Consider the following 57671-nt stretch of genomic DNA (forward strand, 5'->3'; position numbering starts at 1 on the left):
GTAATATTTCCTATTCCCATCCCTATTCCTAGGCCAAGTCCAAAAAAGGTGATAATCATACCTGTGCTCGCAGGAGAAAAACCATAACGTACGTGTAGTGCCTCCCCCGTAAGGATAAACGTCGCCACGCCAGTCCCATTCTAAGCGCGATAGCCCATTCGAGCGTTGGGGGAAAAATAATAGCTATATTATCTATGCTATTTAATTAAATGGATATGAGAAGTAATTTTTGCTATTAATTTTTTCGTTTCGAAAGATAACCGATAATGGGAGCAGAAATGACGTAGGAAAATGCATATCCTGATATCGCTATAGCCGCTTTATCAACGGTGGTCCCAAATGCATCAGCCAGAGGAGGAAGCATTGAGGCCAGCATAAATTCTGCCACGCCAACAAAAAAATTGTTATTGAGAAAAAAGTAAGTTTTATTTACGTCAGCTCATTTTGTAAAGTACGCTTTTTTCAACATCATTATTTATCCTTTTTTCTTGATATAGAATAAATTATTTATCCTTATTATAAAAGCATTCTCAATTTTTTTGATTGGTGCTGTTTACGAGGTGATCGTTAAATAAGGCTATCGTCCGCAGGTCCGATCATCGATTGATTAATAATTATTCACTCGTAAACCATATTAGTCATAATTATGACTACCGCATCAGCTATCATAGCGTTTTGCATTACAGGACGATTGACGGTGCCGCTGCTTATTATCACCACTGTTTTATGGGCGTTTTCCTTCAGCTTGATTGGCGAGTATCTAGCCGGGCAGGTGGACAGCTGGTTTTCGGTGCTGGTGCGCCTGACGCTGGCGGCGCTGGTATTTCTGCCCTTTCTGCGCTGGCGCGGTTATCGCGCAACGCACCTGTTGCTGTATATGGCGGTAGGCGCCTGCCAATTGGGCATCATGTATATGATAAGCTACCAGGCTTATCTCTACCTGTCGGTACCGGAATTTCTCCTGTTCACCGTGATGACGCCGCTCTATGTCACCCTGGTTTATGATCTGCTGCGCCGTCGGCGACTGCGCTGGGGCTATGTATTGAGCGCCATGCTGGCCGTGGCGGGGGCGGCGATTATCCGCTACGACCATGTCAGCGAACATTACTGGCGCGGCCTGCTGCTGGTACAGGCCGCCAATCTGGTGTTCGCCGTGGGGCAGGTGGGTTACAAAAGATTGATGGAAGTCTATCCCATGCCGCAGCATACGGCATTTTCCTGGTTTTACCTTGGTTCATTCATCGTGGCGGTCATCGGCTGGTGGCTGTTCGGTAATGCCCGACAATTACCCACCACCTCGCTGCAATGGGGAATTTTAGTCTGGCTGGGGGTGGTTGCTTCCGCGCTGGGCTACTTTATGTGGAACTATGGCGCGACCCAGGTGGATGCCGGCACCCTCGGCATCATGAACAACTTCCATGTTCCCGCCGGATTACTGGTGAACCTGGCCATATGGCAGCAGCGGCCGCACTGGCCCAGCTTTATCGTCGGCGCCTCGGTGATTATGGCTTCGCTATGGGTGCACCGGCGCTGGATCGTTGCGCGTCCCGCACATAAGGCAGATGCGCGCACGCGTGCTGACGGGCCGAGCGAATAAACGCCTCGATGGCCGGCTGGCGCTGCTCGCCGTCCCGGGACGCCGCATATAGCCGGCTCCATAAGCCGCTGCCCAGCGTTTTGGTGACTATCAGCCCCTGATGTTCAAAACTCTCCACCACCCAGTGGGGCAGCGCGGCGATGCCCATGCGCGCCGACACCATCTGAATCAGCAACAGAGTATTGTCTACGCTTTTCAGCACCGGACTGACGCCGGCGGGCTGCAGGAACTGGCGCCAGACATCCATCCGCTGGCGCTGTACCGGGTAAATCATCAAAACTTCTTCACTGAGATCCTCGGGAGCGATGTGCTCTTTTTTCGCCAGAGGATGGTCCGGGGCCACCACCAGCCGTACCTCAAAATCAAACATCGGCGTATAAAACAATCCGCTGCGCGGCAGGATATCCGACGTCAGCACCAGATCAAGCTCCCCCTGCTGCAGGGCGGGCTGCGGGTCAAAGGTGACGCCGGAGCGGAAATCCACCAGCACCTCCGGCCATTGCTCGCGAAACTCGGTCAGCGCCGGCGTCAGCCATTGAATACAGCTATGGCACTCGATGGCCAGCCGCAGCGTCGTTTGATGCGGTTCCAGGCAATTTTGCAGCGCCTGCTGTACCTGAGGCAGGATTTGTTCGGCCAGCTGCAGCAGGATCTCTCCCTGGGGAGTAAAGCGGAGCGGCTGGCTTTTGCGAACGAATAGTCTGAAACCCAGCCGCTGCTCAAGATCGCTGAATTGATGGGACAGCGCGGACTGGGTTTGATGAAGCTGGGCCGATGCGGCCGCCAGCGATCCGCTGTTACGCAGGGCTTGCAGCGTCCGCAGATGTTTAAGTTCGATCATGAGGGTGTTTCACCTGGAAGTGAATAATTTGCGCTTGTGGTTAATACAGTACATGTTGATTATGGATGTGTAAACATCTGGACGTCCATATGGGAGAAGGTAATGACAATACTAAGCCACACACTGGGTTTTCCGCGCGTCGGTCTGCACCGTGAATTGAAAAAAGCGCAGGAAAGTTATTGGGCAGGAAAATCCTCGCAACAAGAGCTATTGGCGGTGGGGCGCGAACTGCGGTCCCGTCACTGGCAGCAGCAGAAAGATGCCGGGGTCGATCTGCTGCCGGTGGGTGATTTCGCTTGGTATGACCATGTGCTGACCACCAGCCTGATGGTGGATAATATCCCGGCACGGCACCGGCAGGGCGACGGGCCGGCGGATCTGGATACCCTGTTCCGCATCGGCCGCGGCCGCGCGCCGGGCGGCGAGCCCGCCGCCGCCGCCGAAATGACCAAATGGTTCAATACCAATTATCATTACATGGTGCCGGAATTTACCCGCGGACAATCATTCCGCCTGGGGTGGACCCAGTTGCTGGATGAAGTGGATGAAGCCCTGGCGCTGGGCCACCGGGTTAAACCGGTTATCCTCGGGCCGATAACCTACCTGTGGCTGGGCAAGACCAAGGGAGAGGCTTTTGATCGGCTATCGCTGCTGGCGGAACTGTTGCCGGTGTACCGGCAAATACTCGGCGAGCTGGCGCGGCGCGGTATCGAATGGGTGCAAATCGACGAACCCGCCCTGGTACTGGAGCTCCCCGCCGACTGGCAACAGGCCTATGAAACCGCTTACCGTGAATTGGCGGGACCGGTTAAATTGCTGCTGACCACTTACTTCGACAGCATCGGCCATCATCTGGATCTTATCCGATCGCTGCCGGTGCAGGGTTTGCATGTGGATCTGGTGGCGGGACAGGATTCACCCGACGAATTGCACCGGCGCCTGCCGGCCCACTGGCTGCTGTCTTTGGGCGTGATTAACGGACGCAACGTCTGGCGCGCCGATCTCGGCGCCTGGTTTGATCGTTTGCGCCTGCTATCGGGGCAACGGCCGATTTGGGTGGCCACCTCCTGCTCGCTGCTGCATAGCCCCATTGATTTATCGGTAGAATCGCGCCTGGATGAAGAAGTCAAAAGCTGGTTCGCCTTTGCCTTGCAGAAATGCGGCGAGCTGGGTTTGTTGCGTGCCGCCCTCAATCAGCCGGATGAGGCGCAGGTCTCCTTGTTGGAAGAGTACAGCCGGCCTATCCGCGCCCGCCGCCACTCGGACCGGGTGAACAATGCCCGGGTGCAGGCGCGTTTGACGCAGATTACCCCACGGGACAGCCAGCGCGGGCAAGCCTATGAACGGCGTGCCGAGCTGCAACGGCAGCGTTTTAATCTGCCGGCCTGGCCCACCACCACCATCGGTTCCTTCCCGCAAACCACGGAAATACGCGGCCTGCGTCTGGATTTCAAGCGGGGCAGCCTGGATAGCGCCCACTACCGTGCCGGTATCGGCGAACATATCCGTCAGGCGGTGGCCGAGCAGGAGCGTCTGGGACTGGATGTGCTGGTGCATGGGGAAGCCGAGCGCAACGATATGGTGGAATATTTCGGCGAACATCTGGATGGGTTTGTCTTTACCCAGAACGGCTGGGTGCAAAGCTACGGATCCCGTTGCGTGAAACCCCCGGTTATCATCGGCGATATCAGCCGACCGTCGCCAATAACCGTCGAATGGGCGAAATATGCCCAATCCTTAACGGATAAACCCATGAAGGGCATGCTCACCGGGCCGGTGACGATTCTATGCTGGTCTTTCCCCCGCGAGGACGTCAGCCGCAAAACCATCGCCCGGCAAATCGCCCTGGCATTGCGCGACGAAGTGGCGGATCTGGAACAGGCGGGCATCGGCATCATCCAGATCGATGAGCCGGCGCTGCGGGAAGGTTTGCCGCTGCGCCAGTCCGAATGGCGGGAATACCTTGATTGGGCGGTGGAGGCATTCAGACTGAATGCCGCGGTGGCCCGGGACGATACCCAGATCCACACCCATATGTGTTATTGCGAGTTCAACGACATCATGGATTCCATCGCGGCCCTGGACGCCGATGTCATCACCATAGAAACCTCGCGTTCGGATATGGAATTATTGGAAACCTTTAAGGAATTCGATTATCCCAATGAAATCGGACCGGGCGTCTATGACATCCACTCGCCTAACGTACCCAGCGAGGAGTGGATTGTGGCACTGCTGCGCAAGGCGTCGGAGCGTATTCCCGCCGAACGGCTTTGGGTTAATCCCGATTGCGGGCTGAAGACCCGCGCCTGGCCGGAAACGCGCCAATCCCTGGCGAATATGGTGAGCGCTGCGAAACGGCTGCGTGCTGAAAAGGTTTAAGGCGGCGATAAACGGGCGGCGGCGGATTATTTGCCGTCGCCGCTCATTCCGTGCTGCGAAAACCATTGCAACATGCGCCGCCAGCCGTCTTCCGCCGAGGCGGCATGATAATTAGGACGGTAATCGGCATAAAAAGCATGGCCGGCTTCGGGATATACCCGAATTTCGGCCTTGGCATTGGCGGCGCTGAGCGCACGGCGCATAGCGTCAATATGCTCCGGAAGGATGCCGGTGTCCTGTGCGCCGTACAGGCCCAGAACCGGCGTCACCAATTCCTTCGCCATATCAACCGGGTGCCGTGGCGTCGTCAGCGTTTTATCCCCCACTAATTTGCCATACCAAGCCGCCGCCGCTTTTAACTGGGGATTATGAGCGGCATATAGCCAAGCGATGCGACCGCCCCAGCAAAATCCGGTTACCGCCAAACGCTGTCCGTCGCCGCCATGGGTGGCTGCCCAATGGGCGGTATGATCCAAATCCGCCATCACCTGCGAGTCCGGCACTTTACTCACCAGCTCTTTGAATAATTGACCGATATCGTCATAGGCTGACGGATCTCCCTGGCGGAAATAGAGCTCCGGCGCAATCGCCAGATAGCCTTGCTTTGCCAGCCGGCGGCATATATCGCGGATATGTTCATGAACGCCAAAGATTTCCTGAATTACGATAACGATAGGCAAAGGCCGGCTTTCACCAGCGGGTTTCGCCATGTAAGCGGGCATCCGATCGCTTTGTGAAGGGATAGTGAACTGCCCCGCTTCCAGGCCGGCATCATCGGTATGAATGGTAGTAGATGCGACATTGCCTGCTGCCGGGGCAAAGGCGGCCGGTTTCCTGTTCAGATCGAGGGTATCGTCGATGTTCATATAGCTGCCTTGTTGAGTTTTAACGTTAGGTTGATTATAGCTAAAGTTAATGGCTTGTGAATCATTTTAACAAGACAGTTACGATAATAAAAGTCTCATCCAATAAATTATTTTTAATGTAATAAATATATAAAATAAAACGGATATGTAATATGTAAATATAATAGAATTTCTACTTCACGCATCTCGCCGCGAGGATTTTTGATAGCTGATAATATCATTAAAATCAATAGCTTTAGGTTATCCATCGATTGTTGATCCATTATTATGTAATAATGCTACATATATCCTCATGGCTAGAGTCATTTATAACGGGAAGAGAAGTATTGCCCGGCTGATATTTAAAATGTCCGTCACACTTTCAATTTTAATCTTCGCCCCGTGGTCGCTTTATGCAATTTATCCGCAGCGAAGCGTTATAAGTTTGATTTTCATTATCGATTTCTTTTATTAAGAATAGACCCAAGCGAGGAGGAGGGTATCAACAGCGGAATACGTTATTTTGTCGATAAATGCATACCAGATAATATCGATTTTAAATAATATTAAAAAAATTATAATAATGGAAAATTGTTATTTCTTTATTTAACACAATTTGAACTATTTCATGATGAAATTAATAGCTATGTTAAAAGAGCAATACTTTTAAAAATTCTGTTTTGGGAGTAACCACCATGACTATATCGATAGATTATTCCGTTGCCAAAACTCCACCTGCCGTTCATAACGGCGCGGCGGGCGCTGATACGGGCAATCTGGCCGCCAAGCTGGAATCCGTTAAAAATAGTCCTGATAACGTCTCGACATTCTCTCTAACGTCATCGCTATCTGCTTCCGCCGCTAAATTATCCACTCACCTGGGTTTGGACAAATTGATCAATGGATTGACATGGGTCGGCAGTCTGACCAGCAGTACGATGGGCAATGTTGTGCAATTCAGTCAGTACGCTGCGGATACCGTGCAAATGGTCCATGACGGCGCAAAAATCGTACAATATGGCATAGAGCATGGCATCAAAGGGTTGCTAAGCGAAATCATGGTCTTATTAAAAGCTCAGTCGTTGCCCATAGTGGAACGCTGGATCGATAAAGTTTACGAAGCCGGGAAAGACGTCACCTTGACGCAGGTCCTGAAGATCCTAATGGAATGTATTGCGAACGACAAAGAAATCAAAGGGTTGTTTAAAGAGATAATTGCAACCTGATAACGGTGTGAATGTGAGATGCCCCACGGACTTCGGCAGATAAATATTAGTATTCTAACGATATTATGTTTGGGTTAACATGTTATTTTTAGAGGTATCTGCCATGTCCTCATCCGATGTTTTTCATCTTGGTTTAACACACTCCGATCTGAAGGGGGCCACGCTCGCCATCATCCCGGGAGATCCGCAAAGGGTTGAAAAAATCGCCGCGCTGATGGAGAATCCGGTGCACCTGGCCTCTCACCGGGAATTTACCACCTGGCGAGCAGAAATATCAGGCAATCCGGTTATTATCTGTTCAACCGGCATTGGCGGACCCTCCACATCCATCGCCGTAGAAGAACTGTCCCAGTTGGGCATCCGCACTTTTTTACGGGTTGGTACCACCGGCGCGATTCAATCTTATATTCAGGTGGGTGACGTACTGATCACCACCGCCGCGGTACGTTTGGACGGGGCCAGCCTGCATTTCGCCCCTGTGGAGTATCCGGCGGTGGCGGATTTTGACTGCACTTCCGCTCTGGTGGGGGCGGCGAAACACCATCGAACGAAATTTCACATTGGGGTAACCGCGTCCTCCGATACCTTCTATCCGGGGCAGGAACGCTACGATACCTATTCCGGACGGGTGCTTAACCGCTTGAAAGGGTCCATGCAGGAGTGGCAAAGCCTGGGCGTCATGAATTATGAAATGGAATCCGCCACTCTGCTGACCATGTGCGCCACGCAAGGGTTGCGGGCAGGTATGGTGGCCGGCGTTATCGTTAACCGTACCCTGCAGGAGACCCCCGATGCCCGTTCCATGCAGCTGGCCGAAAGCGTCGCGGTAAACATCGTCGTCGATGCCGCCCGCCGCCTTATTATCTGATCCGGTTATGGCGACCGGTGCAAACACCCCGGTCGTTTCAGTCCGGTTTAACCTGAAGATTCGCTTCAATGGCATGATAAGCCGTGCCTTCCTTACCGATATCCCGCCGATGTTAATCATTATTTCCCCGTGAGGAGCCTTCTCTTGGAGGATATTCCACCGTGGCATCGCTGGCGCGGGGGGAGGTTGGGCAGAAGATGGCTTATCGGTCTTAACAACTGATATACCCTTCATCTTGCATCTTTCATTTTTTGAGTGGTGGCGGCGTTGGCTGAAAGCCGTAATCCATCGGGTATAAATGGGTCTGGACATTTATACAGTTCCCACTTAACGTGACGGTTGGCACAGGTTACGGCGGAGGTTATATGGATTTCAGCCTGTTATACGCGGCGGGGGGCGTGCTGGCGGGGCTGCTGCTCGGCCTGCTCATCGCAAGCCACCGATACCAGAAACGGCTGGCGGATCATCAGGCGGCGCTGGGTTTGCATGAACAATCCCTGGCATCGGCTCGGCAAGAGCTGGAGCGGGTAGAAGCGGCTCACCGTCAAAGCGGGCAGCAGCTCCGTGACGGCGAGCGCGAGCTGCGCGATCTCTACAGCCGGCTCGCCGCCGCGGAGGAGCGTCTGCAACCCCTGGAAAACTGGCGAAAAGAGTGTGAACAGCTCAACGGCGAATTGCGGGCGCTGCGGGAGGTGAATAGCGCGCAAGAGGCCGAACTGCGGGAAGTGACTATTCGCCTGGAAGAGACCCGCATCGGCGCGGAAGAAAAGCAGCGCTTGCTGATGAATAGCGAACAGCGGCTGGCATCGCAGTTCGAAAACCTCGCCAATCGAATTTTCGAGCAAAGCGGGCGCAAGGTGGATGAGCAGAATCGGCAAAGCCTGGATCTCCTGCTGACCCCTTTGCGTGAACAACTGGACGGGTTTCGCCGCCAGGTCCAGGACAGTTTCGGCCAAGAGGCGCGGGAACGCCATACCCTGACTCATGAGATCCGGAGTTTGCAGCAGCTTAACACGCAAATGGCGCGGGAAGCGGTCAACCTGACCAAGGCGCTCAAAGGGGATAACAAAACCCAGGGCAACTGGGGCGAGGTGGTATTAAGCCGTGTTCTCGAAGCTTCGGGTCTGCGGGAGGGCTACGAATATCAAACCCAGGTGAACATTCAAATCGATAATGCGCATCGGATGCAACCGGACGTTATCGTGCGTTTGCCACAGGGAAAAGATGTGATCATCGACGCCAAAATGTCACTGGTGGCTTATGAACGTTTTTTCAACAGTCAGGATGAAAGCGAGCGCCAGCTGGCGCTGACGGAGCATATTCAATCCCTGCGCGGGCATATGCGGCTGCTGGGGAGAAAAGATTACCAACAATTGCCCGGTTTACGCTCGCTGGATTATGTGTTGATGTTTATCCCGGTGGAGCCGGCCTTTATGCTGGCTATTGATAAGCAGCCCGAACTGATCGGCGAGGCCCAGAAACAGAATATCATGCTGGTGAGCCCCACTACGCTGCTGGTGGCCTTGCGGACCATCAGCAATCTTTGGCGCTACGAGCACCAGAGCCGCAATGCCCAGCATATTGCCGAGCGGGCCGCTCGCCTGTATGACAAGATGCGCCTGTTTGTGGACGACATGCTGGCCATAGGGCAAAGCCTCGACAAAGCCCAGGGCGGCTATCGTTCGGCCATGAATAAGCTGACGCAGGGCCGCGGCAATATTCTCAGCCAGGCCGAGGGGTTCAGGGCGCTCGGGGTGGAGATCAAGCGCCCCATCAATTCCGTGTTGGCGGAACAAGCGGAGCAGGGATATAACGACGCCGATATCAGCAATGCGCGAACTGCCGACGATGACCGCGATGGGCAAGACGAAACGCCGCTAACCATCCCCGATAATTGTCCGCCGTCGGTTGACGACAACGCTGTCCGGGGCGAAACTCCGGAGCAGGCGTAAGAGGAATATACGCCGACGATGCAAGCGGGCCCTCGGCGCGGAGCCATAAGACTTCCGCTGAGTTGACCAGCCCTGCTGTGGGGCTTTGCGCTCGCTTCTGTTACACTTCTCTGATATCTCATTAAGCAGGATGAATAACATGGCAGATGAAGACAAACGCGAAACGACCCATTTCGGCTTTCGCACCGTGCCCAAAGATGAGAAAGCGGTTATGGTGGCGGATGTCTTTCATTCCGTCGCGGCAAAATATGATTTGATGAATGATTTAATGTCTTTCGGCATTCATCGCCTGTGGAAGCGTTTCGCTATCCATTGCAGCGGCGTGCGGCGGGGTCAGAAAGTGTTGGATCTTGCCGGCGGCACCGGCGATTTGACGGCGAAATTCTCCCGGCTGGTGGGAGAAGAGGGTGAGGTGGTCTTGGCGGATATCAACGATTCGATGCTGAAAGTCGGTCGCGATAAACTGCGCAATAAAGGCATTATCGGCAATGTGAGTTATGTCCAGGCGAATGCTGAATCTCTGCCGTTCCCCGATGATACCTTCGATTGCATCACCATCTCGTTCGGCCTGCGCAATGTCACCGAAAAAGAGCAGGCGCTGCGCTCCATGTATCGGGTGCTGAAACCCGGCGGCCGTCTGCTGATCCTGGAATTTTCCACCCCGTTGTTCAAACCGTTGAACAAGGCATACGATCTCTACTCCTTTCACGTATTGCCGCGCATTGGCGAGATGGTGGCGCGGGATGCGGGCAGCTACCGTTACCTGGCCGAATCTATCCGCATGCATCCGGACCAGGAAACATTGAAAGCCATGATGCTCGACGCCGGTTTCGACTCCGCCGAGTATTTTAATATGACCGGAGGTATCGTTGCGCTGCACCGCGGTTATAAATTTTGATCGGGAAATCATATGCTGATGTCATTGATCGCCGCGACTCTTGAAATTGCTCTTAAACGCTTGCTGTATCAGGATCAATTCATGAAAACGGCTCGCCAGCGCCTCAAGGGTAAAACCCTGCGGTTTGAGCTGGCGGAACTGGACAGTCCGGTCATTTTGGTTTTTGGCGAATCACAGGCGGATGTTCTCACCTCTTGGGACGATCCGGCGGATTGCACCGTCAAAACGCATTTTTCCGCGATTCCGGCGCTGCGCCGGCGGCAACGGCTTCCCGCCCTGATTAAGCAGGGTGATCTAGAAGTGGATGGCGACATACAGGTGGTGCAGCAATTTGTCGCCCTACTGGATATGGCGGAATTCGATCCGGCCGAACTGCTGTCGCCCTATCTTGGCGATGTCCTGTCGGAAGGGCTGACGCAGCGCGTTTCCGCCCATGCCGATAATATAAAACGCCGCTGGACCGACCGGCAAACCCAATGGGGACAGGCGGTCACCGAAGAGTGGCGGCTATCCCCATCGGCCCTTGAGCTTGCCTGGTTCAGCGAAGAGGTAGACACCTTGGATCGGGATGGCGCCGCTCTGGCGGCCCGTCTGGAAAGAATGGAGATCAGCCGATGATTTTTGGAGAAATCGGCCGCCTTTATTATATCGTGCGGGTATTGCTCAGCTACGGACTGGATGAACTTATTCCCAAAGTGCGCCTGACCCTGCCGCTTCGCCTGGGGCGCAAGCTTTTGTTCTGGATCCCCAATGAGCATGCCCAGCAGCCCTTGGGTGAACGATTGCGGCTGGCCCTGGAGGAATTGGGACCGGTTTGGATCAAGTTCGGGCAAATGCTGTCCACCCGCCGCGATCTATTCCCGCCGGTGGTGGCCGATCAACTGGCGATGCTTCAGGACCGGGTGAAACCTTTTGACGGCGCCCTGGCGCGCCAGCATATCGAACGGGCAATGGGCAAACCGCTGGAGTCCTGGTTCGACGATTTCGATCAGCAGGCGCTGGCGTCGGCATCCATCGCCCAGGTCCATACCGCGCGCCTGAAAGAAAACGGTAAAGAGGTGGTGATCAAAGTGATCCGCCCCGACATCATGCCGATGATCAAAGCCGATATGCGGTTAATGTACCGGCTGGCCAGCTGGCTGCCGCGGCTGCTGCCCGACGGACGGCGTCTGCGGCCGGTGGAAGTCGTGCTTGAGTATGAAAAAACCCTGTTGGACGAACTGAACCTGCTGCGTGAAGCGGCGAACTCCATCCAGCTCAGGCGTAACTTTGAAAACAGCCCGATGCTCTATATACCGGAGGTCTATCCGGATTACTGTAGCGAGACCATGATGGTCATGGAACGCATCTATGGTGTTCCGGTGTCGGATGTGGCGGCCCTCGAGAAACAGGGAACCAATTTGAAATTACTGGCGGAACGTGGCGTGCAGGTCTTTTTTACGCAGGTGTTTCGTGATAGTTTTTTCCATGCGGACATGCATCCGGGCAATATTTTCGTCAGTTTTGAGCATCCGGAAAATCCGCAATATATCGGTATCGACTGCGGTATTGTCGGTTCGCTTAATAAAGAGGATAAACGGTACCTGGCGGAAAATTTCATCGCTTTTTTCAATCGCGATTACCGCAAGGTTGCCGAGCTGCACGTTGATTCCGGGTGGGTGCCCCCCGATACCAATGTGGAAGATTTTGAGTTTGCCATCCGTACCGTGTGTGAGCCGATATTCGAAAAACCGCTGGCGGATATCTCTTTCGGCCATGTTTTGTTGAATCTGTTCAACACCGCCCGGCGCTTCAATATGGAAGTACAGCCGCAGCTGGTGTTATTGCAAAAGACCCTGTTGTACGTCGAGGGAGTGGGACGCCAGTTATATCCGCAGCTCGATTTGTGGAAAACGGCCAAACCCTTTTTGGAAGACTGGATCAAAGATCAGGTGGGTATCCCGGCCATCATGCGGGCGCTCAAAGAAAAGGCTCCATTTTGGGCGGAAAAACTGCCGGAGTTGCCTGAGCTCATCTACGAGGGATTCAAGCATCATAAGTCACTGCAAAAAAGCGTGGATAAGCTGGCGGTGGAGTTTAAGCAGCAGCGCGTTAAACAGGGACAGGCGCGGTTTTTGTTCGGTATCGGCGCAACATTGCTGCTCTGCGGGACTTTTCTGTTATCGCAGGGAAACGAGATGTCGTCTTTTCCCGCCTGGTTGATGGCGGCCGGTATCGTAAGCTGGATCGTCGGCTGGAAACGCACTGAATAGTACGCACGACATAATAATAAATATCCTGCATCCGGTTTGTAACCGGCAATATGAATCAACTTAACACAGAGGTGCCTATGGGCGGTATCAGTATCCCACAATTGTTAATCATCGCGGTGATCGTCGTATTATTATTCGGCACCAACAAATTGCGCGGCCTGGGATCGGATCTCGGTGCGTCAATCAAGGGCTTCAAAAAAGCCATGAACGACGATGACGATAAAAAAACGCCGCCCAAGGCGGATCAAACCGTACAAGATGCGGACTTCACGACCCAACCCATTGCCCAATCCAGGCAATCCGAGTCGGAAGAGTCGAAAAGTAAAAATAAAGAGCAGGTATAATCCGTGTTTGATATTGGATTTGGTGAGCTGGCGCTGATATTCGTGATCGGGCTGGTGGTCCTCGGGCCCGAGCGTCTGCCGGTGGCGGTCAGAACGGTAGTGGGCTGGATCAAGGCATTGCGTTCGATGGCGGCGACGGTGCAAAACGAATTGAGCCAGGAATTGAAACTGCAGGAATTGCAGGACAGCTTGAAAAAAGTGGAAGAGGCCAGCAAAAATAATCTGTCGCCGGAGCTGAAAGCCTCCATGGAAGAACTGCGCGAGGCGGCCGATTCAATGAAAAAAACCTTTCAAAGCAAGCTGGTTCCCGATGAGGAAAACCCGCCACATACTATCCATAATCCGGTGGTCACTGATTCCGCGGCGACACACAGCGGCGTGACTCCGGCCGAAGGCGCCAGCCAGGCGCAAGCGCCGGCGATGGTCCCCGGCGCAGATGCCCCATCCCCGGACGAAATGGCCCGTCGGGCGGAAGAAGCATTGCCGGTCCCGTCGGGGATTGCCGATAGCGTCACGCCGGATACAACAGTCCGTCAGCGGGAAACGCCAACGGCGGTCCCGCAAGGAATTGCCGATAACGTCACGCCGGCTAAAGCGGCCCGCCTGGCACAAGCGCCGGCTGCGGTTCCTTCCACCCCCGGCGAGTCCGGCAATGATGGTAAAAATTCAGCCGTAGCGGAGCCGAGCCAGCACCAGGCGCCACCCATTCCTACATCACATAACGATCGCTAAAACATGGCCGTTGAAGATACTCAACCGCTTATCAGCCATTTGATTGAGCTGCGTAAGCGATTATTGAACTGCATTATCAGTGTGCTGGTGGTATTCCTGGCATTAGTCTATTTTGCAAACGACATCTACCAGATCGTGTCGGCGCCGCTGATCAGACATATGCCGGCGGGCGCCAGCATGATCGCCACCGATGTGGCGTCGCCGTTTTTTACCCCCATCAAGCTGACCATTATCGTCTCGGTGTTTGCTTCCGCTCCGCTGCTGCTTTACCAGGTCTGGGCTTTTATCGCCCCGGCCTTATATAAGCATGAGCGGCGCCTGGTCATGCCGCTGCTGTTCTCCAGCACCTTTTTATTTTATGCCGGCATGGCTTTCGCGTATTTCATCGTTTTCCCGCTGGCATTCACTTTCTTCGCGCATACCGCCCCGCACGGGGTACTGATTGCTACCGACATCAACAAGTATCTCGATTTTGTCATGTCGCTGTTTATGGCGTTCGGCGTGTCGTTCCAGGTCCCCATCGCCATCGTTCTGCTGTGCTGGACCGGCGTGGTGACCCCGGAAAGCCTGAAGAAGAAGCGGCCCTATGTCCTGGTGGGCGCCTTCGTGGTGGGCATGTTGCTGACGCCCCCGGACGTTTTTTCCCAGACGTTGCTGGCTATTCCACTGTACCTGCTGTTTGAAATCGGCTTGTTCTTCGCGCGCTTTTATGTCGGCAAGGGCCGCCGCGATGGGCAGGATACGGATGAAAACGAGGATAGCGGCGAGGGAGAGTAAGCGGACTACAACTCAGCGGTACAATCACTGACAAATCGTCTTGGAGCTCAAGAGGCGGGACGGGTTCACGGCTTGTTTGCGATCTAGCAATCTGTCTCGCCTGGACACTTTGTCATCGATCTCAGATAGTTTTTTATTGAGTAAAATAAACGCCGCCCTGGTTATGAACGGCGTTATTCAGGAGATAAGATTATGAGCAATGTCTATGGTGCGTATCCACATCGCCGCTTGCGCAGGGTTCGCCGCTACGACTTCAGCCGCCGGCTGGTGGCCGAAAATCAGCTGACGGTAAACGATCTGATTTACCCGGTGTTTGTGATGGAAGGCCACAACCGCCGGCAAGAGGTTCCCTCCATGCCCGGCGTTTACCGCATGACCCTGGATTTGCTGATAAAAGAGGCGGAAACGGTCGCCAAATTAGGGGTGCCGGTGCTATCGCTGTTTCCGGTAATAGAGTCCGATTATAAATCCCTTATGGCGGAAGAGGCCTACAACCCGGACGGGCTGGTGCCCCGCACCGTCCGGGCGCTGAAAGACGCGGTACCGGAATTGGGCTTGCTCACCGACGTGGCCCTCGATCCCTATACCACTCACGGCCAGGACGGCATCATTGATGACCAGGGTTATGTCATCAATGAAACCACCAAAGAGATTCTGGTTCGGCAGGCGCTGTGCCACGCCGAGGCGGGAGCTGAAATCGTCGCCCCCAGCGATATGATGGACGGGCGTATCGGCGCCATTCGTGAACGGTTTGAACAGCATGGCCTGGTGAACAACCAGATCATGGCCTATTCGGCCAAGTATGCCTCCTGTTATTACGGCCCCTTCCGCGACGCGGTGGGCTCAAGCGCCAATCTCAAGGGCGGCGACAAAAAGACCTACCAGATGGATCCGGCCAATAGCGACGAAGCCTTGCAGGAAGTGGCACAGGATTTACAAGAGGGGGCGGACATGGTGATGGTGAAACCGGGCATGCCTTATCTGGATATGATTCACCGGGTCAAGGAAGAGTTCGGCGTACCGACCTTCGCCTATCAGGTTTCAGGTGAATACGCCATGCACATGGCGGCAATCCAAAACGGTTGGCTGCAGGAAAAACCGGCGATAATGGAATCATTGCTGTGCTTTAAACGGGCCGGCGCGGACGGTATTCTGACCTATTTCTCCAAACGCGTGGCGCAGTGGCTGCATGATGACCATCAACGGGGCTATTAAAATACCCGTCATCTTTCAAGCCGCAGCGGCGTTGGCTGCGCCTGCTCATCCCAGTCACTTAGTAATCTAAGCTCCTGGGAATGCCCATGCTTGCCGCCTTGCTGCAACTCGAAATCTATAGGGTACTTATACCCGTCATCTTTCGAGCCGCAGCGGCGTTGGCTGCGGCCGCTCACTCGTTGACAATTTACTGCATCTTTTGGAATTGGCGATTGTCCAGGCTTTGGGAAATCTGCTTGTTAAGGAAATTAAGCAGCAGCATCGAGCGGGCTTCACCGTCCGGCTCGGTGTAAATTGCCTGCAGTCCCTCAAAGACGCCTTCGGTTATCAACACGGTATCGCCGGCATGGGGCGTTTGCGGATCCTTAATCCCTTCATAAGCATGTTCCCTCAGCTCATTGATAACATCTTCCGAAATGGTTACCGGTAAATTGCCGAAACGGACGAAATGGCTGACGCCGCGCGTGGCGCTGATGGTGGTGGTATGAATGCGCTCGGGATCGAACTCTATAAACAGATAATTGGGAAATAGCGGCTCATTAACCTCGGTGCGTTTGCCCCGGACGATTTTTTCCAAGGTGACCATAGGAGTCAGGCAAGCGACCGCCTGTCGTTCCAAATGTTCTTTAGCGCGCATTAACTGACCGCGTTTGCAATACAATAAATACCATGCTTCCATAATCTGCTTTACTCGGTTCACTGATAATTCAGCATAGCAAAAGCCTTGAACTATATATAGCATCCGCTTTTAATGCTGCAGACAGGTGGCATAAAAAATAATCTATTTACCCCGAATTTTGACAAAAGGCCAGCACGGTTGGTAAACAGACTTTATAATGCATCGATAACCCGGCTCCCGACGACTTTATGAAATACCGTGACTTGCGCGACTTTCTCTCTTTGCTGGAACAGCGAGGGGAGTTGAAACGAATAACCCTGCCCATCAGTCCCCATCTGGAAATGACGGAAATCGCCGATCGAACTCTGCGGGCCGGCGGACCCGCGCTGCTGTTCGAAAATCCCAAAGGTTATGCCATGCCGGTATTATGCAACCTGTTCGGTACCCCGGAACGGGTGGCGTTGGGTATGGGACAAGAGAGCGTCTTGGCATTGCGTGAAGTAGGGGAATTATTGGCTTTTCTTAAGGAACCGGAGCCGCCGAAGGGATTTCGCGACCTGCTGGATAAAGCGCCGAAGTTTCGCCAGGTACTGAATATGCCGGTGAAACGGCTCGGTTCGGCACCCTGCCAGGAGCAAATATGGCAGGGCGAAGATGTGGATTTATCACGCATCCCGGTAATGCACTGCTGGCCTGGAGATGCCGCCCCCCTGATTACCTGGGGTCTTACCGTGACACGAGGTCCTCATAAAGAACGACAGAATATGGGTATTTACCGTCAGCAGGTTCTGAGTAAAAACAAAGTCATCATGCGCTGGCTTTCCCATCGCGGCGGCGCGCTGGATTTCCAGGAGTGGCGCCAGGCCCATCCGGGAGAAAGATTCCCGGTGGCGGTGGCGCTGGGGGCTGACCCCGCCACTATCCTGGCGGCGGTAACGCCGATACCCGATACTCTTTCCGAATACGCTTTCGCCGGGTTGCTGCGCGGTTACAAAACCGAAGTGGTTAAATGCATTTCCTGCGATCTTGATGTGCCCGCCGGCGCCGAAATTGTCCTGGAGGGATACCTTGAGCCGGGGGAAACCGCACCGGAAGGCCCTTACGGCGATCACACCGGCTACTATAATGAAGTGGATGAGTTTCCGGTGTTTACCATTACGCACATTACTCAGCGGCGTGACGCTATTTATCACTCCACCTACACCGGCCGTCCGCCGGACGAACCGGCTGTAATGGGCGTGGCGCTTAATGAAGTATTCGTTCCGATTTTACGTAAACAGTTTCCGGAAATTGTCGATTTCTATTTGCCGCCGGAGGGCTGTTCCTACCGGCTGGCGGTGGTGACGATCAAGAAGCAGTATCCGGGCCATGCCAAGCGGGTCATGATGGGCGTCTGGTCTTTCCTGCGTCAATTCATGTATACCAAATTTGTCATCGTGTGCGATGATGATATTAACGCGCGTGATTGGAAAGATGTTATTTGGGCGATAACCACCCGCATGGATCCCGCGCGTGATACGGTGTTAATGGAAAATACGCCGATTGATTACCTGGATTTTGCCTCGCCGGTTTCCGGATTGGGTTCAAAAATGGGAATGGATGCCACCAATAAATGGCCGGGTGAAACACAACGGGAATGGGGCACGCCCATTCTTATGGACGCTGAGGTCCGCGCTCGTGTTGATGCGATCTGGGATGATCTGGCCATCTTTGAAAACAGTGGTAAAAGGCCGTGATATTTCTGGCTTTCTATTCCGTTTTGTATAATGACCCGACAGAGGGAATGCATGACAACAATGACCTGTAAGGTCACTTCCGTGGATGCTATCACCGATACGGTATATCGGGTGTGTTTAGTCCCTGAAGCGGCTTTTAGTTTTCGCGCCGGCCAATATCTGATGGTGGTAATGGATGAACGCGATAAACGCCCTTTTTCCATGGCTTCCACCCCGATGGAGAGTTCCTTTATCGAGCTGCACATTGGTGCTTCGGAGCTTAATCTTTATGCCATGGCCGTGATGGATCGCATTTTAAAGAACCGTGAAATCATCGTAGACATCCCCCATGGCGATGCCTGGCTCAGGGACGATACCCAGCGGCCGATCGTGTTGATTGCCGGCGGCACCGGATTTTCCTATGCCCGCTCCATTCTGCTGACCGTACTGGATAAACAACCGGAACGCGAAGTGGCCATTTACTGGGGCGGCCGCGAATTACAGCATCTGTACGATCTCAGCGAACTGGAAGCCCTGACGCTGCAGCATCCCCGTCTTAAAGTGGTCCCTGTGGTGGAACAGCCTGACGAAAATTGGCCGGGCAGAACCGGCACGGTGCTCAGCGCGGTCATGCAGGATTACGGCAACCTGGAGCAATACGACGTTTATATTGCCGGTCGTTTTGAAATGGCTAAAATCGCGCGGGAACGTTTCTGCGCTGAACGCGGCGCCACCGCGGAACGAATCTTCGGTGACGCGTTTGCCTTCATCTGACACTGGTTTGAATCCAGCGGTAAATTAAGGTCGGATTATGGAATCTTTTTCTTCTCTATATCAGGAGCATCTCGCGACGCTGCAAAAGCGGACCCGCGAGATCCTTGCCCGGCAGAATCTCGATGCGTTACTGATTCACTCCGGCGAACCCATCACGGCATTCCTCGACGATCAGGATTATCCCTTCCGGGTCAATCCACAGTTCAAGGCCTGGCTGCCGGTGACCAACGTCGCACATTGCTGGTTATGGGTCGACGGCGTGAACAAACCCATATTATGGTTCTACCTGCCGGTGGATTATTGGTACAGCGTAGAGCCGGTGCCCGACAGCTTCTGGACGCCTTTTATCACTATCGTACCCATCCGGAACCCCGACGATATTGGCGGATTGCTGCCGGCCCGCCGCGACAAGGTGGCATATCTGGGCTCCTCTGCTGCGCGGGCGTCAAGCCTCGGCCTGACGGCGGAAAACATCAATCCGAAACCGATATTGGATTTTCTGCATTTTCACCGGGCCTATAAGACCGACTATGAACTCGCCTGCATGCGTGAGGCGCAAAAAACCGCCGTTACCGGGCACCGCGCCGCCAAGGAAGCGTTCCTCTCCGGCATGAGCGAATTCGATATCAATATCGCCTATCTCAGCGCCACCGGCCACCGCGATATCGACGTTCCCTATGGCAACATTATCGCGCTGAACGAGCATTCGGCGGTATTGCATTACACTACGCTTGAAAACCGCTGCCCGGATGACGTCCGCAGCTTTCTCATTGACGCCGGAACGGAATACCACGGTTACGCAGCGGATCTGACCCGCACCTACGCCGCGCGGAAAGATTCCGAATTCGCACAGCTGGTGGCCGCCATGAATACGGAACAGCTGGCGTTAATCGACACCATCGAAGCCGGTGTCAGCTACATCGATTATCATATCCAGATGCACGGACGGATTGCCAAATTGCTCAAGACCTACGATATCGTCACCGGCATCAGTGAAGAAGCCATGGTGAAAGAGGGGATTACCGGTCCGTTCCTGCCGCATGGCCTGGGGCATCCACTCGGGCTGCAGGTCCATGATGTGGGGGGCTTCATGCAGGACGATACCGGTACCCATCTCGCCCCCCCGGCCGCTTATCCATACCTGCGCTGTACTCGCGTTATGGAGCCGGGTATGGTCATGACCATCGAGCCCGGCCTGTATTTTATCGAATCGCTGCTTTCGCCCTGGCGCAGCGGCGCATTCAGCAGACATTTCAACTGGCAGCGCATCGAGATGTTTAAGGCTTTTGGCGGTATCCGCATCGAAGACAATATCGTCATAAAAGAAAAGCAGACTGAAAACATGACCCGCGATTTGAAGCTGGCATAATGCAGGCCTATTTCGTTCCCGCGGCGCCGGTCACCGCGGTGATGGAAATTAAAAAAAGTCGTTTTATCACCTTCCTGTCACCTGCTCGAGGGATTGATGCCGCCAGGGAGTGCATCCGGCAGGCCCGCGAGCAGCACCCCTCGGCGACACACCATTGCTGGGCCTATATTGCCGGACCGCCGCAGGATTCATCGCAGTTCGGCTTTTCGGACGACGGCGAGCCCTCCGGCACCGCCGGACGTCCCATGCTGGCACAACTTCAGGGCTGCGGGGCGGGAGAAATCACGGCGGTAGTGGTGCGGTATTTCGGCGGCATAAAGCTGGGTACCGGCGGACTGGTAAGGGCTTACGGCGGCGGTGTGCAGCAGGCGCTAAAACTCATGGTCCGTGTGGAAATAGTCCCGCAGGTGGAATTCGTTGTATCTTGTCGTTATGAACAGCAGGTATGGATTGAAATGGCGGTCAAACAGGTTGCCGGCCGCATTGTCCAGAGCGAGTATGGCGAATCCATTAACTTTCGTGTGGCCATTCCCTTCGACAAAGTGGGCGAGGCTTCGCGGAAATTGGGCGATTTAAGTCGCGGCGCTTTGCATTTCTTGCCGATTACATAATAATCCCGTCCCCGGCTACCGTTGAATTTTTATTAAGGAACATGCTGAAATGCATTTTCGCGCCATAATCCGCATAGTCGGTCTGCTCGTCATGTTATTTTCCGGGACCATGATTGTTCCCGGTCTGGTGGCGTTGATTTATCGAGATGGGGCCGGCAGCGCCTTTACCCAGACCTTCTTTTTCACTTTGCTGATTGGTTTGCTGCTGTGGTTGCCGAACCGCCGCCAGAGGTATGAATTAAAACCCAGGGAAGGTTTTTTGATTGTGGTGCTGTTCTGGACGGTGCTGGGAAGCGTCGGCGCATTGCCGTTCCTGTTCGCCGATCACCCCGATCTGTCGCTGACCAATGCGTTTTTCGAGTCATTCTCCGGCCTGACCACCACCGGCGCCACCTCGCTGGTTGGCCTGGATAACCTGCCCAAGGCCATTCTCTTTTATCGGCAGATGCTGCAATGGTTCGGCGGCATGGGGATCATTGTGTTGGCGGTAGCAATTTTGCCAATACTGGGGGTTGGCGGCATGCAGCTTTACCGTGCCGAGATGCCCGGACCGTTAAAAGACAATAAAATGCGGCCGCGCATTGCCGAAACGGCTAAAACCCTCTGGCTGATATATCTCACTCTCACCATAATTTGCGCCGCGGCGCTCTGGGGCGCCGGGATGTCGGTTTTCGACGCCATCGGCCACAGTTTTTCCACCGTGGCCCTCGGCGGTTTTTCCACCCATGATGCCAGCATCGGCTATTACCACAGCCCGATGATTAACTCTATCGTGGCGGTTTTTTTACTGATTTCCGGTTGTAACTACGGACTGCATTTTGCCGTGCTGAGCGGGCATAACCTGCGGGTATACTGGCGCGACCCGGAGTTCAAGGTATTTATCTCCGTGCAGTTCATCCTGGTGGTGGTGGCCACGCTCATCCTTTGGCGTTTCAACGTGTACCAGACCGGACTACAAACCCTGAACCAGGCTTTTTTCCAAGTAGTTTCCATGGCCACCACCGCCGGTTTTACCACCGACAGCATCGCCCGCTGGCCGCTGTTCCTGCCGATACTGCTGTTGTGCTCGGCATTCATCGGCGGCTGCGCCGGTTCTACCGGCGGCGGCCTGAAAGTCATCCGTATTCTGCTGCTTTATCTGCAGGGTTCGCGGGAGCTGAAGCGCTTGGTACACCCGAATGCGGTCTATACCATCAAGCTCGGCACCAGGGCTTTGCCGGAACGTATCCTTGAGGCGGTGTGGGGGTTCTTTTCAGCCTACGCCCTGGTTTTTATTGTCAGTATGCTGGCGATTATCGCCACCGGCGTTGATAATTTCTCCGCGTTTGCTGCGGTAACCGCTACCCTGAATAATCTGGGCCCGGGGCTGGGGGTGGTTGCGGAAAATTTCACCGCCATGAATTCGGTGGCCAAATGGATACTGATTGCCGACATGCTGTTCGGCCGATTGGAGGTATTCACCGTATTGGTGCTCTTCACGCCCACTTTCTGGCGCGAGTAGGTTTGTTATGCATATTTTGATTCTTTATTCCAGCCGGGACGGACAAACCCGAAAAATTTCGCGGTTTATTGCGTCCGCCCTTACGGATACCGCGACCTGTGATGTCGTTGATCTCAGCCAGGCCGATGATTGTTCGCTTCAGAATTACGATGGCATTATTATCGGCGCCGCCATCCGGTACGGCCATTACGCCGCCGACCTGCATAATTTCATCCGGCGGCATCTGGACCGGCTGAATACGCTGCCCAGCGCTTTTTTCTCCGTTAATCTGACGGCGCGTAAACCGGATAAACGAACGCCCGAAACCAATGTGTATACCCGTAAATTCCTGGCCGCTACGCCCTGGCGACCTGATGGATGCGCCGTTTTCGCCGGTGCGCTGCGCTATCCGCAATACCGCTGGCTGGATCGGGTCATGATCCAGTTGATCATGCGGATGACCGGCGGCGAGACCGACAGTTCAAAAGAAGTCGAATACACCGACTGGGAACAGGTTACGGCCTTCGCCCGGGATTTTGCAGTTTTAACCGATAAAGCTTCCCGCCAGGAGGGCGAAGCGAAGGGATTTGGTGAAAAATAAACCGATCGGTGGAAATGTTGCAATTAGCACTTGTCTCGCCTCAGGAAATCCCTATAATGCGCCTCCACTGACCGGGATTAACCGCTGCGACGGGCCGGGTCGGAAAGGGAAAAGCGCTTTGCTAAAGCAAATAAAAGCTTGACTCTTCAACGGGAAAGCGTAATATACGCAACCCGCGCCAGGTGAGAATAGCGCTCCCCGACGCACGCTCTTTAACAATTTATCAGACAATCTGTGTGGGCACTCACAAGACCGTATCGAAACACAACAATACAAGTCTTGAAGAGTGACAAACAGTTAATTCAAAAGATTAACCAGATGAAATCTTTGAGCATCAAGCTTTTAATTGAAGAGTTTGATCATGGCTCAGATTGAACGCTGGCGGCAGGCCTAACACATGCAAGTCGAGCGGCAGCGGGAAGTAGCTTGCTACTTTGCCGGCGAGCGGCGGACGGGTGAGTAATGTCTGGGGATCTGCCCGATGGAGGGGGATAACTACTGGAAACGGTAGCTAATACCGCATAACGTCGCAAGACCAAAGTGGGGGACCTTAGGGCCTCACACCATCGGATGAACCCAGATGGGATTAGCTAGTAGGTGGGGTAACGGCTCACCTAGGCGACGATCCCTAGCTGGTCTGAGAGGATGACCAGCCACACTGGAACTGAGACACGGTCCAGACTCCTACGGGAGGCAGCAGTGGGGAATATTGCACAATGGGCGCAAGCCTGATGCAGCCATGCCGCGTGTGTGAAGAAGGCCTTCGGGTTGTAAAGCACTTTCAGCGGGGAGGAAGGGGTTGGGTTTAATAGATTCAATCATTGACGTTACCCGCAGAAGAAGCACCGGCTAACTCCGTGCCAGCAGCCGCGGTAATACGGAGGGTGCGAGCGTTAATCGGAATTACTGGGCGTAAAGCGTACGCAGGCGGTTTGTTAAGTCAGATGTGAAATCCCCGAGCTTAACTCGGGAACTGCATTTGAAACTGGCAGGCTAGAGTCTCGTAGAGGGGGGTAGAATTCCAGGTGTAGCGGTGAAATGCGTAGAGATCTGGAGGAATACCGGTGGCGAAGGCGGCCCCCTGGACGAAGACTGACGCTCAGGTACGAAAGCGTGGGGAGCAAACAGGATTAGATACCCTGGTAGTCCACGCTGTAAACGATGTCGATTTGAAGGTTGTGGCCTTGAGCCGTGGCTTTCGGAGCTAACGCGTTAAATCGACCGCCTGGGGAGTACGGCCGCAAGGTTAAAACTCAAATGAATTGACGGGGGCCCGCACAAGCGGTGGAGCATGTGGTTTAATTCGATGCAACGCGAAGAACCTTACCTACTCTTGACATCCAGAGAAGACTTCAGAGATGGAGTTGTGCCTTCGGGAACTCTGAGACAGGTGCTGCATGGCTGTCGTCAGCTCGTGTTGTGAAATGTTGGGTTAAGTCCCGCAACGAGCGCAACCCTTATCCTTTGTTGCCAGCGAGTAATGTCGGGAACTCAAAGGAGACTGCCGGTGACAAACCGGAGGAAGGTGGGGATGACGTCAAGTCATCATGGCCCTTACGAGTAGGGCTACACACGTGCTACAATGGCGCATACAAAGAGAAGCGAACTCGCGAGGGTAAGCGGACCTCACAAAGTGCGTCGTAGTCCGGATTGGAGTCTGCAACTCGACTCCATGAAGTCGGAATCGCTAGTAATCGTGGATCAGAATGCCACGGTGAATACGTTCCCGGGCCTTGTACACACCGCCCGTCACACCATGGGAGTGGGTTGCAAAAGAAGTAGGTAGCTTAACCTTCGGGAGGGCGCTTACCACTTTGTGATTCATGACTGGGGTGAAGTCGTAACAAGGTAACCGTAGGGGAACCTGCGGTTGGATCACCTCCTTACCGAAAGATACGCGTCAAGTGACGTGTCCACACAGATTGTCTGATAGAAGTGATGAGCAAACAGCTCGTATGGTTTTGTTTGTGAAGCGCAGCTTCGCGAACGCGTATCTTTGTCCCCTTCGTCTAGTGGCCTAGGACACTGCCCTTTCACGGCGGTAACAGGGGTTCGAACCCCCTAGGGGACGCCAAACAGCCTACGTATCTGATAAATTTCAGAGCGCATTTGAAAGAGTGCGCTGCGAAATACTGCTCTTTAACAATCCGGAACAAGCTGAAAATTTGAAAAAAACATGCTGAGCAAAATCAGTATGCGAGTCTCTCAAAGCAAGCAAACCTAAGCAGGTCATCGCGTCAGTGATGACCCTGTTGAGGGATGAGCGAGAAAGCCCCGGCCAAGGCGCCCGGCGCGCAGCCAGCGGAGTGGACTAGATGTCCATGAGCATGGCGAGCACCGCGCAACACCGGCAGGGGCCTTTCGCAGCCATTCCGCAGACACTTTAGGGTTGTGAGGTTAAGTGACTAAGCGTACACGGTGGATGCCTAGGCAGTCAGAGGCGATGAAGGACGTGCTAATCTGCGAAAAGCGTCGGTAAGCTGATATGAAGCGTTATTAGCCGGCGATGTCCGAATGGGGAAACCCAGTGCAATTCGTTGCACTATCATTGCGTGAATCCATAGCGCAATGAGGCGAACCGGGGGAACTGAAACATCTCAGTACCCCGAGGAAAAGAAATCAACCGAGATTCCCCCAGTAGCGGCGAGCGAACGGGGAACAGCCCAGAACCACCATCAGCTTTTGCATCAGGAGAACGGTCTGGAAAGTCCGGCGACAGAGGGTGATAGCCCCGTATCCGAAGGTGCAGAAGTTGTGGGTTCGATGAGTAGGGCGGGACACGTGATATCCTGTCTGAAGATGGGGGGACCATCCTCCAAGGCTAAATACTCCTGACTGACCGATAGTGAACCAGTACCGTGAGGGAAAGGCGAAAAGAACCCCGGCGAGGGGAGTGAAACAGAACCTGAAACCGTGTACGTACAAGCAGTGGGAGCCCCATCACTAAGCCAGTGGTGAAGCTGCATATGCATCCTTTGCTAAAGGTGCGGTAGGCGGAGCGAAAGCGACGCCCAACCGACAAAATAAGCAGAGGGGGCTTAGTGATGGGGTGACTGCGTACCTTTTGTATAATGGGTCAGCGACTTATATTCTGTAGCAAGGTTAACCGAATAGGGGAGCCGTAGGGAAACCGAGTCTTAACTGGGCGTGTAGTTGCAGGGTATAGACCCGAAACCCGGTGATCTAGCCATGGGCAGGTTGAAGGTTGGGTAACACTAACTGGAGGACCGAACCGACTAATGTTGAAAAATTAGCGGATGACTTGTGGCTGGGGGTGAAAGGCCAATCAAACCGGGAGATAGCTGGTTCTCCCCGAAAGCTATTTAGGTAGCGCCTCGTGAATTCATCTTCGGGGGTAGAGCACTGTTTCGGCTAGGGGTCCACCCCGGATTACCAACCCGATGCAAACTGCGAATACCGAAGAATGTTATCACGGGAGACACACGGCGGGTGCTAACGTCCGTCGTGAAGAGGGAAACAACCCAGACCGCCGGCTAAGGTCCCAAAGTCATGGTTAAGTGGGAAACGATGTGGGAAGGCATAGACAGCCAGGATGTTGGCTTAGAAGCAGCCATCATTTAAAGAAAGCGTAATAGCTCACTGGTCGAGTCGGCCTGCGCGGAAGATGTAACGGGGCTAAACCATGCACCGAAGCCGCGGCAGCGATACCCTCGGGTATTGTTGGGTAGGGGAGCGTTCTGTAAGCCTGAGAAGGTGGCCTGTGAGGGTTGCTGGAGGTATCAGAAGTGCGAATGCTGACATAAGTAACGATAAAGCGGGTGAAAAGCCCGCTCGCCGGAAGACCAAGGGTTCCTGTTCAACGTTAATCGGAGCAGGGTGAGTCGACCCCTAAGGCGAGGCCGAAAGGCGTAGTCGATGGGAAACAGGTTAATATTCCTGTACTGGGTGTGACTGCGAAGGGGGGACGGAGAAAGCTAGACCGGCCGGGCGACGGTTGTCCCGGTTCAAGCGTGCAGGTGGAGAGGACAGGAAAATCCGTTCTCTTGTAACACTGAGGCGTGATGACGAGCCACTACGGTGGTGAAGGGGTTGATGCTACGCTTCCAGGAAAAGCCTCTAAGCACCAGGTCACATCGAATCGTACCCCAAACCGACACAGGTGGTCAGGTAGAGAATACCGAGGCGCTTGAGAGAACTCGGGTGAAGGAACTAGGCAAAATGGTGCCGTAACTTCGGGAGAAGGCACGCTGGCATTAGGTGGAGGAACTTGCTTCCCGAGCTGAAGCCAGTCGCAGATACCAGCTGGCTGCAACTGTTTATTAAAAACACAGCACTGTGCAAACACGAAAGTGGACGTATACGGTGTGACGCCTGCCCGGTGCCGGAAGGTTAATTGATGGGGTTATCCGCAAGGAGAAGCTCTTGATCGAAGCCCCGGTAAACGGCGGCCGTAACTATAACGGTCCTAAGGTAGCGAAATTCCTTGTCGGGTAAGTTCCGACCTGCACGAATGGCGTAATGATGGCCAGGCTGTCTCCACCCGAGACTCAGTGAAATTGAACTCGCTGTGAAGATGCAGTGTACCCGCGGCAAGACGGAAAGACCCCGTGAACCTTTACTATAGCTTGACACTGAACATTGAGCCTTGATGTGTAGGATAGGTGGGAGGCTTAGAAGTAGGGACGCCAGTCCTTATGGAGCCAACCTTGAAATACCACCCTTTAATGTTTGATGTTCTAACTCCGGCCCGTAATCCGGGTCGAGGACAGTGTCTGGTGGGTAGTTTGACTGGGGCGGTCTCCTCCTAAAGAGTAACGGAGGAGCACGAAGGTTAGCTAATCACGGTCGGACATCGTGAGGTTAGTGCAAAGGCATAAGCTAGCTTGACTGCGAGAGTGACGGCTCGAGCAGGTGCGAAAGCAGGTCTTAGTGATCCGGTGGTTCTGAATGGAAGGGCCATCGCTCAACGGATAAAAGGTACTCCGGGGATAACAGGCTGATACCGCCCAAGAGTTCATATCGACGGCGGTGTTTGGCACCTCGATGTCGGCTCATCACATCCTGGGGCTGAAGTAGGTCCCAAGGGTATGGCTGTTCGCCATTTAAAGTGGTACGCGAGCTGGGTTTAGAACGTCGTGAGACAGTTCGGTCCCTATCTGCCGTGGGCGTTGGAAGATTGAGAGGGGCTGCTCCTAGTACGAGAGGACCGGAGTGGACGCACCACTGGTGTTCGGGTTGTCATGCCAATGGCATTGCCCGGTAGCTACGTGCGGAAGAGATAACCGCTGAAAGCATCTAAGCGGGAAACTTGCCTCGAGATGAGTCTTCCCTGTGGCTTTAAGCCACCTGAAGGGACGTTAAAGACGATGACGTTGATAGGTCGGGTGTGTAAGCGCAGCGATGCGTTGAGCTAACCGATACTAATGACCCGTGAGACTTAACCTTACAACACCTAAGGTGTTTGAGCTGTGAGAGCGTTGTCCGCAAGGGCGATGAGAGAATTTTCAGCGACTGTTCCGGATAAAGGCCAATGGTCATCAGTAAAAGATGACGGTTGGATAACGAATTTGCCTGGCGGCACTAGCGCGGTGGTCCCACCTGATCCCATGCCGAACTCAGCAGTGAAACGCCGTAGCGCCGATGGTAGTGTGGGGTCTCCCCATGCGAGAGTAGGGAACTGCCAGGCATCCATTAAGACCGATACCTCGAGTGTAACGAGAGGCGTTGGTGAAGCACCACAAACGGTTTTATGACATGCGTTGACCCCGCAAATGTTAAGTTTGGGTGTAGTACCGAATCGTGGTGCGGTAGTTCAGTCGGTTAGAATACCGGCCTGTCACGCCGGGGGTCGCGGGTTCGAGTCCCGTCCGCACCGCCACCCTATTTAGGGGCGTAGTTCAATTGGTAGAGCACCGGTCTCCAAAACCGGGTGTTGGGAGTTCGAGTCTCTCCGCCCCTGCCAGAAAACAGATAAAGCCCTTCGCTTACGCGAGGGGCTTTTTTTATATTTTTAAACGCAATACATCCCTCGTAGTATGGCGCTATTTTTGTTATGCACTTACACAAAATAATGCTCAGATAACCAGTCTACTTTTAACGATGGAAGTGTCATTGGCTGATGTTACCGCCCTTTGATAGGGCGGTTTTTATAAAATGATTTACCAGCCTGATTTCTTATGCGTTCCACAATTCGGACGCGGCGGGCAAGAGTACGGCGGAGGCGGATAGCACCCTGGGCGCGGCGGATAAAATGGCTGCCTATAATAAAGCGGCGGAGTAACAAAATAAGTACCGGCAGGCTCTAAACTGTATTGTCCATCATAGCCGACGGCGAACGCTTGGAAAGCATAATTAGTGTTCGGGTTCAATTATACAAAGCAAGCCAGGGAGTATTTCCATCGGTTTGTCCCGCCCAGTAGCCGGGGCTGGCGGCTTGCCATACATTATAGTATGCCACGGGCGCACCACCGATGCCGGGCGTCCAGCTAAGCAATGCTGACGTTGGAGTAAGATTGCTGGCCACCATATTGGCGGGCGATGCAGGCCTTTCATTGCTTGGCCGGTTACAGTAGGAAAAATTAGAATTCGTCATAATAATATCCTAAATATATCAGGTCAACACTATAATCAATCAGACGCGATATGAGTTACTTTTCTATAAACAGATGGCGATGTGCAATAAACATTGTTGGAGTGAAGGCATTTAACAGTAAATATAATTAACATTGGAATCTTAACTTTTTAGATAAAAATATATCCATAAGTTTTTATTAGAATTTTAAAATTATTATTTTTTTCTATAAAATATTGGTTGCGTGGAATGCCGTCAATTGCCAAATTTAAAATGAAAATTTCCTTTATCAATGCAAGAGGAAATATACTTTGGATAACATAGTTAACTATATGATTTTGAATTCAATTCTTATTACTAATAAATAGTTTGAAAGAAAAAAACAGAATTGATAAAAACAGCCATTCGAAAGCATGACTAAATAAGCTAGGGTGATCTGTCGGTTCGAGCCCCTTCACCCGATTCTCGTTTTACGGCGGGAGTGACCTCCACCAGCCATCACCGGGGCTTATAAAATTAAGCCGTCGCCAAGACTTTCAAGATCATAGCGAAATGCTTTCCCGGCAACTGCCGCCCCAGCCGTAGGCGATCTGGTCTGATGCAGGATTTCGTTGCAAAAATAGAATCCGGGGAAATAACAGCAATGTAATCCATATTTTCAAACCGATTTTACTAGGGGTTTCATATGATCGAGAGACACTGTGCAATGCCGCAGCTCAAAATGTTGCAATAAATGTGAAAAACCATAATGTTCTCGCCAAAAAATATATAGCAGATTAATGCATGGCTCAACTCATGTTACATGTTGATGAGTGAAATGTTAAGGCGGTATTTCCCTAATTTTGAAGCATTTAATTTTTCCTCTGTATGGACACTGTACAAAAATATATCCATAAGCCACAGATTTAAATGAAAAAAATTGCGATGCCTCTCTAGTCCTATTTGTCAAAAGTGTGATGCGCTACGATATAAAAAAGCCTTTTCTTGTTTAATTTTATTGTTGTTAGCCTTTAAGAAATACCCGTACATTTTATGATTATAAGAGGACGATGACTATGTGGAAGCGTTTACTTTTAGGATCTGCCATTTCTGTCGCGATGTCTGCAATGGCACTGGCCGCGCCGTTGACGGTGGGGTTTTCTCAGGTCGGCTCAGAGTCTGGCTGGCGCGCGGCGGAAACTACGGTAGCAAAAAGTGAAGCCCAGAAGCGCGGCATAACGTTGAAAATTGCCGATGGACAGCAAAAACAGGAAAACCAGATTAAAGCGGTCCGTTCATTCATTGCCCAGGGCGTAGACGCCATATTTATAGCGCCGGTGGTGCAAACCGGTTGGGAACCCGTTTTACAGGAAGCCAAAAGCGCTAAAATCCCGGTCTTCTTGCTGGACCGCGCTATTGTAGTCAAAGACAACTCGTTATATATGGCCGTAGTAACCGCTGATAATGTGCTTGAAGGCCGGCTGATAGGCGACTGGCTGGTGAAAACCATGAACGGCAAACCTTGTAACGTAGTGGAACTGCAGGGTACGGTGGGCGCCAGCGTGGCAATCGATCGTAAGAAAGGTTTTGCGGAAGCCATAGCAAAAGCGCCGGCAATAAAAATTATTCGCTCTCAGTCCGGTGACTTTACTCGCACTAACGGCAAAGTAGTCATGGAAAGTTTTATTAAAGCTGAAAACAATGGTAAAAATATTTGCATGGTTTTCGCCCATAATGATGACATGGCAATAGGTGCGATACAGGCAATCAAAGAAGCGGGGCTTAAACCGGGCAAGGATATTCTTACCGGTTCAATTGATGGTGTTCCTGATATTTATAAAGCAATGCTGGCGGGAGAAGCCAATGCTAACGTGGAATTGACGCCTAATATGGCTGGCCCGGCATTTGATGCGCTTAACGCATATTTAAAGGACGGAACAAAACCACCTAAAATCATTAAAACAGAAAGCAGATTATATCTGCCCGCCGACGCTCAGGCGCAGTTAGCCAAGAAAAGTGGCATGGGGTACTAAAAAGTCGCTGTTTTATACCTAAAAGAGGGAAGGTCGAACTGCGAGTGATCGCACATTATAAAAATTCGCCACTGGGACAGGGGCAGAGGGAATATTCAACGTAAAACATTCCGCGTCATGGGTCCCGCGCTAAGGCCCATGACGCGGCAACAGCACATGACCCGTGTTGTTTCAAACGCTCCTGGCCGGTGGGTTGCCAGCGGCGACGGTTTATTCTTCTGCATCCTGCTTGGCGGGTCGTGGCACGGTTTGTCAAAATCCGGGTCCTTAGGTGTATTGATAAGGCAGTTTTTCCGGCTACGTTTTCAGGAGCATATTCCGTGGGCATCAACGAAAAACACGATGAGGTATTACTCAGGATTACCGGTCTGAGTAAAAGCTTTCCCGGTGTCAAGGCGCTTAATGACGTTTCGTTAAGTCTGCGACGGGGTGAGATTATGGCGCTGCTCGGGGAAAATGGCGCAGGAAAATCCACATTAATCAAAGCGTTAACCGGTGTCTATCAGCGCGACAGCGGCTCAATCAATCTGGATGGTCAGGACATTCATCCCAAAAATACCGCTCATGCACAGTCGTTGGGTATCGGCACCGTGTATCAGGAAATCAACCTGCTGCCCAATCTGTCGGTTGCCGATAATCTCTTTATCGGCCGCGAGCCGCGGCGGTTTGGTTTTATCAATCGCAAGGAAATCAACCTCAGGGCACGGGACATTCTGGCCGGCTACGGCTTCGCCCTGGATGTAACGGAACCACTGGGACATTTCTCCGTCGCCATGCAGCAGATCGTGGCGATTTGCCGCGCGGTGGACCTGTCCGCCAAGGTGCTGATACTGGATGAACCCACCGCCAGCCTGGATGCCAACGAAGTTGAAATGCTGTTTACCATCATGCGGCAGTTGCGCGATCGGGGAATCAGCCTCATTTTCGTTACGCATTTTCTCGATCAGGTTTACAAGATTTCCGACCGGATTACGGTATTGCGCAACGGTGAATTCGTCGGTACCCGCGAGACCCGTGAGCTCCCCCATATAGAGCTGGTGAAGATGATGCTGGGGCGCGAACTGGATGAACATGCCCTGCAGCGGGCCGGGCGCACGCTGCTCAACGACAAGCCGGTGGTGGCGTTTGAAGGCTACGGTAAGAAGAATACCATCATGCCTTTCGATTTGGCGGTACGGCCGGGGGAAATTGTCGGTCTTGCCGGCTTGCTGGGATCGGGACGGACGGAAACCGCGGAGGTCATTTTCGGCATCCGCACGGCGGATTCGGGCAGCGCCCTCATCAAAGGGAAAAGAAAGGTTATACGCTCTCCCAACCAGGCCTCGCGGCTGGGGCTGGGCTTTTGCCCCGAGGACCGCAAAACCGACGGCATTATCGCCGCGGCGTCGGTACGGGAAAATATCATTCTTGCCTTGCAGGTTCAGCGCGGCTGGCTGCGACCCATTTCACGCAAGGAGCAAAACAATATTGCCGAGCGCTTTATCAGGCAGCTCGGGATTCGCACACCCAGTCCCGAACAGCCCGTTGACTTCCTTTCCGGCGGCAACCAGCAAAAAGTGCTGTTGTCCCGCTGGTTATTGACCAAACCGCAGTTCCTGATTCTCGATGAACCCACCAGGGGTATCGATGTCGGCGCCCATGCTGAAATCATTCGGCTGATTGAAACCTTGTGCGCCGATGGCCTTGCCCTGTTGGTTATCTCTTCGGAACTGGAGGAATTGGTGGGATACGCCGATCGGGTGGTTATCCTGCGTGACCGCAAACATATCACCACCATTCCCCTGGAAGAATTGTCGGTTACCGCCATTATGAATGCCATTGCCGCCTAAGGAGCATGAGGTTATGTCCGGTTCAACGCCTTCCTTGACTAAAACGGTTGCCGCCAAGCGGTGGCCGAGCGGCATGCCTCAGTTGGCTGCGCTGATCGTGGTATTGATCGCCGACGGTATTGTCGCCAATAATTTTTTCTCGATACATATGCAGGACGGCCGGCTGTTCGGCAGCCTGATTGATATTTTGAACCGCTGCGCGCCGGTGGCCTTGCTGTCCATCGGCATGACGCTGGTCATCGCCACCGGCGGCATCGATTTATCGGTGGGCGCGGTAATGGCCATCGCCGGTGCGGTGGCCGCCACGCTGACGGTACATGGCTACAGCCTGCCCGTTGTCATTTTGTCCACAATAGGCGTCGGTGTGCTATCCGGTTTGTGGAACGGCACGCTGGTGGCACTGTTAAAAATACAGCCTTTTGTCGCAACACTGATTCTGATGGTGGCCGGACGGGGTATCGCCCAATTGATTACCGAAGGGCAGATCGTTACCTTCGACAATCCGTCCCTGGCCTGGATTGGCAGCGGTTCACTGCTGTATTTCCCCGTACCGGTCTTTATTACCCTTATTACCCTGGTCCTGGCATGGCTGCTGACGCGTAAAACAGCGCTGGGGTTGTTTATCGAGGCGGTGGGAATCAATATCCGCGCCGCCAAGAACGCTGGCGTAAAAACGCGCGTCATCGTGATGTCCACCTACATACTGAGCGGAATATGCGCCGCCGTCGCCGGGCTTATCGTCGCCGCCGATATACGCGGCGCCGACGCCAACAATGCCGGTCTGTGGCTGGAGCTGGATGCCATCCTGTCGGTGGTTATCGGCGGAGGCTCGCTGATGGGCGGCCGTTTCAATCTGTTCCTGTCGCTGTTGGGCGCATTGATCATTCAGGGAATGAATACCGGCATTCTTCTCTCGGGCTTCCAGCCGGAACTTAACCAGGTGGTGAAAGCCGTCGTCGTGCTCTGCGTGCTGGTGATGCAGTCATCCAGTTTTATCGCTTTTCTCAGGAGGCGCCGCCGCCATGTTTAAACGCAACCTTCCCCTGGTGATCACCATCTCGGTCTTTATTCTGGGTTATCTGTTCTGTTTGACCCAGTTCCGTGGGTTCGCCTCCACCCGGGTCATTTGTAACATCCTGACGGATAATGCCTTTCTCGGCATCATTGCGGTGGGCATGACGTTTGTGATTCTTTCCGGCGGCATCGACCTGTCGGTGGGATCGGTTATCGCGTTTACCGGCGTTTTCCTGGCGCGGGTTATCGGCGACTATCATATGTCCCCGCTGCTGGCGTTTCCGCTGGTGCTGGTCATGGGCTGCGGGTTCGGCGCCTTTATGGGCTGGCTGGTGGATACCCTGAAGATTCCGGCCTTTATCATCACCCTGGCGGGCATGTTTTTTCTGCGCGGCGCCAGTTATCTGGTGTCGGAAGAGTCCCTGCCCATCAATCATCCCATCTATGACACTCTCTCCAACCTGGCCTGGCAGATCCCGGGGGGAGGGCGCCTGAGCGCCATGGGGGTACTGATGCTGCTGGTCATCGTATTCGGCATGATCCTGGCGCGCTATACCCGGTTCGGCAGCCAGGTATACGCCATCGGCGGCAACGCTACGGCCGCGAATCTGATGGGCGTCTCAACGCGCAGCACCACCATTCGTATTTACATGCTGTCAACCGGGCTGGCCACGCTTGCGGGCATCGTCTTTTCGATTTATACCTCCGCCGGCTATGCCTTGGCGGGAATGGGGGTGGAATTGGATGCCATCGCCTCGGTGGTTATCGGCGGCACCCTGCTCAGCGGCGGTATCGGCACGGTATTCGGCACCCTGTTCGGCGTGTTGATCCAGGGGCTGATCCAGACCTATATCAATTTTGACGGCACCCTTAGCTCGTGGTGGACCAAAATCGTCATCGGGATTTTGCTGTTTGCGTTTATCGCCTTGCAGCGCTTGCTGAATTCGCTGTGGGAAAACAATCAAAACGCCAAAGTTACCAACATTCCCCGTACCGTAGGGAATCAAAGCGTCAAAACATCAGGGGCGGGATTGTGATCGGTATCTCTTTAATCCGCCTAAAACGGCTTTTAACGCATTTTTAACCTGTAGAGGCTGTTGGGGGTTAGGCAGACGTTTTTTAAGAGAATATGGCCGCGTTAAGGCGCTTAAATAACGGGGGTTTTCAGCAGCTGGCGTATGAGCGTGCGTTGATCGCTATTTTGTAACCAAACCGCATACAAAGGACGGAGCAACGGCGGCATCTCGGCGATGGCGATGAGCTCGGGGAAACTTTCCGCCCAGTGGCTGGGTAAAAAAACGCATGCCTGGGTGGTGGGCAATAAATAACGTGCCAAATGTGCCGAAGTGGTGCTCATGATCGGATTCGGATTATGCACCAGCAACCGGCTTTCATACGTATGAAAATCCGCGCCCCATTCCAAACGGATATAAGGCCGCTCCTCTTCCTCCGGCTCGCTGGAGGCGGCAAAAAGTGTTAACGAAAAATTCCCCAGCAGCTGGCAGGTCAGCTCTTCCATTTTGGGAGCCTCCGTGGTTATGAGGAGATCCAACTGCCGTTCATGCAATTGATTTATCAGCGCGTGGCGCAAGGCGATGCGGGCCTCTACCTGCAGGGTAGGACGTTGCTGGTACAGCAACTGCAGCCATTGTCCCAGCCAAGCCTCCCAAAGCGACGCCGTGGCGCCGATAGACAACAGGTTATGCTGGAGCGAGCGTGTGACCTCCTGCTTGGCCAACTGCCAGGTGGCCATCAGGTTCTCAGCGTAGGGCAGCAGGCTCTCTCCGGCGGGGGTTAACCGGATATTATTGCGATGCCGGGTGAATAAACTGACGCCTAATTGTGTTTCCAATTGACGTATACGGAAGCTCACCGCGGACTGCGTCAGGTACAGCGCTTCGGCCGCGCGACCAAAGTGTCTGGTCCTGCTAACTTCCAAAAAGGTTTTAAGTAATTCCGTGTCCACGGCCATCTCCAAAAAATTTTTATCGTGACGATTTAAATGTTTTGTTTTACAGAAAGTCAAGCCTATCTAATACTCCGCGCCATAAACAGTACGGCTTATGAAAGGATGGGGAGCGCTTAAGATGGCGGACAGCTTTTCTACTACCAACCGGTATTTCGATAACAAAAACTACCCTCGCGGGTTTTCCCGACACGGCCATTTCACCATTCGGGAAGCCCAATTACTGGAACGTTGCGGCCATGCCTACAACGATCTGGACAGCGGCAAACGCGAGCCAGTGACCGACGAAGAGAAACAATTTGTCGCTGTATGTCACGGTGAACGGGAACCTTCAACGGAACATGAAAAAGTGTGGTTCAAGTACATAGAGCATATCCGTCGCCCCAAACGCTTCCACACATTGTCCGGCGGCAAACCGCAGATGGATGTAGTGGAAGATTATACCGATAGCGAAGATTAATCCTTTCATGGGGCTTTCGCCCCATGTTATTCCATTTGTTGCCAAAGTTGTTGCAGTAAGCGGTCGATGCTGCGGTAGCTGACGGCTTCCGCCAAATGGCAACGCCGTATCTCCGGCACACCGGCCAAATCAGCCAGAGTACGTGCGACCTTCAGCGTTCGGTGCCAGGCCCGGGCGGAAAGGCCAAGCTTTTCCATGACATTTTCCAAAAAAATCGCTTCAGCTTCGTCCAGTCGACAATAAACTCCTACCTCCTGATTATTCATATGCGCATTGATTTTCTGACAGCGGTCCAGCTGCATCTCCCGGGCTATCCGCACACGTTCCCGTACCGTAGCGCTCTCTTCGCCGTTCGTACCCGGCTGACGCAGCATGCCGGGAGGCAACAGTGGCACTTCAATGGACATATCGAAACGATCGAGGAACGGACCGGATAAACGGTTCAGATAACGCAAGGTCTGCTGCGGGCCGCTGCGGCTGTGGATGCCTTGGTAATCGCCGGAGGGGCTGGGATTCATCGCGCCGATCAACTGAAAGCGCGCCGGATAGAGAACCTTGGTCTGGGCGCGGGAGATATTGATTTCGCCTGCCTCCAGCGGCTCGCGCAACGCATCCAGTACCCGCCGCTGAAATTCCGGCAGTTCATCAAGGAACAGTACCCCGTTATGGGCCAGGGAAACTTCACCGGGTCGCGGTATGGCGCCGCCTCCCACCAATGCCGCCAAGGTGGCGCTGTGATGGGGCGCGCGGAAGGGACGTCGGCGCCAGTGCCGGCGGGCATTATCGACATTTATCAGACTGGCGATGGCGGCGGTTTCGATGGCCTCGTTATCGTCCAGGGGCGGCAACAACCCGGGCAGCCTGCTGGCCAGCATGGTTTTGCCGGTGCCCGGCGGCCCCATCAGCAACAGGTTATGGCCGCCGGCGGCGGCGATTTCCAGCGCTCGCTTGGCCTGCTGCTGGCCGATAACATCCCGCAAATCGGTCCCTTTATACTCGTCCGGCGGGTCGGCGTGGTGTGCCACCGAGGCCAGTTCTCCCGCGCCCTGTATAAACCGGCAGACCTCCTGCAGCCGTTCGGCTGTCAGAACACGACTATGGGGCACCAGCCCGGCTTCGGCGCCGTTGTGGTTCGACAGTATAAGTTGCCGCTCTGCCCGTGACGCTTCCAGCGCGGCGGGGATTGCCCCTTGCACCGGCCGTATTTCACCGGACAGCGCCAGTTCACCGAGAAATTCAAACCCGGCCAGCTCCTCAGGAGTGATCTGCTTTGACGCCGCCAGGATGGCCAAGGCAATAGGCAAATCATAACGTCCGCCCTCTTTGGGCAGATCCGCCGGCGCCAGACTGACGGTAATGCGCCGGGCGGGAAAATCGAAGCCATTATTCAATAATGCGCTGCGTACCCGATCCCGAGCGCCCTTGACGGTGGCGTCGGGTAGCCCCACCAGGGTAAATCCGGGCAATCCTTTGCTGATGTGGGCCTCCACTGTTATCAAGGGCGCCTGGATGCCGATTGAAGCCCGGGTATAGACGAATGCCAGTGACATAACTGCCTCCATGCCGTGTTTTTCCCATTCTGCCCGACGATGCCGTGAATAATGGCCGCAAAAAGCGATCTTGCGGCGCCCATGGGGAAACTATTTTTTCCCATGATGCCCATGACACGGGTTATGCGCCCGGTCTCGCACGCTCTTTTTGCGGTATGCCGCCGTGGTAATCCGGACGAACCACAGGGACAAAATGAAAAAAATTCATATGTAAACAAATTATTGAATATGTTTGTGTTTATGCGTTTTTTGCGCCGCCCTCCGCGGCACGGGAAATAAAAAAGAGTTGTCACCGGCGTCACTACTGTGATAACTCTGTAGGCATTCATTCGACCCGAAGTAAAATGAAAACCTATTTATGAAAGTCCTAGCCCAAGTGATTAGCCTAGTCGTGATTAGCGTGGTGGTGATTATTATCCCACCGTGCGGGGCTGCACTTGGACGACGAATAGCTTAGCAAACAAGCTTAACTCTCAAGAAAACCCCCGCACCGAAAGGACGGGGGTTTTTTTTTGCACCTTATTTTTTGGCAGGGTAAACGTAAAATGTATAAGGAACAGACCATGATTAACGGCAGAAAATCCTGTTCCTGCCACCAGCGGGCGGGGATGTGACTATGAACGGGGCTCAGTGGGTGGTACAGGCGTTGCGCGCTCAAGGCGTGGATATGGTGTTCGGTTATCCCGGCGGCGCTATCATGCCGGTATACGATGCGCTCTATGACGGCGGGGTGGAGCATCTGCTTTGCCGGCATGAACAGGGTGCGGCCATGGCGGCGATTGGCTACGCGCGGGCTACCGGCAAAGTAGGCGTTTGCATCGCCACCTCGGGTCCCGGCGCCACCAACCTTATCACCGGTCTGGCGGATGCTTTACTGGACTCTGTTCCGCTGGTGGCCATTACCGGCCAGGTGGGCTCGGCGCTGATAGGCACCGATGCCTTCCAGGAAATCGATGTGCTGGGGCTGTCTTTGGCCTGCACCAAACATAGCTTTTTGGTGGAGTCGCTGGAGGAGTTGCCGGCCATCATGACCGAGGCCTTCGCCATTGCCGCCGGCGGCCGGCCCGGACCGGTACTTATCGATATTCCCAAGGATATCCAACTGGCTGTCGGGGATCTCAACCCGCATTTAATAAGCGTCGACGACCAGAACGGCGTAGTCCAGGGCGATGTGGCGGCGGCGCGGGAGTTATTGAGCCAGGCCAAAAAACCGATGCTGTATATCGGCGGCGGGGTGGGCATGGCGCGCGCGGTTCCGGCGCTGCGGGATTTTATCGCCCAAACCGGCATGCCGAACGTGGCGACGCTCAAAGGTCTCGGCGCGCCGGATCCTGACGATGAGTGTTATCTGGGCATGCTGGGTATGCATGGTAATCAGGCGGCCAATCTGGCGGTGCAGTCCTGCGATCTGCTGATGGCGGTAGGGGCGCGTTTTGACGATCGGGTTACCGGTAAGCTCAATGCCTTTGCCCCCCATGCCAAAGTGATTCATCTGGATATCGATCCGGCGGAATTGGGTAAACTCCGGCAGCCGCATGTGGCCTTACAGGGTGACTTGAACCGGATACTGCCGGCTCTTGCGCAGCCGCTGTCCATAAACGGCTGGCGTTCCGAGACCCGGGCGCTGAAAGCGGAATACCGCTGGCGTTACGATCATCCCGGCCAGGCGATATACGCGCCGGCCTTGCTCGATAAGCTGTCCCGCCGGGCGCCGGAAAATACCGTCGTCACCACCGATGTCGGCCAGCATCAAATGTGGGCGGCGCAGCATATGCGTTTCAGCCGCCCGGAAAATTTCATTACTTCCAGCGGCCTGGGCAGCATGGGATTTGGTATCCCGGCGGCGGTAGGCGCGCAGGTAGCCCGTCCGCAGGATACCGTGGTCTGCGTTTCCGGCGACGGCTCGTTTATGATGAACGTCCAGGAATTAACCACCATCAAGCGAAAACGGTTGCCGTTAAAAATTGTTTTAATGGATAACCAGCGATTAGGCATGGTTCGACAGTGGCAACAATTGTTTTTCGATGCACGTTACAGCGAAACCATCCTCTCAGATAACCCCGATTTCCTTGTACTGGCCAGCGCTTTTGACATTCCCGGCCAACGAATCACCCGCAAAGACCAGATTGATGCCGCCCTTGAGACCATGTTCACCCACCAGGGTCCGTACCTGCTGCATGTCTCCATCGACGAAAACGATAACGTCTGGCCCCTGGTGCCTCCCGGCGCCGGCAATGAAACCATGTTGGAGAAATTATCATGATGCAGCATCAGCTTTCCATCGACGCCCGTTCCCGTCCCGAAGTATTGGAGCGAGTTTTGCGGGTGGTTCGCCATCGCGGATTCCGCGTCTGCGCGTTGAATATGGCGCCGCAAACCAACCCTGAAAATATAAATATTCAGTTGACCGTTGCAAGCCAACGCCCGGTCGATTTACTGTCTTCACAATTAAGTAAACTTATGGATGTCGCCTGTGTCGAGATCCTGCAATTGGCATCACAACAAATACGCGCCTAAGGCACGAGTAAGGAAAAGAAAATGACGACGAAGAAAGCTGATTTTATCTGGTTCAATGGCGAAATGGTTCCGTGGGCGGATGCCAAGGTCCATGTGATGTCCCATGCGCTGCATTATGGATCATCAGTCTTCGAAGGTGTGCGTTGCTATGATTCCCATAAAGGGCCGGTGGTTTTCCGTCATCGTGAACACATGCAGCGCCTGCGCGATTCCGCCAAGATTTATCGCATGCCGGTAAGCCAGAGCGTGGACGAATTGATGGCGGCAACCCGCGCGGTGCTGATCAAAAACAAACTGACGAGCGCCTATATCCGCCCGCTGATATTCGTGGGCGACGTGGGCATGGGCGTTAACCCGCCGCCGGACTACACCACCGATGTCATCATCGCCGCTTTCCCTTGGGGCGCGTATCTGGGCGAAGACGCATTGGATCAGGGTATCGACGCCATGGTCTCTTCCTGGAATCGCGTCGCGGCCAATACCATACCCACGGCGGCCAAAGCCGGCGGTAACTATCTTTCATCCATGCTGGTGGGCAGCGAAGCCCGCCGCCACGGCTATCAGGAAGGGATTGCGCTGGACGTGCACGGCTATGTTTCCGAAGGTGCCGGCGAAAACCTGTTTGAAGTGAAAGAAGGCATCCTGTTTACGCCGCCCTTTACCTCGTCCGCCTTGCCCGGCATCACACGCGACGCCATTATCAAACTGGCCAAGCAGCTCGGCATCGAGGTTCGCGAACAGGTCCTATCCCGTGAATCCCTCTACCTGGCGGACGAAGTGTTCATGTCCGGCACCGCCGCTGAAATCACCCCGGTGCGCAGCGTCGACGGTATCCAGGTGGGCATCGGCCGCTGCGGTCCGGTGACCAAGCAACTGCAACAGGCGTTCTTCGGCTTGTTTACCGGCAAAACCGAAGACAGATGGGGCTGGCTGGATCCGGTCAATAGCTGAAAAGAGATTACAGAGCAGGTGGCATCAGATTTCTCTGGTTGCTAGCCTGCCCGGGCACAAAATCAGAAATTTAGGCGGCATCGGCCGCCTGACAAAAAAGATTAACTGGAGTATTGAGCATGCCTAAGTACCGTTCCGCGACCACAACCCATGGCCGCAATATGGCCGGCGCCCGTGCCTTATGGCGCGCCACCGGAATGACCGATGATGATTTCGGCAAGCCGATTATCGCGGTGGTGAACTCCTTTACCCAATTTGTGCCGGGGCATGTCCACCTGCGCGATTTGGGTAAATTGGTCGCCGAACAAATCGAGGCGTCCGGCGGCGTAGCGAAAGAATTCAATACCATTGCCGTGGATGACGGCATCGCCATGGGCCACGGCGGCATGCTGTACTCATTGCCCTCCCGCGAGCTTATCGCCGATTCGGTGGAATACATGGTCAACGCCCACTGCGCCGATGCCATGGTCTGTATTTCCAACTGCGATAAAATCACCCCTGGGATGCTGATGGCGGCGCTGCGGCTCAATATCCCGGCGATTTTTGTGTCCGGCGGCCCGATGGAAGCCGGCAAAACCAAGTTATCCGACAAAATCATCAAGCTGGATCTGATTGACGCCATGATGCAGGGGGCCAATCCCAACGTGTCCGACGAAGACAGCAACCAGATTGAGCGCTCCGCCTGCCCCACCTGCGGTTCCTGTTCCGGTATGTTTACCGCCAACTCCATGAACTGCCTGACGGAAGCCCTCGGCCTTTCCCAGCCGGGCAATGGTTCGCTGCTGGCCACCCATGCCGATCGCAAGCAGCTGTTCCTCAATGCCGGTACCCGCATCGTTAATTTGGCCAAACGCTATTATGACCAGGACGATGAAAGCGTATTGCCGCGCAGCATCGCCAGCAAGGCCGCCTTTGAAAACGCCATGACGCTGGATATCGCCATGGGCGGTTCCACCAATACCGTATTGCATCTGCTGGCGGCGGCTCAGGAAGGGGAAGTGGACTTCACCATGGCGGATATCGATCGCCTGTCCCGTAAAGTGCCGCATCTGTGCAAAGTGGCGCCGAGCACGCAGAAATACCATATGGAAGACGTTCACCGCGCCGGCGGCGTGCTGGGTATTCTGGGAGAACTGGACCGCGCCGGGCTGCTTAACCGCGAGGTGGGCAACGTGCTGGGCCTGACATTACCGGAAACCTTGCGGCAATACGACGTGATGGTCACCGATGATCCGGCGGTGAAAAGCATGTATTCCGCCGGTCCGGCCGGTATTCGCACCACTCAGGCGTTCTCGCAGGACTGCCGCTGGCCGTCCCTGGATACCGATCGCAAAGACGGCTGTATCCGTACCCGTGAATCCGCCTACAGCCAGGACGGCGGACTGGCGGTGCTTTACGGCAATATTGCCGAAGACGGCTGTATCGTGAAAACCGCCGGTGTGGATAAGAACAGCTTGGTATTCCGCGGACCGGCCAAGGTCTATGAAAGCCAGGAAGAGGCGTCTGAAGCCATCCTCGGCGGTAAAGTGGTGGCGGGGGATGTGGTGGTTATTCGCTACGAAGGTCCCAAGGGCGGACCGGGCATGCAGGAAATGCTCTATCCCACCACCTTCCTGAAATCCATGGGCCTGGGCAAACAGTGCGCGCTGATTACCGACGGCCGGTTTTCCGGCGGCACCTCCGGGCTGTCCATCGGCCATGTTTCACCTGAAGCCGCCAGCGGCGGGCTGATTGGCCTGGTAAACGACGGCGATATCATCGCCATCAATATCCATGAGCGCAGTATCGCCCTGGACGTGGCGGACAGCGAGCTGGCCGCCCGGCGCGAATCTGAGCTGGCGCGCGGCGACGCCGCCTGGCACCCCCATGGCCGCGAGCGTCAGGTGTCGCTTGCCCTGCGAGCCTATGCCCTGCTCGCCACCAGCGCCGATAAAGGCGCGGTGCGTGATAAAAGCAAGCTGGGAGGCTAAGGCCATGGCAGATTCACAACCGCTTCCCGCCGCGCCGTGCGCCGCGGAGTATCTACGCGCCACGCTGCGCTCGCCGGTGTATGAAGTGGCCCAGGTCACGCCATTGCAGCACATGGACAAGCTGTCGGCGCGTCTTGGCAATAACGTTTTGGTGAAACGGGAAGACCGGCAGCCGGTGCACAGCTTCAAGCTGCGCGGCGCCTACGCCATGATTTCCGGCCTGACTGAAGAGCAGAAAGCCCACGGGGTGGTCACCGCCTCGGCGGGCAACCATGCCCAGGGGGTGGCGCTATCGGCCACTAAACTGGGCATCAAGTCCCTGATTGTCATGCCGGTGGCGACGGCGGACATCAAGGTGGACGCGGTGCGCGGCTTTGGCGGCGAGGCCCTGCTCTACGGCGCCAATTTTGACGAAGCCAAAGCTAAAGCCATCGAACTCTCACGGGAGTTCAATTACACCTTTGTGCCGCCGTTCGACCACCCGGCGGTGATCGCCGGGCAGGGCACGCTGGCCATGGAGCTGTTGCAACAGGATGCCCATCTGGATCGCATTTTTGTGCCGGTGGGCGGCGGCGGTCTGGCCGCCGGCGTCGCGGTGCTGATTAAGCACCTGATGCCGCAAATCCAGGTCATCGGCGTCGAGGCTGAGGAGTCCGCCTGCCTAAAGGCGGCGCTGGATGCCGGCGAACCGGTGGATTTGGCCCGCGTGGGCGGCTTTGCCGAAGGCGTGGCGGTGCGGCGTATCGGCGACGAAACCTTTCGTTTGTGCCGGGAATATCTGGATGATGTAGTGACGGTGGACAGTGACGCCATCTGCGCGGCGGTGAAGGATATTTTCGAAGATGTCCGCGCCATCGCGGAACCGGCGGGGGCGCTGGCGCTGGCGGGTATGAAGAAGTATATCCAGCAGCATAATATCCGCGGTGAGCGGCTGGCGCACATCCTGTCTGGCGCCAATGTGAATTTTCACGGGCTGCGGTATGTTTCGGAGCGTTGCGAACTGGGAGAACAGCGGGAAGCCCTGATGGCGGTCACCATTCCGGAACAAAAGGGCAGCTTCCTGAAGTTTTGCCAGCTATTGGGCGGCCGGGCGGTGACCGAATTCAACTACCGCTATGCCGATGCGGATAATGCCTGTATTTTTGTCGGTATTCGCCTGACCCGCGGCCATGCGGAACGAGATGAAATCCTGGCCGAACTCACCGCCGGCGGTTATCAGGTGGTGGATCTGTCCGATGACGAAATGGCCAAACTGCACGTGCGCTATATGGTAGGGGGCCGTCCTTCCAAGCCACTGCGCGAACGCCTCTACAGCTTTGAATTCCCGGAATCGCCGGGGGCGCTGTTGAAATTCCTGCAAACCCTTGGCACCCACTGGAATATTTCCCTGTTTCACTATCGCAGCCACGGCACCGATTACGGCCGGGTCATGGCGGGGTTTGAACTGTCAGAGCGGGAGCCGGAATTTGACAGGCACTTGTCGGCGCTGGGTTACGAATGCCATAACGAAACCCAAAACCCGGCGTTCCGGTTTTTCCTACAGGGCGCAGTAGAGAGGAATTGAGCTTCGTTTGGTTTTAATAAGCGGGCCTGTGGGGCAGGCCCGAAAGTCGACGTAATTTAAAACCCTCTCCGTTAAATCAATTATAAAAATCCCAAGACAATGGATGGCCAAAGAGGGCGGCGTTACGCATTGGTGAACCAATGAGTTTCAATATTTCCTGAGTCCCGTAGCAGGTTTAAATCGAGTGAAACATTCAGCCGCCGTTGGCCCCCTATAGTTTCAACGTCGAGGGAACGTTACCAAAAATGGAGATAAATAGCCTCTCGTCTGCAAAAAATTTCTTTAAGTCTATCGGTGACCCGGAAATTTTAGATTCAGAGCGTGGGCCACTGACAAATAATTTAATTAACTGTTGTTGCATTTTCGCCGGAAGCCGGGTCAACCTACGGTTATTTCTTAAATCCAAAAATTGCAAGGTAGCCGGCAGTGCCTCATCGAAATTCATCAAGTCGTTATTGTGCGCATCAAATTCAACAAGGAATAATGGTAATTGCGGTAATTTTTTCAGCCGATTGTTACCGATATTAAGTATCTCCAGCGCAGGTGGCAAATTATTAGACAGTACAGTAAGATGATTATGGCTGACATTGAGCGATTTTAATTTATAATGATTATTCATATCCGGAAGAATTGTAAGCCGGTTTTCACTGGCATTAAGTTCCATAAGGTTCGGCGCCAAAACCGGCGTTATATCGCTGAGTTGATTATCGTGTATATCTAATATTTGATGTTTCTTGGGCAGTACTGGCGGGAGGCTGGTCAAGCCAAGACTGCTCAGGTCTAGTATATTACTATCATTACGTTCGCATTCCATCATGCGTTGTACCGCGATGGATCTTTTTTCTCCCTGTCCCGGTCTCGCTTCGTTTTCCCAGATTTGCCATAGTAAGGTGCGTAAGGTCTCGGGGTCAGAGTAGTTTATGGTTACTGTTTGAGCAGATAAGCTTGAGCGGATATTTATCATTAAGGGTCTCCGTTAGAAACGTCGAAGATAATACCTTTACGTTTATAACGTGACTTAAACCTTTTATAGCTATGTCCGTTCCAGGCGCTGCCAGAACGCATCGATAAGCGGTTCCTGCAATCTTTTGATTTGTACGCAGACACCCAGCTCCAGCGGCGCCACCGGGGTGCCGTGTTCGATGATTTGTACGCGGTTGCGCACCGGCTCGGGGCTATTGTCCACCACCACCGATGGAATCAACGCTATGCCGCAGCCCAGCGCCACCATGGAAACAATGGCTTCGTGACCGGCCACGGTGGCATAAATTTGCGGGGTTGAGATATGGTTGCTGCGAAACCAGTGATCGATGCGGCGGCGCGCCGGACCGTGTTCCGGTAAAATAAACGGCGTGCGGGACCAATCAGGGGTTTGTGCCAGCGCCTGGGCGCGCACCGGACAGGGCAGCGCCGGGGCGATAAGGATCATCGGAATCTGGCCGATGGGGGCGAAATCGATGCTGGCGGGCAAGATCTCCGGATGGCCGGCGATGCCTAAATCCGCATCGTTGGACTGTACTTTTTCCACCGCATCGGCGGGGTCGCCGGTGGTAAGTTTAATCTCCACCAGCGGATGTTCGGCGCGGAAACGATCGAGAATGGGCGGCAGATGGCTGTATGCGGCGGTCACCGAGCAAAACAGGCGTAATTCCCCGCTCAGCGACGGGCCGTGCTGGCCCAGGCGGTGTGATAACTGTTGATATTGCAGCAATGTTTGCTGGGCGAAGATTTTCAATTGCTCGCCGGCGTCGGTAAGCTGAACAGTGCGATTATCACGTAAAAACAGGGTGCGGCCTACGTCCTCCTCCAGCCGCTGGATCTGCCGGGACAGCGTGGAAGGGCTGACATGGGTCGCTTTGGCGGTGCGGCCGAAATGGCGACTTTCCGCCAAGTGAAGGAATAATTTCAGATCTCTGAGATCCATAAAAGGGTCGCCTAAACGTCATTGCACAATCTGCAACATGAGATTGTTAATATATCAATTTCAGCAACGTGATGCATGCTTTATAGTGGGCAGCATATCGATCCCGCACAACGCTCCCGCCGGGCCAGTGATCCCTAGACCCGGCTGGAACCGGCCGATTGACTTCGGCGGGCCGTTGCCGGGAATTCATACCCTATAGATGTCATAGATACGGAGTAGCAAGATGGCCAATTATTTCAATAGTTTAAACCTGCGCCAGCAACTGGAGCAGTTGGGTAAGTGCCGCTTTATGGGCCGGGATGAATTTGCGGATGAAGCGGGTTATCTGAAAGGCAAGAAAGTGGTGATTGTCGGCTGCGGCGCCCAGGGGCTTAATCAAGGCCTGAATATGCGTGATTCCGGTCTGGATATCTCCTATGCCCTGCGCCAGGCCGCCATTGACGAGAAACGCCCCTCATGGCGCAAAGCCACGGAAAACGGCTTTAAAGTGGGAACCTACGAAGAGCTGATTCCCCAGGCGGATCTGGTGGTGAACCTGACGCCGGACAAACAGCACTCCTATGTGGTGAAAGCGGTGCAGCCGCTGATGAAAAAAGGCGCGGCGCTGGGCTATTCCCACGGCTTCAATATCGTTGAAGTGGGCGAACAGATCCGTAAAGACATTACCGTCATCATGGTAGCGCCGAAATGTCCGGGTACCGAAGTGCGTGAAGAGTACAAACGCGGCTTCGGCGTGCCGACCCTGATTGCCGTCCATCCGGAAAACGATCCCCAGGGCGAAGGCATGGCATTGGCCAAAGCCTGGGCCGCCGCCACCGGCGGTCATCGCGCCGGTGTGCTGGAATCCTCGTTCGTCGCCGAAGTGAAATCGGACCTGATGGGCGAACAGACCATCCTGTGCGGCATGCTGCAGGTGGGTTCACTGCTGTGCTACGACAAGCTGGTGGCCGACGGCGCCGATCCGGCCTATGCTGGCAAGCTGGTGCAATTCGGCTGGGAAACCACCACTGAAGCCCTGAAGCAGGGCGGCATTACCTTGATGCTGGACCGCCTGTCCAACAGCGCCAAACTGCGCGCCTTCGCGCTGTCCGAACAGCTGAAAACCCTGATGAAGCCGCTGTTTGAAAAACACATGGACGACATCATCAGCGGCGCATTCTCCAGCGGCATGATGGCCGACTGGGCTAATGACGACATCAAGCTGCTGACCTGGCGTGAAGAAACCGGCGCCACGGCGTTTGAAAACGCCCCGGTATACGAAGGCAAAATCAGCGAACAGGAATATTTCGATAACGGCGTGCTGATGATAGCCATGGCGAAAGCCGGCGTCGAGTTGGCCTTCGAAACCATGACCCGCTCAGGGATTATCGCCGAATCGGCCTATTACGAATCCCTGCATGAGCTGCCGCTGATCGCCAATACCGTCGCCCGCAAGCGCCTGTATGAAATGAACGTGGTGATTTCCGATACCGCCGAATACGGCAACTATCTGTTCGCCAACGCCGCCATTCCGCTGTTGAAAGAGAAATTCATGTCCAGCCTGCAGCCGGGGGATCTGGGCAAGCCGGCCGCCGCCGCTGAGATCGATAACGCCCAGCTGCGTGATGTGAACGAGGCTATACGCCAGCATCCCATCGAAGTTATCGGTGCCACCCTGCGCGGCTATATGAAAGACATGAAGCGCATCGCGGTAGCGAACTGAGTATGGTTCCGCGCCATTGCCGGCGCGGACGGCTTGGCTTTGCTGAATCCTGCCAGTTTCATTGACTCTGGATCGGTTTGCCCTGAGTTTGAAACCCATCGTTCATTGATTCAATTTGCTGAAAGTCTTGGCCCATCGGCCGGGACTTTGTCCTTTCTAGAAATATTTGCGCCAATCTATCAAAGTATCAAGCGCCAGTCATCACCGGTGCTTGAAGCTTCGAGCGCAGTAAGAATGCGCACCGTTAAATAGCCTAGCGGCCGTTCATCCGCCGCTTGTTTACTTTATTTCCGTAACGAAGGTCATCGTAACGGCAAATAACGCAATAAATTCTCAGTATCATCATGCTCAAACGACCGCTCCATTCGTTTAATTTCATCGCCGCTGAGACCATTGCGTTTCGCAACGTTGCGCCAATTTGATAAAGCGTAGGCAATCTTGACCAACGCTGTATTCATTTCAGTCTTTCCCGCACCGAAGAACTCCGCCAGCTCCAAACAGGTATCAAGGGAGGGCCTGGAACGGTCGCTATCGAATGACAGGTTATGATGTCGTCTCGCATAATGTTCCATCGTCGGGTTGATATCGTAAGCGGGGGCGAGCCGCCAACCCCTTGGCTCGCGTAAAAATCCATGATTACGCAAATGATCGTCGATATTGCCCGACATCGCGTTAAAAATCATGCGGCTGAACAGTTCCAGCTTATCCGCTGCGGGCTGTGGTGAGTAATGGGTGAGGGCATCGGCAATATCAACATAACTGGCGCCTTCTTTACTATTTTCTTTACGCTCCAGTAAGGTCATGGCGGAAATAAAGGGGATCCGCTTGCCCTTCACCCGATCAAACCGCTCCACCAGGAGCACAGGTCTGTCGCCGCCGCCATTAAGGACCCGGTAATGGGCAGTGCGAATTCCGGCGTTTTTTGCGAGGTCCAGCATGGTGGCCTCCCAAAGTGATACCCGTTCTGTGTCGGTATTGCTCTGAAACTTCGCCAGCCACAGCTTATTTTCGTCTTCCACTGAGGCTTTGGGGTGAGCCCCCCCAGGGAAGAACCGGGTTGCGCAATCATGACCAGATCCGCCGGGCTTTCCTGACCGGCTTCAAAACGATGAACGGCGGCTTCCAGTTCCCGTAAATTCACCAATTTCGGGACATCGTGGTTATCGGCTAAAAACACGTCTGACTGAGCGATATCGCTGAGGCGCAACGCCCCCAAACTCATATGATCGCTGACGCCAAGGAGAAAATCGCTTTCGGACAAATGGCGGTTTTGCACTCTTGACTGGACTAATCGTCCCCATCTGTCCGGAGAAATATCTTGGAATGCACCCCAAAGTTTATTTTCAGTATACGGAATACGGGGAATCAGTTCTAAGGCCGGATCAATGGCAAATCCATTCCTGGCCCAGTCTGTGGTAAAAGCGAACTGATAACGTTCCGTCCCTCTGGATGCGTACACGTCCAGTTGACCCACCAGGCGTTGGCTGCCGTGCCAGTCAATGACGACGTTGATAGACTTCATCCTTGTCTCCCGGTACGGATGCGAACGGGGAATTGTTCATCCATCAAATCCAGCCCTAGGGGATCACGCGTCCTGTCGATGATTTTTTCCAATTCATCCAGCTTGCCCAGCACATAGAGCGCTATGGCATAACTTCCCATGGAGACTTTCGGATCGCCGGCCTCCAGCCTGCTGAGCGTGGCGCGGGTGATGCCGATACGCTCCGCCATCAGCGACGTGCTGATGCGCCGCCGTTTACGCGCATCCTGTATATCGCGGCCCAGTTTCTTCAACCTGCTCAACGCAGAATATTCTTATATTGTATGCCATATTGAGCATTAAGAATGATAATGACCGATATAGCATTCATTTTTTTGCGACGCCACTTCAAGAGGTATAAACGAATATCGAAAATTCTTGCCGTTTGATTTACGCCGTTGCACTGTACTTTCGCGCCTGCAAAATCAGGCGTCGGGATTGGTCTCTTCGGTGGTGGTTTACAGATCACTTAGTGGAGGCTGCCTTTTGGCTATGATCCTTAACCAAAACACCCCTTGCTTTCACTCACGTTCAGTTCAACCACGGATTTCACCGAGCTGGCCGGATATTGCGAACGGTTCGCCGAAACCTTGCTGGAAAGCAGCGATCCCGGATTGCGGCATGCGATTTGCGAACGGCTTGCCGATTGTCTGGCGCTATTGCACCCTAAGCTTGGCGATCCCATTTCGCATTACATGATGGATAGACTTACGGTGGACGAACTTCCTCTGTCATCACCCCGTTTTGAACCCGATTCCGATTTGCTCTGCGAATATTGCCAGGTGCCGGCGGTCCGCGCTTAGCTGCGTGGCATTCTTATTTTTAAAGCGATTAATTATAGAATTATGTTGGATGAATGCAAATAACCGGCGCAACTCTATTATTTGCTTTTACAGCCTGTGACAATTTTCCTACGCTTTGATAAATATCGTTCAGAGGTAATCTAATGAAGATCGCATGCACTGAGTCAACATTATCTTGCACAGATACTACTTCGAAAATTAATTCACATAATAATAATTCTTCAGAAAAATTAGCAACGGCATTAAATAATGCCGGGAATAGCCCGATAACACCCTTTAAATATAATCAGCATGGCGATAAAGTCAGACTGACGGCCATCGCCGCCACGCTTGCTGCCGGTACGGCCACTCTTGGAATGACGGTTTTGGAGACCTGGCTGATTGCTTCGCCGGAGGCGCGCCTGGCTTCGTTAATCGCATGCACAACGGTAGGGTCGGCTACCGGCATGTTCATCGGCGGGAAGACCGGTCTTTACCTCTCGAAAAATATTTCCGGGGTCCCGGAGTTGGTAGGGGTAGGAATTGGGGGCTTATGCGCGGGTGCATGGGGAGGGGTGAGCGGAGCGATTCTTTCCCAAGTAGTCAACAATAGATAATTACGGTACATAAGTTCTTGCCAGGGTTGGGTTATTTTTAGGACTGGGGCCTTCGTCGTATAATGCAAACATTTTATATATGTAAACGCAGGTACTTGTCACGATCCTAAGACGATCTCTACCAGGCGCTATCCTCCGGGAAGCCCTCAACTCCCCCGCGCTTTCTGCTACAATCTCCCTCCGTCACTTTCAGCCCTATGAATCCCGGAAGCCTTATGCGTTTGAACCCCAGCCAGCAACATGCCGTAGAATTTGTTACCGGGCCCTGCCTGGTGCTGGCGGGCGCCGGATCGGGCAAGACGCGGGTCATTACCAATAAAATCGCCCACTTGATACGCCAGTGCGGTTATCAGGCGCGCCATATCGCCGCGGTGACCTTTACCAACAAAGCCGCGCGGGAAATGAAAGAGCGCGTGGCGCAGACCCTGGGACGGCAGGAAGCTCGGGGGTTGACCATCGCCACCTTCCATACCCTGGGCCTGGAAATTATTAAAAAGGAATACAAGGCGCTGGGGATGAAGGCGAAATTCTCCCTGTTCGATGAGTACGACCAGCAGGCGCTGCTAAAGGATCTGACCGAACAGTGGATCGATGGCGACAAGGATTTGCTCAAGCAATTGGCATCGGCCATCGGCAACTGGAAAAACGATCTGCTGGGTCCGGAGCAGGCCGAAGCCTTGGCGCGCACCGAACGGGAGAAGCTGTTCGCTCACTGTTACGGCCTGTACGACGCTCATCTCAGAGCCTGCAATGTGCTGGATTTCGATGATTTGATTCTTAGGCCCACGCTTTTGCTGCAGCGGGATGTCCAGGCCCGTGAGCGCTGGCAGAACCGGCTGCGCTATCTGCTGGTGGATGAGTACCAGGATACCAATACCAGCCAGTACGAGTTGGTGAAGATGCTGGTGGGCGCCCGCGCCCGTTTCACCGTGGTGGGAGATGATGATCAGTCTATTTACTCCTGGCGCGGCGCCCGGCCGCAAAACCTGGCATTGCTGCAGCAGGACTTTCCCGCCCTGCAGGTAATTAAGCTGGAGCAAAACTACCGCTCTACCGAACGTATCCTTAAAGCGGCCAATATCCTGATTGCCAACAATCCCCATTTGTATGAAAAGCGCCTATTTTCCAGCCTGGGTTATGGCGAAGCGCTCAAAGTGGTTACTGCCAATAACGAAGATCACGAGGCGGAGCGGGTGGTGGGTGAATTGATAGCCCATCATTTTATCCATAAAACCCGCTACGGTGATTATGCCATTCTGTATCGCGGCAACCATCAGTCCCGGCTGTTTGAAAAAATGCTGATGCAAAACCGCATTCCTTATCGTATTTCCGGCGGTACGTCGTTTTTTGCCCGACCGGAAATCAAGGACCTGTTGTCTTATTTGCGAGTACTTACTAACCCAGATGATGACAGCGCTTTTTTACGGGTAGTGAATACGCCGCGCCGTGAAATCGGTCCGGCGACGCTGCAAAAGCTCGGGGAGTGGGCGGCCACCCGTCAGAAAAGCCTGTACTCGGCGAGTTTTGATGTGGGGCTGAGCCAGACCCTTACCGGCCGCGGCCTGGAGTCGCTGCAGCAGTTCACCGGCTGGATGGCGCATATTGCCCGGCTGGCGGAAAGCGAGCCGGTGCCGGCGGTAAGGGATCTTGTCCGCGGCATGGAATACGAAAGCTGGCTGTATGAAACTTCTCCCAGCCCGAAAGCCGCCGAGATGCGGATGAAAAATGTCGATCAGCTGTTCGCCTGGATGACCGAGATGCTGGAAGGGTCGGATTTGAACGAGCCGATGACGCTGGATCAGGTGGTGACCCGTTTTACTCTGCGGGAAATGATGGAGCGGGGGGATAACGACGAAGAACTTGATCAGGTGCAGTTGATGACCCTACATGCCTCTAAAGGGCTGGAGTTTCCTTATGTCTTTCTGGTGGGTATGGAAGAGGGCCTGCTGCCGCACCAGAGCAGCATTGACGAGAACAATATCGACGAGGAGCGCCGGCTGGCCTATGTCGGCATCACCCGGGCGCAGAAGGAGCTGACCTTCACCCTGTGCCGCGAGCGGCGCCAGTACGGCGAAACCATCAAGCCCGAGCCCAGCCGGTTCTTACTGGAGCTGCCCCAGGACGATCTGGCCTGGGAAAGCAGCCGGAAAATCGTCAGCCCGGAAGACCGCATGGCTAAAGGACAGAGCCATCTGGCCAATATCAAGGCGCAACTGGCCAAAGCCAAAGGGCAAAGCCCGCAATAATCTTCTCTGCTGTACATGGTCACGGTATGTGGGCGTTGCGACCCGATCTAGCATCCTGTCCCGACCGGGAACTCAGAACTTTGTCAACAAGCTCGATTACCGGCTCTTTCGCTCACAGCGGCCCATGAACGTAGCTTTAATGAATTTCTTCCAGCAGCAGCGGCCAATGGACGTAGCTTTGCCACTGGCTCTCCTGCTCCAGGTATTCCGCCCGCAGCGGATGCGCCTTCAGCCAGCCGTGGGGCAACAGCACGTGCAGGGTATCGTCCAGCGCCCGCAGTTTGACCTCGGGAACCGTCTCGTCGCGGCGGCGGCTGGCGAAAATAATCGCCAAACGCATCAGGCGGCACAGGCGCTGCGCCATCCGGGGCGGCAGGCTGTTTTGCTGGTTTAGCTGGGCGACGTCAATCTGATGGCTCTGATTTTGCAAAAGCGTAGCGATGAGTTTCTGCTGGGCGGGGGTGAAACCGGGTAAATCGGTATGCCGGGTGAGATAGGCGGCATGTTGCGGGGCGTTTTTGATATCGATACTCAGTCCAATCTCATGAATCATGGTGGCACAGTGCAGCAAGGTGAAACATCGTTCATCCAACTGCCACGCCTTGGCCACCTGACGGGCGAAATCATCCGCCAGCCGGCTCACCCGCTGCGCCTGTTCGACATCAAGCTGATAGCGGTGCTGCAGATTTTTCAGCGTCCGTTCGCGGACATCCACGCATACCGAAATATTCAGCATGCCGTACATGATGCCTTCCCGCAGCGCGCCGCCGGCCAGTGTCATGGTTTTGATGCCCAGCTCATGGAAAATCGCCAGCAATATCGACAGGCCGCTGGGGAATACCAGCGCCCGCTCGAGGGTCAGTCCCTCGATTTCCAGTTCTTCCAGCTTGCCGCACTGAATGGCCCGCTGTTTGAGCTGAAGAAGCTTGCTCAGGGTGATGTGTTCGTCCATGCCCTGCGCCACCATGATTTCCTGCAGAGCCTGTACCGTGCCGGACGCGCCGACGCAAACCTGCCAGCCCGAGGCCAGAAGACTTGATGCCACCGGACGGATCATTTCCCGCGCCGCCTGTTCCGCCTGCTCGAAATTCTCTTTGGTCAGGCTGCGATCGTTAAACCAGCGTTCGAGCCAGGTAACGCATCCCATTTCCAGGCTGAACAGTTCCAGCGCCTGGGCGCCGCGTCCCACTATCAGCTCGGTGCTGCCGCCGCCGATATCCACCACCAGGCGCTCGTCCGACCCCCCGGTGGTGTGGGCCACGCCCTGATAAATCAGCCGCGCTTCTTCTTCGCCGCTGATGACCTGTACGGGGCTGCCCAGGATTTCTCGGGCGGGGACCAGAAAGGCGTCGGCATTGACGGCAATACGCAGCGTAGCGGTCGCCACCACGCGAATATGCGCCGGCGGAATATCCTGCAAATGTTCGGCAAAAAGCTTCAGGCAGTGCCAGCCGCGCTGCATGGCTTCCTGGGATAGCCGATTGTCGGCATCCAATCCGGCAGCCAGGCGCACTTTACGTTTAATGCGCGCCAGCGTCTGGATGGAGCCGCCCACCTCACGAACCACTAACATATGGAAACTGTTAGAGCCTAAGTCAATGGCGGCGTAAAGAGAGGTGCAGCTCGGCATCTTGGTTAGCCCGGACGTTTGCGGTTATGACGCGGCGCTCCGCTGCGACGGGATACGGAATGGCGGCGCGGGCCCGTACCAGGCCGGGCGCGCGTGAGCCGTTTCGGCGCAGGAAGCTCATTCAATAGCGCATCGCTATTGTATTTACTGACGGGGATTTGATGGCCAATATAGCTTTCAATCGCCGTTAGGTTCAATGCATATTCTTCACAGGCTAGGCTGATGGAACTGCCGCTTTCCCCGGCGCGTCCGGTCCGGCCGATACGATGGACATAATCTTCGCAATCATCGGGCAGATCGTAATTGAATACATGGGTAACCAGCGGGATATGAAGGCCGCGGGCGGCGACATCGGTGGCCACCAGGATATCCAGCGCTCCCTGGGTAAAGTCTTCCAGGATACGCAAACGCCTTTTTTGCGAAACGTCGCCGGTGAGCAGGCCCACACGATGTCCGTCGGCGGCCAGATGGCCCCAGATATCTTCGCAGCGGTGCTTGGTATTGGCGAAAATGATGCAGCGATCCGGCCACTCTTCTTCAATCAGCGTTTGCAGCAGGCGCATCTTTTCTTCGTTGGAGGGATAAAACAGCTCTTCCTGGATGCGGTAGCCGGTTTTTTGCAGGGGTTCCACTTCCACATATTCGGCGTTGTTCATATGTTCGAACGCCAGCTCGCGCACCCGGTAGGATAAGGTGGCGGAAAACAGCATATTCAGGCGTTGTTCAACGGCGGGCATACGCCGGAACAGCCAGCGGATATCCTTGATGAAACCCAAATCGAACATGCGATCGGCTTCGTCAAGCACCACCACCTGAATGGCGCCCATATTGACATAGTTCTGCTTGGTATAATCAATGAGACGGCCGGTGGTGCCCACCAGGATATCGACCCCGGATTCGAGAACCTTAAGCTGCTTATCGTAGCCGTCGCCACCGTAGGCCAGACCCATTTTCAGGCCGGTTGCCTGGGCTAAGGGTTCGGCATCCGAATGGATTTGCACCGCCAGCTCGCGGGTCGGCGCCATGATAAGAGCACGCGGCTGATTGATTTGGCGCTGCTCATCCGCGGGATGTGTCAGTAAATGATGAAACGCGGCCGCGAGGAAGGCCAGCGTCTTTCCGGTTCCGGTTTGCGCCTGGCCCGCCACATCTTTCCCGTCGAGGGTGATGGGCAACGTCAGCGCCTGAATAGGCGTACAATTACTAAATCCTTGTTTTAAAAGGGATTCAATAATCAGCGGGTGCAGGGCGAAGTCGGAAAACTTCTTTTCGGTTAAGTGTGTTTTGCTCATAGTGTGGTAGAATAACAGTTAACTATTGCATTACGAAAGCGTATCCAGTGAAATAAAGTCAACCCGGCGTCTGTAAGCTGTGAATCAGCCGGGTAATGATAATCCTGTGGAGTAGAACATGAGCGATAAAATTATTCACTTAAGTGACGACAGCTTCGACAAGGACGTGTTGCAGGCAAAGGGATTGTTCCTGGTGGATTTCTGGGCGGAGTGGTGCGGTCCCTGTAAGATGATAGCGCCTATACTCCTTGAAGTCGCTGATGAATTCGAAGGCAAATTGACCATCGCCAAGCTGAACATCGATGAGAATCCGGCCACGGCGCCTAAATATGGTATCCGGGGCATTCCGACGCTGTTGTTGTTCAAGGATGGCGAAGTGGTGGCAACCAAGGTCGGCGCGCTGTCCAAGGGTCAATTAAAAGAATTTCTGAATAAAAATTTGTAATTGCCTCAGGGTGATTTTTTGCCGGGCTCTGGC

44 protein-coding genes, 3 tRNA genes, 3 rRNA genes and 2 pseudogenes are annotated in these 57671 nt (G+C 54.3%); 40 read left to right on the top strand and 12 right to left on the bottom strand.

The genetic code is table 11. The features are described from left to right. The first annotated feature begins 697 nt into the window (after positions 1-697). Positions 698-1597, top strand: coding sequence for a carboxylate/amino acid/amine transporter (locus tag ACL2XO_RS02590; protein WP_413726325.1), 900 nt, complete (start codon positions 698-700; stop codon positions 1595-1597). On the opposite strand, the gene metR is transcribed toward ACL2XO_RS02590, so the two are convergent. Next, the gene (gene metR / locus ACL2XO_RS02595; protein ID WP_132923872.1) at positions 1503-2438 is read right to left on the bottom strand and encodes an HTH-type transcriptional regulator MetR; all 936 of its coding nucleotides are present in this window, start codon (positions 2436-2438) and stop codon (positions 1503-1505) included. The genes ACL2XO_RS02590 and metR overlap by 95 nt on opposite strands. 102 nt (positions 2439-2540) lie before the next feature. Here metR and metE point away from each other — a divergent pair, with 102 nt between their 5' ends. After that, positions 2541-4817 (top strand): 5-methyltetrahydropteroyltriglutamate--homocysteine S-methyltransferase, encoded by a 2277-nt coding sequence (gene metE / locus ACL2XO_RS02600; RefSeq protein WP_413742125.1) that lies wholly within the window; start codon positions 2541-2543, stop codon positions 4815-4817. Positions 4818-4843: 26 nt separating this feature from the next. Here the strand turns inward: metE and ACL2XO_RS02605 are convergent, their stop codons facing one another. Next, on the bottom strand, positions 4844-5683 hold the full coding sequence (locus ACL2XO_RS02605; protein WP_413726328.1) for a dienelactone hydrolase family protein: 840 nt from the start codon (positions 5681-5683) through the stop codon (positions 4844-4846). A gap of 674 nt (positions 5684-6357) precedes the next feature. Here ACL2XO_RS02605 and ACL2XO_RS02610 point away from each other — a divergent pair. The 10 genes and pseudogenes from ACL2XO_RS02610 to hemB all read left to right on the top strand — a co-directional run bounded on the left by ACL2XO_RS02610 (position 6358) and on the right by hemB (position 15926). Continuing rightward, positions 6358-6888: a hypothetical protein gene (locus ACL2XO_RS02610; RefSeq protein ID WP_413726329.1), complete on the top strand. Its 531-nt coding sequence runs from the start codon at positions 6358-6360 to the stop codon at positions 6886-6888. Between the two features lie 103 nt (positions 6889-6991). Continuing rightward, positions 6992-7756 carry a uridine phosphorylase gene (udp, locus tag ACL2XO_RS02615; RefSeq protein WP_203524412.1) on the top strand — a complete coding sequence of 255 codons (765 nt, stop codon included), beginning with the start codon at positions 6992-6994 and terminating at the stop codon, positions 7754-7756. A 365-nt stretch (positions 7757-8121) separates the two neighbouring features. Beyond that, positions 8122-9708 (top strand): DNA recombination protein RmuC, encoded by a 1587-nt coding sequence (gene rmuC / locus ACL2XO_RS02620; protein ID WP_413742126.1) that lies wholly within the window; start codon positions 8122-8124, stop codon positions 9706-9708. 139 nt (positions 9709-9847) lie between these two features. Further along, positions 9848-10606, top strand: a complete 759-nt coding sequence (gene ubiE, locus ACL2XO_RS02625; protein ID WP_132923866.1) for a bifunctional demethylmenaquinone methyltransferase/2-methoxy-6-polyprenyl-1,4-benzoquinol methylase UbiE — start codon at positions 9848-9850, stop codon at positions 10604-10606. 12 nt (positions 10607-10618) lie between these two features. Then, entirely contained in the window at positions 10619-11224 is a 606-nt protein-coding gene (locus ACL2XO_RS02630) for an SCP2 domain-containing protein (protein ID WP_132923865.1), read from the top strand. Then, positions 11221-12858, top strand: coding sequence for a ubiquinone biosynthesis regulatory protein kinase UbiB (ubiB, locus tag ACL2XO_RS02635; RefSeq protein ID WP_413726331.1), 1638 nt, complete (start codon positions 11221-11223; stop codon positions 12856-12858). The genes ACL2XO_RS02630 and ubiB overlap by 4 nt, the downstream gene beginning before the upstream one ends. 77 nt (positions 12859-12935) lie before the next feature. Then, positions 12936-13202, top strand: coding sequence for a Sec-independent protein translocase subunit TatA (gene tatA / locus ACL2XO_RS02640; RefSeq protein ID WP_132923863.1), 267 nt, complete (start codon positions 12936-12938; stop codon positions 13200-13202). 3 nt (positions 13203-13205) lie between these two features. Next, positions 13206-13724: pseudogene (gene tatB / locus ACL2XO_RS02645) on the top strand (Sec-independent protein translocase protein TatB); the annotation flags it as partial. Positions 13725-13937: 213 nt separating this feature from the next. Further along, entirely contained in the window at positions 13938-14711 is a 774-nt protein-coding gene (gene tatC / locus ACL2XO_RS02650; protein ID WP_413742127.1) for a Sec-independent protein translocase subunit TatC, read from the top strand. Between the two features lie 192 nt (positions 14712-14903). Then, positions 14904-15926 (top strand): porphobilinogen synthase, encoded by a 1023-nt coding sequence (gene hemB / locus ACL2XO_RS02655; protein ID WP_413726334.1) that lies wholly within the window; start codon positions 14904-14906, stop codon positions 15924-15926. A gap of 187 nt (positions 15927-16113) precedes the next feature. Here the strand turns inward: hemB and rfaH are convergent, their stop codons facing one another. Continuing rightward, complete coding sequence (rfaH, locus tag ACL2XO_RS02660; RefSeq protein ID WP_203524540.1) at positions 16114-16605, bottom strand: transcription/translation regulatory transformer protein RfaH; 492 nt, start codon at positions 16603-16605, stop codon at positions 16114-16116. A gap of 188 nt (positions 16606-16793) precedes the next feature. Between rfaH and ubiD the strand changes: the two genes are divergently transcribed. The 16 genes from ubiD to yjfF all read left to right on the top strand — a co-directional run bounded on the left by ubiD (position 16794) and on the right by yjfF (position 35519). After that, positions 16794-18281, top strand: a complete 1488-nt coding sequence (gene ubiD / locus ACL2XO_RS02665) for a 4-hydroxy-3-polyprenylbenzoate decarboxylase (protein ID WP_132923859.1) — start codon at positions 16794-16796, stop codon at positions 18279-18281. Positions 18282-18332: 51 nt separating this feature from the next. Further along, positions 18333-19034 (top strand): NAD(P)H-flavin reductase, encoded by a 702-nt coding sequence (fre, locus tag ACL2XO_RS02670; protein WP_132923858.1) that lies wholly within the window; start codon positions 18333-18335, stop codon positions 19032-19034. Between the two features lie 37 nt (positions 19035-19071). Next, positions 19072-20403 (top strand): Xaa-Pro dipeptidase, encoded by a 1332-nt coding sequence (pepQ, locus tag ACL2XO_RS02675; protein WP_413742128.1) that lies wholly within the window; start codon positions 19072-19074, stop codon positions 20401-20403. After that, positions 20403-21014, top strand: a complete 612-nt coding sequence (locus ACL2XO_RS02680) for an IMPACT family protein (RefSeq protein WP_413742129.1) — start codon at positions 20403-20405, stop codon at positions 21012-21014. The genes pepQ and ACL2XO_RS02680 overlap by 1 nt, the downstream gene beginning before the upstream one ends. Before the next feature lie 49 nt (positions 21015-21063). Next, entirely contained in the window at positions 21064-22515 is a 1452-nt protein-coding gene (trkH, locus tag ACL2XO_RS02685; RefSeq protein ID WP_132923855.1) for a Trk system potassium transporter TrkH, read from the top strand. A 7-nt stretch (positions 22516-22522) separates the two neighbouring features. Then, entirely contained in the window at positions 22523-23095 is a 573-nt protein-coding gene (hemG, locus tag ACL2XO_RS02690; protein WP_203524402.1) for a menaquinone-dependent protoporphyrinogen IX dehydrogenase, read from the top strand. A gap of 343 nt (positions 23096-23438) precedes the next feature. Further along, a 16S ribosomal RNA gene (locus ACL2XO_RS02695) occupies positions 23439-24981 on the top strand. Positions 24982-25093: 112 nt separating this feature from the next. Then, positions 25094-25169 (top strand) — tRNA-Glu (locus tag ACL2XO_RS02700). A 321-nt stretch (positions 25170-25490) separates the two neighbouring features. Further along, positions 25491-28501, top strand: a 23S ribosomal RNA gene (locus ACL2XO_RS02705). Between the two features lie 125 nt (positions 28502-28626). Next, positions 28627-28742: ribosomal RNA gene (gene rrf, locus ACL2XO_RS02710) — 5S ribosomal RNA — on the top strand. The 16S, 23S and 5S rRNA genes sit together here with 3 tRNA genes alongside, the layout of an rRNA operon. A 115-nt stretch (positions 28743-28857) precedes the next feature. Beyond that, positions 28858-28934 (top strand) — tRNA-Asp (locus ACL2XO_RS02715). 8 nt (positions 28935-28942) lie between these two features. Further along, positions 28943-29018, top strand: a tRNA-Trp gene (locus tag ACL2XO_RS02720). A 1664-nt stretch (positions 29019-30682) separates the two neighbouring features. Continuing rightward, positions 30683-31639 carry a galactofuranose ABC transporter, galactofuranose-binding protein YtfQ gene (ytfQ, locus tag ACL2XO_RS02725; RefSeq protein WP_132923851.1) on the top strand — a complete coding sequence of 319 codons (957 nt, stop codon included), beginning with the start codon at positions 30683-30685 and terminating at the stop codon, positions 31637-31639. Positions 31640-31965: 326 nt separating this feature from the next. Continuing rightward, positions 31966-33468: a galactofuranose ABC transporter, ATP-binding protein YtfR gene (gene ytfR / locus ACL2XO_RS02730; RefSeq protein ID WP_413743022.1), complete on the top strand. Its 1503-nt coding sequence runs from the start codon at positions 31966-31968 to the stop codon at positions 33466-33468. A 13-nt stretch (positions 33469-33481) separates the two neighbouring features. Further along, positions 33482-34498, top strand: coding sequence for a galactofuranose ABC transporter, ATP-binding protein YtfT (ytfT, locus tag ACL2XO_RS02735; RefSeq protein WP_413726337.1), 1017 nt, complete (start codon positions 33482-33484; stop codon positions 34496-34498). Then, complete coding sequence (yjfF, locus tag ACL2XO_RS02740; protein ID WP_132923849.1) at positions 34491-35519, top strand: galactofuranose ABC transporter, permease protein YjfF; 1029 nt, start codon at positions 34491-34493, stop codon at positions 35517-35519. The genes ytfT and yjfF overlap by 8 nt, the downstream gene beginning before the upstream one ends. Before the next feature lie 110 nt (positions 35520-35629). On the opposite strand, the gene hdfR is transcribed toward yjfF, so the two are convergent. Beyond that, complete coding sequence (gene hdfR / locus ACL2XO_RS02745) at positions 35630-36448, bottom strand: HTH-type transcriptional regulator HdfR (protein ID WP_203524399.1); 819 nt, start codon at positions 36446-36448, stop codon at positions 35630-35632. A 121-nt stretch (positions 36449-36569) separates the two neighbouring features. On the opposite strand from hdfR, the gene ACL2XO_RS02750 reads away from it, so the two are divergent. Then, on the top strand, positions 36570-36908 hold the full coding sequence (locus ACL2XO_RS02750; protein ID WP_132923847.1) for a DUF413 domain-containing protein: 339 nt from the start codon (positions 36570-36572) through the stop codon (positions 36906-36908). 26 nt (positions 36909-36934) lie between these two features. Here ACL2XO_RS02750 and ACL2XO_RS02755 read toward each other — a convergent pair whose 3' ends face one another. Next, positions 36935-38458, bottom strand: coding sequence for a YifB family Mg chelatase-like AAA ATPase (locus tag ACL2XO_RS02755; RefSeq protein WP_413742130.1), 1524 nt, complete (start codon positions 38456-38458; stop codon positions 36935-36937). 358 nt (positions 38459-38816) lie between these two features. Between ACL2XO_RS02755 and ilvL the strand changes: the two genes are divergently transcribed. The 6 genes from ilvL to ilvA all read left to right on the top strand — a co-directional run bounded on the left by ilvL (position 38817) and on the right by ilvA (position 45460). Continuing rightward, positions 38817-38915: an ilv operon leader peptide gene (gene ilvL, locus ACL2XO_RS02760; RefSeq protein WP_132923845.1), complete on the top strand. Its 99-nt coding sequence runs from the start codon at positions 38817-38819 to the stop codon at positions 38913-38915. Positions 38916-39074: 159 nt separating this feature from the next. Continuing rightward, a complete protein-coding gene (gene ilvG, locus ACL2XO_RS02765) occupies positions 39075-40721 on the top strand; it encodes an acetolactate synthase 2 catalytic subunit (RefSeq protein ID WP_413726339.1) in 1647 nt (548 codons plus the stop codon). After that, positions 40718-40975 carry an acetolactate synthase 2 small subunit gene (gene ilvM / locus ACL2XO_RS02770; protein WP_132923843.1) on the top strand — a complete coding sequence of 86 codons (258 nt, stop codon included), beginning with the start codon at positions 40718-40720 and terminating at the stop codon, positions 40973-40975. Before ilvG ends, ilvM begins: the two co-directional genes overlap by 4 nt. Before the next feature lie 21 nt (positions 40976-40996). Next, positions 40997-41926 carry a branched-chain amino acid transaminase gene (locus tag ACL2XO_RS02775; protein WP_132923842.1) on the top strand — a complete coding sequence of 310 codons (930 nt, stop codon included), beginning with the start codon at positions 40997-40999 and terminating at the stop codon, positions 41924-41926. 119 nt (positions 41927-42045) lie between these two features. Then, positions 42046-43896 (top strand): dihydroxy-acid dehydratase, encoded by a 1851-nt coding sequence (gene ilvD, locus ACL2XO_RS02780; protein WP_413742131.1) that lies wholly within the window; start codon positions 42046-42048, stop codon positions 43894-43896. Between the two features lie 4 nt (positions 43897-43900). Continuing rightward, a complete protein-coding gene (gene ilvA, locus ACL2XO_RS02785; protein ID WP_413726341.1) occupies positions 43901-45460 on the top strand; it encodes a threonine ammonia-lyase, biosynthetic in 1560 nt (519 codons plus the stop codon). 211 nt (positions 45461-45671) lie between these two features. Here the strand turns inward: ilvA and ACL2XO_RS02790 are convergent, their stop codons facing one another. Together ACL2XO_RS02790 and ilvY are read right to left on the bottom strand one after the other, a co-directional pair. Next, positions 45672-46424 carry a hypothetical protein gene (locus ACL2XO_RS02790; protein WP_413742132.1) on the bottom strand — a complete coding sequence of 251 codons (753 nt, stop codon included), beginning with the start codon at positions 46422-46424 and terminating at the stop codon, positions 45672-45674. Between the two features lie 69 nt (positions 46425-46493). Beyond that, positions 46494-47384 carry an HTH-type transcriptional activator IlvY gene (gene ilvY / locus ACL2XO_RS02795; protein ID WP_413726343.1) on the bottom strand — a complete coding sequence of 297 codons (891 nt, stop codon included), beginning with the start codon at positions 47382-47384 and terminating at the stop codon, positions 46494-46496. A 223-nt stretch (positions 47385-47607) separates the two neighbouring features. Here ilvY and ilvC point away from each other — a divergent pair, with 223 nt between their 5' ends. Beyond that, entirely contained in the window at positions 47608-49086 is a 1479-nt protein-coding gene (gene ilvC / locus ACL2XO_RS02800) for a ketol-acid reductoisomerase (protein WP_132923837.1), read from the top strand. A 302-nt stretch (positions 49087-49388) separates the two neighbouring features. On the opposite strand, the gene ACL2XO_RS02805 is transcribed toward ilvC, so the two are convergent. The 3 genes and pseudogenes from ACL2XO_RS02805 to ACL2XO_RS02815 all read right to left on the bottom strand — a co-directional run bounded on the left by ACL2XO_RS02805 (position 49389) and on the right by ACL2XO_RS02815 (position 50889). After that, on the bottom strand, positions 49389-50105 hold the full coding sequence (locus ACL2XO_RS02805) for a type II toxin-antitoxin system HipA family toxin (protein WP_413742133.1): 717 nt from the start codon (positions 50103-50105) through the stop codon (positions 49389-49391). Between the two features lie 239 nt (positions 50106-50344). Then, positions 50345-50608 (bottom strand): annotated as a pseudogene (locus tag ACL2XO_RS02810) (HipA N-terminal domain-containing protein); the annotation flags it as partial. Further along, the gene (locus ACL2XO_RS02815) at positions 50605-50889 is read right to left on the bottom strand and encodes a helix-turn-helix transcriptional regulator (RefSeq protein ID WP_413742134.1); all 285 of its coding nucleotides are present in this window, start codon (positions 50887-50889) and stop codon (positions 50605-50607) included. The pseudogene ACL2XO_RS02810 and the gene ACL2XO_RS02815, both read right to left, overlap by 4 nt. 252 nt (positions 50890-51141) lie before the next feature. Here ACL2XO_RS02815 and ACL2XO_RS02820 point away from each other — a divergent pair, with 252 nt between their 5' ends. From ACL2XO_RS02820 to rep, 3 genes are all read left to right on the top strand, one after another. Further along, positions 51142-51429 (top strand): hypothetical protein, encoded by a 288-nt coding sequence (locus ACL2XO_RS02820; protein ID WP_413742135.1) that lies wholly within the window; start codon positions 51142-51144, stop codon positions 51427-51429. Positions 51430-51572: 143 nt separating this feature from the next. Further along, on the top strand, positions 51573-52025 hold the full coding sequence (locus ACL2XO_RS02825; RefSeq protein WP_413742136.1) for a hypothetical protein: 453 nt from the start codon (positions 51573-51575) through the stop codon (positions 52023-52025). A gap of 215 nt (positions 52026-52240) precedes the next feature. After that, positions 52241-54271 carry a DNA helicase Rep gene (gene rep / locus ACL2XO_RS02830; protein WP_413742137.1) on the top strand — a complete coding sequence of 677 codons (2031 nt, stop codon included), beginning with the start codon at positions 52241-52243 and terminating at the stop codon, positions 54269-54271. Positions 54272-54407: 136 nt separating this feature from the next. Here rep and gppA read toward each other — a convergent pair whose 3' ends face one another. Together gppA and rhlB are read right to left on the bottom strand one after the other, a co-directional pair. Further along, a complete protein-coding gene (gene gppA / locus ACL2XO_RS02835; protein ID WP_413742138.1) occupies positions 54408-55901 on the bottom strand; it encodes a guanosine-5'-triphosphate,3'-diphosphate diphosphatase in 1494 nt (497 codons plus the stop codon). Between the two features lie 5 nt (positions 55902-55906). After that, positions 55907-57193 carry an ATP-dependent RNA helicase RhlB gene (gene rhlB / locus ACL2XO_RS02840; protein WP_132923831.1) on the bottom strand — a complete coding sequence of 429 codons (1287 nt, stop codon included), beginning with the start codon at positions 57191-57193 and terminating at the stop codon, positions 55907-55909. Between the two features lie 118 nt (positions 57194-57311). Here rhlB and trxA point away from each other — a divergent pair, with 118 nt between their 5' ends. Beyond that, on the top strand, positions 57312-57638 hold the full coding sequence (gene trxA, locus ACL2XO_RS02845) for a thioredoxin TrxA (RefSeq protein WP_132923830.1): 327 nt from the start codon (positions 57312-57314) through the stop codon (positions 57636-57638). Positions 57639-57671 lie beyond the last annotated feature (33 nt).

The organism is Sodalis sp. RH15 (genome assembly GCF_047324255.1).
Lineage (GTDB): Bacteria > Pseudomonadota > Gammaproteobacteria > Enterobacterales > Enterobacteriaceae > Acerihabitans > Acerihabitans ligni.

Excerpts from the sequence above, each read along its gene's own strand:
- metR (WP_132923872.1), bottom strand. The coding sequence starts at position 2,438 with ATGATCGAACTTAAACATCTGCGGACGCTGCAAGCCCTGCGTAACAGC.
- metE (WP_413742125.1), top strand. The coding sequence starts at position 2,541 with ATGACAATACTAAGCCACACACTGGGTTTTCCGCGCGTCGGTCTGCAC.
- ACL2XO_RS02605 (WP_413726328.1), bottom strand. The coding sequence starts at position 5,683 with ATGAACATCGACGATACCCTCGATCTGAACAGGAAACCGGCCGCCTTT.
- ACL2XO_RS02610 (WP_413726329.1), top strand. The coding sequence starts at position 6,358 with ATGACTATATCGATAGATTATTCCGTTGCCAAAACTCCACCTGCCGTT.
- udp (WP_203524412.1), top strand. The coding sequence starts at position 6,992 with ATGTCCTCATCCGATGTTTTTCATCTTGGTTTAACACACTCCGATCTG.
- rmuC (WP_413742126.1), top strand. The coding sequence starts at position 8,122 with ATGGATTTCAGCCTGTTATACGCGGCGGGGGGCGTGCTGGCGGGGCTG.
- ubiE (WP_132923866.1), top strand. The coding sequence starts at position 9,848 with ATGGCAGATGAAGACAAACGCGAAACGACCCATTTCGGCTTTCGCACC.
- ACL2XO_RS02630 (WP_132923865.1), top strand. The coding sequence starts at position 10,619 with ATGCTGATGTCATTGATCGCCGCGACTCTTGAAATTGCTCTTAAACGC.
- ubiB (WP_413726331.1), top strand. The coding sequence starts at position 11,221 with ATGATTTTTGGAGAAATCGGCCGCCTTTATTATATCGTGCGGGTATTG.
- tatA (WP_132923863.1), top strand. The coding sequence starts at position 12,936 with ATGGGCGGTATCAGTATCCCACAATTGTTAATCATCGCGGTGATCGTC.
- tatC (WP_413742127.1), top strand. The coding sequence starts at position 13,938 with ATGGCCGTTGAAGATACTCAACCGCTTATCAGCCATTTGATTGAGCTG.
- hemB (WP_413726334.1), top strand. The coding sequence starts at position 14,904 with ATGAGCAATGTCTATGGTGCGTATCCACATCGCCGCTTGCGCAGGGTT.
- rfaH (WP_203524540.1), bottom strand. The coding sequence starts at position 16,605 with ATGGAAGCATGGTATTTATTGTATTGCAAACGCGGTCAGTTAATGCGC.
- ubiD (WP_132923859.1), top strand. The coding sequence starts at position 16,794 with ATGAAATACCGTGACTTGCGCGACTTTCTCTCTTTGCTGGAACAGCGA.
- fre (WP_132923858.1), top strand. The coding sequence starts at position 18,333 with ATGACAACAATGACCTGTAAGGTCACTTCCGTGGATGCTATCACCGAT.
- pepQ (WP_413742128.1), top strand. The coding sequence starts at position 19,072 with ATGGAATCTTTTTCTTCTCTATATCAGGAGCATCTCGCGACGCTGCAA.
- ACL2XO_RS02680 (WP_413742129.1), top strand. The coding sequence starts at position 20,403 with ATGCAGGCCTATTTCGTTCCCGCGGCGCCGGTCACCGCGGTGATGGAA.
- trkH (WP_132923855.1), top strand. The coding sequence starts at position 21,064 with ATGCATTTTCGCGCCATAATCCGCATAGTCGGTCTGCTCGTCATGTTA.
- hemG (WP_203524402.1), top strand. The coding sequence starts at position 22,523 with ATGCATATTTTGATTCTTTATTCCAGCCGGGACGGACAAACCCGAAAA.
- ytfQ (WP_132923851.1), top strand. The coding sequence starts at position 30,683 with ATGTGGAAGCGTTTACTTTTAGGATCTGCCATTTCTGTCGCGATGTCT.
- ytfT (WP_413726337.1), top strand. The coding sequence starts at position 33,482 with ATGTCCGGTTCAACGCCTTCCTTGACTAAAACGGTTGCCGCCAAGCGG.
- yjfF (WP_132923849.1), top strand. The coding sequence starts at position 34,491 with ATGTTTAAACGCAACCTTCCCCTGGTGATCACCATCTCGGTCTTTATT.
- ACL2XO_RS02750 (WP_132923847.1), top strand. The coding sequence starts at position 36,570 with ATGGCGGACAGCTTTTCTACTACCAACCGGTATTTCGATAACAAAAAC.
- ACL2XO_RS02755 (WP_413742130.1), bottom strand. The coding sequence starts at position 38,458 with ATGTCACTGGCATTCGTCTATACCCGGGCTTCAATCGGCATCCAGGCG.
- ilvL (WP_132923845.1), top strand. The coding sequence starts at position 38,817 with ATGAAAGTCCTAGCCCAAGTGATTAGCCTAGTCGTGATTAGCGTGGTG.
- ilvG (WP_413726339.1), top strand. The coding sequence starts at position 39,075 with ATGAACGGGGCTCAGTGGGTGGTACAGGCGTTGCGCGCTCAAGGCGTG.
- ilvM (WP_132923843.1), top strand. The coding sequence starts at position 40,718 with ATGATGCAGCATCAGCTTTCCATCGACGCCCGTTCCCGTCCCGAAGTA.
- ACL2XO_RS02775 (WP_132923842.1), top strand. The coding sequence starts at position 40,997 with ATGACGACGAAGAAAGCTGATTTTATCTGGTTCAATGGCGAAATGGTT.
- ilvD (WP_413742131.1), top strand. The coding sequence starts at position 42,046 with ATGCCTAAGTACCGTTCCGCGACCACAACCCATGGCCGCAATATGGCC.
- ilvA (WP_413726341.1), top strand. The coding sequence starts at position 43,901 with ATGGCAGATTCACAACCGCTTCCCGCCGCGCCGTGCGCCGCGGAGTAT.
- ACL2XO_RS02790 (WP_413742132.1), bottom strand. The coding sequence starts at position 46,424 with ATGATAAATATCCGCTCAAGCTTATCTGCTCAAACAGTAACCATAAAC.
- ilvY (WP_413726343.1), bottom strand. The coding sequence starts at position 47,384 with ATGGATCTCAGAGATCTGAAATTATTCCTTCACTTGGCGGAAAGTCGC.
- ilvC (WP_132923837.1), top strand. The coding sequence starts at position 47,608 with ATGGCCAATTATTTCAATAGTTTAAACCTGCGCCAGCAACTGGAGCAG.
- ACL2XO_RS02825 (WP_413742136.1), top strand. The coding sequence starts at position 51,573 with ATGAAGATCGCATGCACTGAGTCAACATTATCTTGCACAGATACTACT.
- rep (WP_413742137.1), top strand. The coding sequence starts at position 52,241 with ATGCGTTTGAACCCCAGCCAGCAACATGCCGTAGAATTTGTTACCGGG.
- gppA (WP_413742138.1), bottom strand. The coding sequence starts at position 55,901 with ATGCCGAGCTGCACCTCTCTTTACGCCGCCATTGACTTAGGCTCTAAC.
- rhlB (WP_132923831.1), bottom strand. The coding sequence starts at position 57,193 with ATGAGCAAAACACACTTAACCGAAAAGAAGTTTTCCGACTTCGCCCTG.
- trxA (WP_132923830.1), top strand. The coding sequence starts at position 57,312 with ATGAGCGATAAAATTATTCACTTAAGTGACGACAGCTTCGACAAGGAC.